At 53.3% G+C, this 57,671-nt stretch carries 61 protein-coding genes and 1 pseudogene (2 of these 62 only partly in view); 22 read left to right on the forward strand and 40 right to left on the reverse strand.

Features of this window, described 5'->3' with window-relative positions; translation table 11 throughout:
- Both YWK_RS0108025 and YWK_RS0108030 read right to left on the reverse strand, forming a co-directional pair.
- Positions 1-614, reverse strand: the beginning of a protein-coding gene (locus YWK_RS0108025; protein ID WP_026964396.1) for a LutB/LldF family L-lactate oxidation iron-sulfur protein. 844 nt of this gene lie to the left of the window's left edge; the window shows 614 of its 1,458 coding nt (coding positions 1-614); it begins with the start codon at positions 612-614; the stop codon falls past the left edge of the window.
- Positions 611-1,357, reverse strand: a complete 747-nt coding sequence (locus YWK_RS0108030) for a (Fe-S)-binding protein (RefSeq protein ID WP_026964397.1) — start codon at positions 1,355-1,357, stop codon at positions 611-613. Before YWK_RS0108030 ends, YWK_RS0108025 begins: the two co-directional genes overlap by 4 nt.
- 368 nt (positions 1,358-1,725) lie before the next feature.
- On the opposite strand from YWK_RS0108030, the gene YWK_RS22125 reads away from it, so the two are divergent.
- Positions 1,726-1,875, forward strand: a complete 150-nt coding sequence (locus YWK_RS22125) for a hypothetical protein (protein WP_169727153.1) — start codon at positions 1,726-1,728, stop codon at positions 1,873-1,875.
- 797 nt (positions 1,876-2,672) lie between these two features.
- Here the strand turns inward: YWK_RS22125 and YWK_RS21435 are convergent.
- On the reverse strand, positions 2,673-2,846 hold the full coding sequence (locus YWK_RS21435; protein ID WP_084453566.1) for an H-type small acid-soluble spore protein: 174 nt from the start codon (positions 2,844-2,846) through the stop codon (positions 2,673-2,675).
- A 243-nt stretch (positions 2,847-3,089) separates the two neighbouring features.
- On the opposite strand from YWK_RS21435, the gene YWK_RS0108055 reads away from it, so the two are divergent.
- From YWK_RS0108055 to YWK_RS0108065, 3 genes are all read left to right on the forward strand, one after another.
- Entirely contained in the window at positions 3,090-3,401 is a 312-nt protein-coding gene (locus YWK_RS0108055; protein ID WP_156909077.1) for a hypothetical protein, read from the forward strand.
- Between the two features lie 256 nt (positions 3,402-3,657).
- Positions 3,658-4,188 carry a GNAT family N-acetyltransferase gene (locus tag YWK_RS0108060; RefSeq protein ID WP_026964399.1) on the forward strand — a complete coding sequence of 177 codons (531 nt, stop codon included), beginning with the start codon at positions 3,658-3,660 and terminating at the stop codon, positions 4,186-4,188.
- Positions 4,189-4,214: 26 nt separating this feature from the next.
- Positions 4,215-5,195, forward strand: coding sequence for an aldo/keto reductase (locus YWK_RS0108065; protein WP_026964400.1), 981 nt, complete (start codon positions 4,215-4,217; stop codon positions 5,193-5,195).
- A 55-nt stretch (positions 5,196-5,250) separates the two neighbouring features.
- Here the strand turns inward: YWK_RS0108065 and YWK_RS20915 are convergent, their stop codons facing one another.
- Positions 5,251-5,784: a C40 family peptidase gene (locus tag YWK_RS20915; protein ID WP_051375357.1), complete on the reverse strand. Its 534-nt coding sequence runs from the start codon at positions 5,782-5,784 to the stop codon at positions 5,251-5,253.
- A gap of 298 nt (positions 5,785-6,082) precedes the next feature.
- Here YWK_RS20915 and YWK_RS0108075 point away from each other — a divergent pair, with 298 nt between their 5' ends.
- Together YWK_RS0108075 and YWK_RS0108080 are read left to right on the forward strand one after the other, a co-directional pair.
- Positions 6,083-6,520: a heavy metal-binding domain-containing protein gene (locus YWK_RS0108075; protein ID WP_026964401.1), complete on the forward strand. Its 438-nt coding sequence runs from the start codon at positions 6,083-6,085 to the stop codon at positions 6,518-6,520.
- Positions 6,521-6,692: 172 nt separating this feature from the next.
- Positions 6,693-7,007, forward strand: coding sequence for a thioredoxin family protein (locus YWK_RS0108080; protein WP_026964402.1), 315 nt, complete (start codon positions 6,693-6,695; stop codon positions 7,005-7,007).
- Between the two features lie 58 nt (positions 7,008-7,065).
- Here YWK_RS0108080 and YWK_RS0108085 read toward each other — a convergent pair whose 3' ends face one another.
- The 9 genes from YWK_RS0108085 to YWK_RS18925 form a co-directional block, all read right to left on the reverse strand.
- On the reverse strand, positions 7,066-7,434 hold the full coding sequence (locus tag YWK_RS0108085; protein ID WP_156909078.1) for a hypothetical protein: 369 nt from the start codon (positions 7,432-7,434) through the stop codon (positions 7,066-7,068).
- A gap of 164 nt (positions 7,435-7,598) precedes the next feature.
- Positions 7,599-8,333, reverse strand: a complete 735-nt coding sequence (locus YWK_RS20920; RefSeq protein WP_026964404.1) for a CDP-alcohol phosphatidyltransferase family protein — start codon at positions 8,331-8,333, stop codon at positions 7,599-7,601.
- A 28-nt stretch (positions 8,334-8,361) separates the two neighbouring features.
- Positions 8,362-9,015 (reverse strand): ferric reductase-like transmembrane domain-containing protein, encoded by a 654-nt coding sequence (locus tag YWK_RS18910; protein ID WP_051375358.1) that lies wholly within the window; start codon positions 9,013-9,015, stop codon positions 8,362-8,364.
- The gene (locus tag YWK_RS18915; protein ID WP_084453570.1) at positions 9,003-9,920 is read right to left on the reverse strand and encodes an FAD:protein FMN transferase; all 918 of its coding nucleotides are present in this window, start codon (positions 9,918-9,920) and stop codon (positions 9,003-9,005) included. Before YWK_RS18915 ends, YWK_RS18910 begins: the two co-directional genes overlap by 13 nt.
- A gap of 5 nt (positions 9,921-9,925) precedes the next feature.
- The gene (locus YWK_RS0108105; RefSeq protein ID WP_026964405.1) at positions 9,926-10,375 is read right to left on the reverse strand and encodes a hypothetical protein; all 450 of its coding nucleotides are present in this window, start codon (positions 10,373-10,375) and stop codon (positions 9,926-9,928) included.
- 291 nt (positions 10,376-10,666) lie between these two features.
- Entirely contained in the window at positions 10,667-11,044 is a 378-nt protein-coding gene (locus YWK_RS18920) for an SPW repeat domain-containing protein (protein WP_051375360.1), read from the reverse strand.
- A gap of 314 nt (positions 11,045-11,358) precedes the next feature.
- Positions 11,359-11,907: a peptide-methionine (S)-S-oxide reductase MsrA gene (gene msrA, locus YWK_RS0108115; RefSeq protein WP_026964406.1), complete on the reverse strand. Its 549-nt coding sequence runs from the start codon at positions 11,905-11,907 to the stop codon at positions 11,359-11,361.
- A gap of 97 nt (positions 11,908-12,004) precedes the next feature.
- Complete coding sequence (locus tag YWK_RS0108120) at positions 12,005-12,889, reverse strand: ADP-ribosylglycohydrolase family protein (protein WP_026964407.1); 885 nt, start codon at positions 12,887-12,889, stop codon at positions 12,005-12,007.
- A gap of 309 nt (positions 12,890-13,198) precedes the next feature.
- Positions 13,199-13,831: a DUF6438 domain-containing protein gene (locus YWK_RS18925; RefSeq protein ID WP_051375361.1), complete on the reverse strand. Its 633-nt coding sequence runs from the start codon at positions 13,829-13,831 to the stop codon at positions 13,199-13,201.
- Positions 13,832-14,078: 247 nt separating this feature from the next.
- On the opposite strand from YWK_RS18925, the gene YWK_RS0108130 reads away from it, so the two are divergent.
- A complete protein-coding gene (locus YWK_RS0108130; protein WP_026964408.1) occupies positions 14,079-14,453 on the forward strand; it encodes an S-adenosylmethionine decarboxylase in 375 nt (124 codons plus the stop codon).
- Between the two features lie 64 nt (positions 14,454-14,517).
- On the forward strand, positions 14,518-14,895 hold the full coding sequence (locus YWK_RS18930; RefSeq protein WP_156909080.1) for an SET domain-containing protein-lysine N-methyltransferase: 378 nt from the start codon (positions 14,518-14,520) through the stop codon (positions 14,893-14,895).
- Positions 14,896-14,963: 68 nt separating this feature from the next.
- Here the strand turns inward: YWK_RS18930 and YWK_RS0108140 are convergent, their stop codons facing one another.
- From YWK_RS0108140 to YWK_RS0108170, 7 genes are all read right to left on the reverse strand, one after another.
- Complete coding sequence (locus YWK_RS0108140; protein WP_026964409.1) at positions 14,964-15,704, reverse strand: fumarate reductase iron-sulfur subunit; 741 nt, start codon at positions 15,702-15,704, stop codon at positions 14,964-14,966.
- A 16-nt stretch (positions 15,705-15,720) separates the two neighbouring features.
- Positions 15,721-17,547, reverse strand: coding sequence for a fumarate reductase flavoprotein subunit (locus tag YWK_RS0108145; protein WP_026964410.1), 1,827 nt, complete (start codon positions 17,545-17,547; stop codon positions 15,721-15,723).
- Positions 17,544-18,179, reverse strand: a complete 636-nt coding sequence (locus YWK_RS0108150) for a succinate dehydrogenase/fumarate reductase transmembrane subunit (RefSeq protein ID WP_026964411.1) — start codon at positions 18,177-18,179, stop codon at positions 17,544-17,546. Before YWK_RS0108150 ends, YWK_RS0108145 begins: the two co-directional genes overlap by 4 nt.
- A gap of 711 nt (positions 18,180-18,890) precedes the next feature.
- The gene (locus YWK_RS22440) at positions 18,891-19,055 is read right to left on the reverse strand and encodes an SH3-like domain-containing protein (protein ID WP_342664237.1); all 165 of its coding nucleotides are present in this window, start codon (positions 19,053-19,055) and stop codon (positions 18,891-18,893) included.
- Positions 18,976-19,425 carry an SH3-like domain-containing protein gene (locus YWK_RS22445; RefSeq protein ID WP_342664238.1) on the reverse strand — a complete coding sequence of 150 codons (450 nt, stop codon included), beginning with the start codon at positions 19,423-19,425 and terminating at the stop codon, positions 18,976-18,978. Before YWK_RS22445 ends, YWK_RS22440 begins: the two co-directional genes overlap by 80 nt.
- Positions 19,403-19,576, reverse strand: a complete 174-nt coding sequence (locus YWK_RS22450) for an SH3-like domain-containing protein (protein WP_245578557.1) — start codon at positions 19,574-19,576, stop codon at positions 19,403-19,405. Before YWK_RS22450 ends, YWK_RS22445 begins: the two co-directional genes overlap by 23 nt.
- An 11-nt stretch (positions 19,577-19,587) precedes the next feature.
- A complete protein-coding gene (locus YWK_RS0108170) occupies positions 19,588-21,129 on the reverse strand; it encodes an amidase (RefSeq protein ID WP_026964413.1) in 1,542 nt (513 codons plus the stop codon).
- A 506-nt stretch (positions 21,130-21,635) separates the two neighbouring features.
- Here YWK_RS0108170 and YWK_RS0108175 point away from each other — a divergent pair.
- Genes YWK_RS0108175 through YWK_RS0108185 form a run of 3 tightly spaced genes read left to right on the forward strand, consistent with a single transcriptional unit; the run spans position 21,636 to position 25,079 of the window.
- The gene (locus YWK_RS0108175; protein ID WP_026964414.1) at positions 21,636-22,943 is read left to right on the forward strand and encodes an MFS transporter; all 1,308 of its coding nucleotides are present in this window, start codon (positions 21,636-21,638) and stop codon (positions 22,941-22,943) included.
- A gap of 58 nt (positions 22,944-23,001) precedes the next feature.
- A complete protein-coding gene (locus tag YWK_RS0108180) occupies positions 23,002-24,018 on the forward strand; it encodes an NAD-dependent epimerase/dehydratase family protein (RefSeq protein ID WP_026964415.1) in 1,017 nt (338 codons plus the stop codon).
- A gap of 2 nt (positions 24,019-24,020) precedes the next feature.
- Positions 24,021-25,079, forward strand: coding sequence for a dihydrodipicolinate synthase family protein (locus tag YWK_RS0108185; RefSeq protein WP_026964416.1), 1,059 nt, complete (start codon positions 24,021-24,023; stop codon positions 25,077-25,079).
- Between the two features lie 183 nt (positions 25,080-25,262).
- Here the strand turns inward: YWK_RS0108185 and fdhD are convergent, their stop codons facing one another.
- The 5 genes from fdhD to YWK_RS22455 all read right to left on the reverse strand — a co-directional run bounded on the left by fdhD (position 25,263) and on the right by YWK_RS22455 (position 31,425).
- Positions 25,263-26,081: a formate dehydrogenase accessory sulfurtransferase FdhD gene (gene fdhD, locus YWK_RS0108190; protein ID WP_051375363.1), complete on the reverse strand. Its 819-nt coding sequence runs from the start codon at positions 26,079-26,081 to the stop codon at positions 25,263-25,265.
- Positions 26,081-26,599 carry a helical membrane plugin domain-containing protein gene (locus YWK_RS0108195; RefSeq protein WP_026964418.1) on the reverse strand — a complete coding sequence of 173 codons (519 nt, stop codon included), beginning with the start codon at positions 26,597-26,599 and terminating at the stop codon, positions 26,081-26,083. The genes fdhD and YWK_RS0108195 overlap by 1 nt, the downstream gene beginning before the upstream one ends.
- Positions 26,600-26,627: 28 nt before the next feature.
- A complete protein-coding gene (gene fdhF, locus YWK_RS0108200; protein ID WP_026964419.1) occupies positions 26,628-29,567 on the reverse strand; it encodes a formate dehydrogenase subunit alpha in 2,940 nt (979 codons plus the stop codon).
- Positions 29,568-29,676: 109 nt separating this feature from the next.
- Positions 29,677-30,507 (reverse strand): formate/nitrite transporter family protein, encoded by an 831-nt coding sequence (locus YWK_RS0108205; RefSeq protein ID WP_026964420.1) that lies wholly within the window; start codon positions 30,505-30,507, stop codon positions 29,677-29,679.
- Between the two features lie 690 nt (positions 30,508-31,197).
- Positions 31,198-31,425: a hypothetical protein gene (locus YWK_RS22455; RefSeq protein WP_245578558.1), complete on the reverse strand. Its 228-nt coding sequence runs from the start codon at positions 31,423-31,425 to the stop codon at positions 31,198-31,200.
- A gap of 96 nt (positions 31,426-31,521) precedes the next feature.
- On the opposite strand from YWK_RS22455, the gene YWK_RS21840 reads away from it, so the two are divergent.
- Positions 31,522-31,740 carry a hypothetical protein gene (locus YWK_RS21840; protein WP_156909081.1) on the forward strand — a complete coding sequence of 73 codons (219 nt, stop codon included), beginning with the start codon at positions 31,522-31,524 and terminating at the stop codon, positions 31,738-31,740.
- Positions 31,741-32,244: 504 nt separating this feature from the next.
- Here the strand turns inward: YWK_RS21840 and acmB are convergent.
- The 7 genes from acmB to YWK_RS18960 form a co-directional block, all read right to left on the reverse strand.
- The gene (gene acmB / locus YWK_RS0108215) at positions 32,245-33,447 is read right to left on the reverse strand and encodes a methyl acetate hydrolase AcmB (protein WP_026964421.1); all 1,203 of its coding nucleotides are present in this window, start codon (positions 33,445-33,447) and stop codon (positions 32,245-32,247) included.
- 128 nt (positions 33,448-33,575) lie between these two features.
- Positions 33,576-34,385: an ABC transporter ATP-binding protein gene (locus tag YWK_RS18945; RefSeq protein ID WP_084453571.1), complete on the reverse strand. Its 810-nt coding sequence runs from the start codon at positions 34,383-34,385 to the stop codon at positions 33,576-33,578.
- A gap of 210 nt (positions 34,386-34,595) precedes the next feature.
- Positions 34,596-35,048: an MBL fold metallo-hydrolase gene (locus YWK_RS18950; protein ID WP_051375365.1), complete on the reverse strand. Its 453-nt coding sequence runs from the start codon at positions 35,046-35,048 to the stop codon at positions 34,596-34,598.
- A gap of 218 nt (positions 35,049-35,266) precedes the next feature.
- A complete protein-coding gene (locus tag YWK_RS0108230) occupies positions 35,267-35,620 on the reverse strand; it encodes a phosphoribosyl-AMP cyclohydrolase (RefSeq protein WP_026964422.1) in 354 nt (117 codons plus the stop codon).
- A 23-nt stretch (positions 35,621-35,643) separates the two neighbouring features.
- A complete protein-coding gene (locus YWK_RS0108235; protein WP_026964423.1) occupies positions 35,644-36,366 on the reverse strand; it encodes an orotidine 5'-phosphate decarboxylase / HUMPS family protein in 723 nt (240 codons plus the stop codon).
- A 96-nt stretch (positions 36,367-36,462) separates the two neighbouring features.
- Positions 36,463-37,908 (reverse strand): nicotinamide phosphoribosyltransferase domain-containing protein, encoded by a 1,446-nt coding sequence (locus YWK_RS18955; RefSeq protein WP_051375366.1) that lies wholly within the window; start codon positions 37,906-37,908, stop codon positions 36,463-36,465.
- A gap of 276 nt (positions 37,909-38,184) precedes the next feature.
- Positions 38,185-38,766 carry a methylated-DNA--[protein]-cysteine S-methyltransferase gene (locus YWK_RS18960; protein WP_415782794.1) on the reverse strand — a complete coding sequence of 194 codons (582 nt, stop codon included), beginning with the start codon at positions 38,764-38,766 and terminating at the stop codon, positions 38,185-38,187.
- Positions 38,767-39,178: 412 nt separating this feature from the next.
- On the opposite strand from YWK_RS18960, the gene YWK_RS20930 reads away from it, so the two are divergent.
- The gene (locus tag YWK_RS20930; RefSeq protein WP_051375368.1) at positions 39,179-40,567 is read left to right on the forward strand and encodes a multicopper oxidase domain-containing protein; all 1,389 of its coding nucleotides are present in this window, start codon (positions 39,179-39,181) and stop codon (positions 40,565-40,567) included.
- A gap of 147 nt (positions 40,568-40,714) precedes the next feature.
- Here YWK_RS20930 and YWK_RS0108255 read toward each other — a convergent pair whose 3' ends face one another.
- Together YWK_RS0108255 and YWK_RS18970 are read right to left on the reverse strand one after the other, a co-directional pair.
- The gene (locus tag YWK_RS0108255) at positions 40,715-41,899 is read right to left on the reverse strand and encodes a carbon-nitrogen hydrolase family protein (protein WP_026964424.1); all 1,185 of its coding nucleotides are present in this window, start codon (positions 41,897-41,899) and stop codon (positions 40,715-40,717) included.
- A 366-nt stretch (positions 41,900-42,265) separates the two neighbouring features.
- The gene (locus YWK_RS18970; protein ID WP_156909083.1) at positions 42,266-42,622 is read right to left on the reverse strand and encodes a hypothetical protein; all 357 of its coding nucleotides are present in this window, start codon (positions 42,620-42,622) and stop codon (positions 42,266-42,268) included.
- A 442-nt stretch (positions 42,623-43,064) separates the two neighbouring features.
- On the opposite strand from YWK_RS18970, the pseudogene YWK_RS22865 reads away from it, so the two are divergent.
- Positions 43,065-43,572, forward strand: a pseudogene (locus tag YWK_RS22865) (transposase); the annotation flags it as partial.
- 4 nt (positions 43,573-43,576) lie between these two features.
- Here YWK_RS22865 and YWK_RS18980 read toward each other — a convergent pair.
- A complete protein-coding gene (locus YWK_RS18980) occupies positions 43,577-43,930 on the reverse strand; it encodes an immunity protein YezG family protein (RefSeq protein ID WP_035466442.1) in 354 nt (117 codons plus the stop codon).
- A gap of 122 nt (positions 43,931-44,052) precedes the next feature.
- Between YWK_RS18980 and YWK_RS0108280 the strand changes: the two genes are divergently transcribed.
- The 7 genes from YWK_RS0108280 to YWK_RS0108310 all read left to right on the forward strand — a co-directional run bounded on the left by YWK_RS0108280 (position 44,053) and on the right by YWK_RS0108310 (position 50,851).
- Entirely contained in the window at positions 44,053-44,340 is a 288-nt protein-coding gene (locus YWK_RS0108280) for a HesB/YadR/YfhF family protein (RefSeq protein WP_026964427.1), read from the forward strand.
- A gap of 276 nt (positions 44,341-44,616) precedes the next feature.
- On the forward strand, positions 44,617-45,387 hold the full coding sequence (locus YWK_RS0108285) for a gamma-glutamyl-gamma-aminobutyrate hydrolase family protein (RefSeq protein WP_026964428.1): 771 nt from the start codon (positions 44,617-44,619) through the stop codon (positions 45,385-45,387).
- Positions 45,388-45,393: 6 nt separating this feature from the next.
- Entirely contained in the window at positions 45,394-46,857 is a 1,464-nt protein-coding gene (locus YWK_RS0108290; RefSeq protein ID WP_026964429.1) for an NAD-dependent succinate-semialdehyde dehydrogenase, read from the forward strand.
- Complete coding sequence (locus YWK_RS0108295; protein ID WP_051375369.1) at positions 46,854-48,245, forward strand: glutamine synthetase family protein; 1,392 nt, start codon at positions 46,854-46,856, stop codon at positions 48,243-48,245. Before YWK_RS0108290 ends, YWK_RS0108295 begins: the two co-directional genes overlap by 4 nt.
- 58 nt (positions 48,246-48,303) lie before the next feature.
- Positions 48,304-49,071, forward strand: coding sequence for an SDR family NAD(P)-dependent oxidoreductase (locus YWK_RS0108300; RefSeq protein WP_026964431.1), 768 nt, complete (start codon positions 48,304-48,306; stop codon positions 49,069-49,071).
- Between the two features lie 84 nt (positions 49,072-49,155).
- The gene (locus tag YWK_RS22130; protein WP_169727154.1) at positions 49,156-49,296 is read left to right on the forward strand and encodes a hypothetical protein; all 141 of its coding nucleotides are present in this window, start codon (positions 49,156-49,158) and stop codon (positions 49,294-49,296) included.
- Positions 49,297-49,327: 31 nt separating this feature from the next.
- Complete coding sequence (locus tag YWK_RS0108310) at positions 49,328-50,851, forward strand: amino acid permease (protein WP_035466444.1); 1,524 nt, start codon at positions 49,328-49,330, stop codon at positions 50,849-50,851.
- A gap of 77 nt (positions 50,852-50,928) precedes the next feature.
- Here YWK_RS0108310 and YWK_RS0108315 read toward each other — a convergent pair whose 3' ends face one another.
- The 5 genes from YWK_RS0108315 to YWK_RS0108335 all read right to left on the reverse strand — a co-directional run bounded on the left by YWK_RS0108315 (position 50,929) and on the right by YWK_RS0108335 (position 56,649).
- Entirely contained in the window at positions 50,929-51,843 is a 915-nt protein-coding gene (locus tag YWK_RS0108315; RefSeq protein ID WP_026964433.1) for an ROK family protein, read from the reverse strand.
- A gap of 90 nt (positions 51,844-51,933) precedes the next feature.
- The gene (locus YWK_RS18985) at positions 51,934-53,316 is read right to left on the reverse strand and encodes a UDP-N-acetylmuramoyl-tripeptide--D-alanyl-D-alanine ligase (RefSeq protein ID WP_051375370.1); all 1,383 of its coding nucleotides are present in this window, start codon (positions 53,314-53,316) and stop codon (positions 51,934-51,936) included.
- 126 nt (positions 53,317-53,442) lie between these two features.
- Positions 53,443-54,273: a vanadium-dependent haloperoxidase gene (locus tag YWK_RS18990; RefSeq protein ID WP_051375371.1), complete on the reverse strand. Its 831-nt coding sequence runs from the start codon at positions 54,271-54,273 to the stop codon at positions 53,443-53,445.
- A 128-nt stretch (positions 54,274-54,401) separates the two neighbouring features.
- On the reverse strand, positions 54,402-55,481 hold the full coding sequence (locus tag YWK_RS18995; RefSeq protein ID WP_051375372.1) for a YheC/YheD family endospore coat-associated protein: 1,080 nt from the start codon (positions 55,479-55,481) through the stop codon (positions 54,402-54,404).
- 16 nt (positions 55,482-55,497) lie between these two features.
- Positions 55,498-56,649 carry an ATP-grasp domain-containing protein gene (locus YWK_RS0108335; protein WP_169727155.1) on the reverse strand — a complete coding sequence of 384 codons (1,152 nt, stop codon included), beginning with the start codon at positions 56,647-56,649 and terminating at the stop codon, positions 55,498-55,500.
- Between the two features lie 369 nt (positions 56,650-57,018).
- Here YWK_RS0108335 and YWK_RS19000 point away from each other — a divergent pair, with 369 nt between their 5' ends.
- A protein-coding gene (locus YWK_RS19000) for a CsxC family protein (protein ID WP_051375373.1) crosses the window boundary here: on the forward strand, positions 57,019-57,671 show its 5' portion. The gene runs 118 nt beyond the window's last position; only the first 653 of its 771 coding nucleotides appear in the window; the start codon lies at positions 57,019-57,021; its stop codon lies beyond the right edge, outside the window.

The raw sequence follows: 57,671 nt of genomic DNA on the forward strand, positions 1-57,671 counted from the left end.
CCGACGTCTGCCCTAAGGAACTTGTCTCGCAACGCGCGGCGGGCAAAAGCCGTTAGGTCTTTCGTGTCCGTTGTCAGATTCGTTGCGCCGGCCGCTGTAAACAGGTCCTTGATTTGCGACCGAGTCTTGTGGATGGCAGGGATGATGATGTGGGAAGGCATTTCGCCGGCGAGTTGGATGATGTATTCCCCTAAATCGGTCTCCACCACCTCAATGCCTCGTTCTTGCAAGTGCTTGTTGATGTGAATCTCTTCGGACACCATCGATTTGGATTTCACCGCAAGCTTGGCTTGTTTCTTTTCCACGATTTTCACAATCGTTTGGGCTGCTTCCTCTGCATTCGCCGCAAAGTAGACGTGACCGCCGTGCGCCTGGACATTGTCGACAAACTGGCGGAGGTAATAGTCCAGGTGGGCGATGGTGTGGCTGCGAATTTGTCTTCCGCGCTCTCGCCATGCTTCCCAGTTGCCCAACTCTTCCGAAGACGCCGCCTTCCGCCCCCGCAATCGTTCGGTTGTAAAACGCACAGCCCCTCGCAAAAAGTCGTCTTGCAGCGCCAAACGGGACCTGTCCACAATGGTCGTCACTTGGATTGCATCCTTCTCTGTACTCACCGGGACACCACCTTTCCTTGCTGCATGCCTTCCCAAAGCAGTTCCGCCAAATGCATCACGCGCACAGGTTGACCCTGTTTGCGAAGGCGCCCACCGATGTTCATGAGACAACCCGCGTCCGTGCCGACCAGCACCTCTGCCCCACTTTCCACGACGCGATCCGCCTTTTCACTCACCATCGCCGTAGAAATGTCGTGCATCTTCACGGCAAACGTTCCCCCGAATCCGCAACAGTCGTTGGCACCTGTGAGTGGAACCAATCGCAAGTCTTGTACGTGGCTCAGGAGTTGCAGCGGCTCATCCTTCACACCGAGCAGCCGCAAACCGTGGCACGATGGATGATACGTCACTGTGTGCGGAAATCGGGCGCCGACATCGGTCACATTGAGGATGTTCACCAGGAATTGAGACAACTCAAAGGTTTTGTCAACCAGCGCCCGGGCGCGGGCGGAATCGATGGGATGGTCCTGAAACAGCTGAGGGAAGTAGTGATGAATCATACCCGTGCAAGATCCCGAAGGACTTACGACATAATCCGCACCGTCGAACGCATCGAGCAGCGTCTTTGCGGCTGCCCTCGCTTCTTTCACGTAGCCGCTGTTGAACGCCGGTTGGCCGCAACAAGTCTGGCTTTCAGGAAGATCCACGTCGACGCCGTAATGGTGCAGAATTCGGACCATGGCCTCCCCAACGTTCGGGAAGAAGTTGTCCACGAGACACGTGATGAATAGTGAGACTTTCAACGTTGGCTCACTCCCATGAAGCTGGCATGTCCATGCAATACAGATGATAAGGGGCTGTTTTCGCTCATCAGCGATTTGCAAAATAACGACGAACAACTGGTTCAGCACAATATGTGGTGTTTCAGGCAGTAATGAAACACATCATCTGAATGTGCTGAACCATTCCACATGGAAATTTGCAGAACGCAAGTAACATCTACCAGTGCTGAACCACTCTAGAGTGATTTTGCAAATCGCTCATACACAAAAATACCCAACACAGAACCAACTTGTCCATATTTTACGAAAATTCCAGTTGGACACCAGCCGTTTCGCATCGGTTCATGACTTCGTAGAATGAGCCATGCTGATTGAAGGGGGGTGGGTCTGTGTACGATGGTGGATGTTTTGGTGGATTTACGCGATGGGCCGTGGTGTTCCTAATTATCTTCGTTCTATTCATCCTGCTCGTTCCGTTTACCGGCGGATACGCAGGTGGCGGCGCGTATGGCGCAGGTGCTGGAGTGGGAGCGTACTGAGTCATGCACAAAGGGGCAGAAGCAACGTACTCGCTACTGTGAGAATCTTTTATGTGTCGCATGAAGGTTCCGGGTAAGCCGTTCGGCCGGTGCTCGAGCGAATGGTAGGCTCATACCAACCCATCACAAGAAACGTGGTTGTTGATCCAGGTTGTCCAAGCAGAGGATGCTGGTGATAAGTCAGTGATTTGAAGGGCATCGGCTACGGCCGGTGCTTTTTTATAACCCTGTGTCTACCAGTCGTTATCCCACGGCAGACCTCGCCCGTAACCGGATGCAGCTTCGAAAAAGTGTCGATTCTCTGGGAATTTTACGTGTTAAACGAACACAAATGGGAATATTTGCGGAGATTATGGAATAGTTTTCAGAGTAGATGGCAGGAAAAAGCGCCCTTGCTCCGAACAAGCAGGGAGGCGCGAGGCGATGGTACAGGTAGTGGTGATGCTACAAATCATTCTGGTCAGCCTGCAGATTATTGACCTTTCAATGCGCCTAATTCACAAACGAGGTATCGCTCATCTGTTGCGTAAAACCGGGCATGGCCTATGGATGAGGGTAACCCACCTTACTCGCATCCGTAGGTAATGAGGAGAGGGTTGCTTTCCTGTCATCCCTCAACAATATATGGCCCGAACCTTCGTAGCATGACTAACAAAATGCGGAAGCGTTGTACACTTTTGCAACAATACTCACTTCGGTGCATTTTCATTCCGAAGGATTGCAGAACCAACACCTCCGCGCTGCACCGCTTGCAGCCATTCCTCAAGATATGAAGCGAATGTACGACGGGGAAGACGTTAATTTTCCTGTAATTCGTCCAGCGCAGCATTCACTGCGGTACCGTCTTCATAGTGAACCCGTGCATACGATGTGGTCTCGAACACTGCGTCAATATGAACGGGCGTACCGCGATATGTCACATTGATGATTTTGGGGGAATCCATAATTTCTTTCGCACGTTGGATGTCCATTCAAATCTCTCCTAGTAGCGCAATTTGTCCGTATTATCCCCCGCTTCCATGACCGCAATGCGAATTCCGCAACGCAACAACCACGACAACGTCAACGCGTCCATTGACGGAGCCTCCGCTTTCCCAGACCCGCACCACGGCAATATTCCCGCTGCGCGGGTGTTTTCCGAACGTTCTTCAATACTATAAATATGAGGATGTGGATAAGATGTAAACAAGGGCATATTCGACGGGTTGACACAGGTGATAAAAATGTATGCACGGGTGATTAAAGCAGTCTTCGGTCCGGATTCCGCGTGGGAAGTGCAGCACATCGTGAACGTATTGGCCGCAAAATCTAAGCAGATGAACGGTTTTATCGACGTTGTATTGCTGGCGGACTACGAAAACGGAGAGTACGAGTCGATTTCGTGGTGGGAAACCAGAGACGATGCATTCTTGTCCTACAAAGCCATCGCAGATCAGCTCAAAGAGATGGTTGGCGACAACATTCAATGGGAACCCACGGTTCAAATCTTCGAAGTATATAGACCTAAATCGATTGACATGGTTTGACACTGTCAAGCCCCCTCCTCGTTGTCCATGGCGTCCCTGTTTGCGTATCCACACCCAAATGGCACGACCTGAATCCTGTCTTTCGCATGTTCCATGGATTGTTTTGTTACATTCTCCAGACCATTTGTCGTTGTTTTGCAACTTGCTCTGTTCCATGAATTTTTCGTAATGTTAGAATGGAGTTATGCAGTAGGAGTTTTTTCGGGTACGGGATGAAAATCGTCCCAGCACCACATGGGCAGGAGAAGCCATGCGCATGAACCTACGACGAGCCACATCGGCCGATGTTCCCGATATTGCAAACGTCAACGTGAACACATTTCAGGCGACCCAACGTGGCATTGTACCAGACTCGGTTCTGGAGAACCTGGACGTCGGGAAAGCGGCGGATCGATTTCAGCGTCTGTTGCGTCGTGACGACTTACGGACGTTCATCTACGTCGCAGAAGTGGCCGGCGCCGTGGTCGGTTACGCCATGGCCGGCATCGCGCGTGAACATGTCCCTGGGTACGTCGGCGAACTGTACGGAATCTACATCTTACCGCCATATCATCGGTCCGGCATCGGGAGACAGCTTGTGCAAGCGGTGGCGAATGAGCTGATGCATGCCGGTGTACCGTCCATGTATGTCCTGGTGTTCAAGGAGAACACGCGTGCACGGCGGTTCTACGAATCACTAGGTGGACAATTCCTTTTCGAGCGCACCATCACGCTTGGAGATGAAGACGTGCCCGAAGTCGGATACGGGTGGCGGACACTTATAGAGTTTGGAACGTATCAAGGTTGAGAACACGCGTTTGGAGGTCAATACACGTGAGGACTTTACCGCTTCATCGCCGTGATATTCCTGTGAGTACTTTGGTTTTAGGCTGTATGGGATTCGGAGGAAAAGACTGGTTTGATCAGGGTCCATTGACTGCAGAGCAAATCAAACAGGGACGAGAAGCCGTGGACGCAGCGTTGTCCATCGGTATCAACATGTTTGATCACGCCAATATCTACAAATCCGGCAAAGCCGAGCAAGTGTTTGGCGAGATTCTCAAAGAACAAAAAAGCCTGCGAGACAAGATTTTCATCCAATCGAAGTGCGGCATTCGTTTTGCGGACGACAAGGCCCCGTTTACCCGCTTTGATTTCTCTGAGGAAAACATTCTTCAGACGGTGGAAGGTTCACTTTCGCGACTCGGCATCGACTACATGGACTTTCTTCTGTTGCACCGTCCAGATCCGCTCGTGGATCCGGAAGAGGTGGCCTCAGCGTTCCGAAAGCTGAAGGATGCAGGAAAAGTCCGCTGGTTCGGCGTGAGCAATATGAGCGCGGCGCAGATGAAGCTTTTGCAGAAGTACCTCGATGTCCCCATTGTCGTGAACCAACTGGAGTTGAGCCTGTACCACCACAACTGGGTGGATGCGAGCATCAACCTGAATCAAGCACCGGCCGCAGACGATATCTTTCCGGAAGGTACCATTGAGTATTGCCGTATGGAGGACATACAGATTCAGTCTTGGGGTTCTTTAGCACAAGGGTTGTACACCGGGCGCGCGCTGGACAATGAGCCCGACACCGTGAAGGCGACGGCCAAAAAAGTTCAAGACTACGCCAACCAGAAGGGCACGACCCGAGAAGCCATCGTACTGGCCTGGTTACTCAAACACCCCGCAGGCATCCAACCTGTGATTGGTACCACGAATCCGGAACGAATTCGTGCGTGCGGAGAGGCCACGCGCATTGAACTCACTCGCGAGGAGTGGTACGACCTTTGGATTACCGCACGCGGCAAAGGGATGCCCTGAGTTTTAGGAGTTTGTAGGGAATCGAGAAAAACCACCCAACACGGGTGGTTTTACTTTACAGCACACGTCGACCATATATAAATTTGCCCGACCAGTACGGATCACTCAAGCTGATGACCTTCAGACCGTGGGTGGTCATGGCCGCGAATTGGTTGCCACCGAGGTAAATTCCGTCGAACGTCGCGGTGCCGCCGGTGTTGTCGAGGTTAAAGAAGACCAAGTCTCCTTGTTGGAGGTCGGTTGCACTGTTGATGATGGTCCCGGTTTGTGCTTGTTCCGCAATCGTCCTCGGAAGTTGCACACCCACCTTGGCATACACGGACTGCACAAATCCGGACGCATCCAACGAGGCTGTCGCAGGCGATTGTAGCATCTGTTGGACCGCGGAATACACCTGGCTTTGCTGCTGGTTTTGCTGCAAGGAGTTCACGGGCTTGGAGGACACGACCTGGATGACCACGTTTGAACCTGATGCCGGTTTTGCGGCAGGCTGCCGCAGATGCTGCCACACATAGAATGCGGCCACCCCAATCAAGACCACGGTCGCCCCCAGAAGTCCACTGACAATCATTTTGAACCGGGTTTTCACTGTTTGCCCTCACTTCCCCATGGTTGATACCGATATTGGAATACATCACAAAGAAGCGCGCATCCCACTCTGATTCACCACACAACAACATACATAGCTATTCGGGTTGTAATCTGATTTCTTGGGTGTGATTCCCCACCCGCATTGTCTCACATTTATATAGCACTCCTCCACCTTGATTTGGTATTTTCATGATGAACACTTCATTTGTATTATCGTGTGCGACTCCGGTAAGCGCACCGGCGTTCTGCTCACAGCGCAAGCGTACACAGTGGTGCAACCAAAGGAGGATGTCCGGATGGCATATGAAGGCAGCCGCACGGGACGGCCGTTCACGTCCGACTTGTCGGGTCAAGAATTCTGGTTATTGCGAGATCAAGGGTACATCCCCGTCGGGTTTGTGCTCGGCAACTCCGTGTATTCCATGGGTGTGACCGGCGGCATCAAGTCCTGGGCCCGCGGTCTCATCAAAGGTGAAATCAAAGAGTTGACCCAGCTCATGTACGACGCACGGAGCCTCGCGTTGCGCCGCATGGAAGAAGAAGCGGCGAGACTCGGAGCAGACGGCGTCGTAGGCGTGGACATTGTTGTCAATCACCACGGAGACCTGATGGAAGTGACGGCGACCGGTACTGCCATCAAGCGCGATCCGAACTGGACACCACAACCTTCACGCCTCCAAGTCGTGATGGATGCGGCCAGCGAGACGAGCGGTAAAACACAGTTAGACGTGTGATATTGCGCTGACCGCGTTGGTCGTCCCATTTGCACAGGGCTGGTGTGAAACTGCCACCAAACCGGCATGCTGACTTGTAGGTGGTGCGACGGTGCATCCGCAGTCTTGCATACTGCAATGATACGCCGGACGTGCTATCGTATATGTAGCGATACACAAGGGAGTGACGTTCGTGGTCAGCATACAGTCGCACGCCGAGTTTCAGGAGGCGACAACCCAAGACAGCCTGGCAGTAGTGAAATTTTACACCACGTGGTGCCCGGACTGCAGGAAGCTCAACACGTTTATTGACGACATCATCGCCAAACACTCCGATTTGCGGTGGTACGAAATCAACGGCGAAGACTTCCCTGACCTATCGGAAAAGTACGAGGTGATGGGGGTCCCAAGCCTGCTCGTCTTCAAGAACGGAGAAAAGGTTGCACATTTGCACAGTAAGTACACCAAAACCCCAGAACAAATTGAAGAGTTCCTGCAACAACTGTAAAACAACGGACCTCCCGAGCGAACGAGCTCGACGAGGTCCGTTGACGCATTTTCGGAGGTCAACGTCTCGAAGACTGTACTGCCGTATGAAGCTGAGCCCCAGTGGTTCTGTTGCGAAAAATCACGTACGTCAGTGCAGCGAGCAGCAAGGGGGCTGCAGCCCACTCCGCCATCTGCACGTCGCTGAATACCCACCCGCTGAACATCCCCTCTGCGGCCGACAGAACAAACAGTACCATAGACACTTTCCATCTCACCAACGTGAAAATGCCAGAGATCAGGCACAGCAGCGCGAAGACAAAACCTGCTCCGCCGTCCCCCTCCAGCTGCGGAATCTGATTCACTGCCCCATAGCTCGCCAGCATCAAAGCTTGCCACCCACAGACGCAGACAACGAGCAAACTCAACATCAACACCACAAATTTCATACCTGTCACCTCAGATCTGTGTTCTACGTCCGAACCGCATCCATCGTGGATGGATGGCAAAACATCATCTATCACTGAGTCTATGAATCCAGATATGAAAAAAGTACCTCTCCTCTGACTTTCCACGTCAGATACAAGAGGTACTAGAGTCGTGGCACGAGGCTTTACGCTTGGATGAAATGCCTTTTCCAGAATCGAATCCCATCCACGTAGAAGAACCAAACCAGTGACAAGACGGCCGCCAGCGCGATGCCGGTCAGGGGAGCGTTGAACATTGGGCCCACGACAAACGCCAGTGCCTGTGCCTCAATCGAAGTAAACAACACAACGATGCCAAAGTGGTGGAACAGCCACTTTTGCCGCGGGCTGAGCAACATTCCCGACTCACCGGTGACTTCCAGGTCTGTCCGCGCAGGGCCGAAGTCCCACTTGACCGTACTGTCTGTCTTCACCAGAACCCGGGAGAAGAGGTATAACAGTGCAGCGGCCCATCCCCACCAGTTTCCGGCGCCCAACGCGTCCTGGCCAAGCAGCAATGCCAGGAGTAAAATCGGCTTTTTCACTTCATCAAACGTGTGGTCCAGCCAGTGCCCAAACTTTGTAGCCATCTTTTTCTTGCGGGCCATGTAGCCATCCACACAATCTAAAATGTACGAAACATGGAAGATCAGTGCGCCGATAACGAGGGAGACCCAATCGCCCAAGTAGAAAAAGACAGCCGAAACGCACGCCACCAGCAACGACATCACAGAAACCATGTTCGGCGTCAGCCGGGTCTTACAGAGGAATTCAGAGATGGGCACAGACAGAGGCAACGTAACATAGGTATCCCATGGCTTGGGGAACCGGATATATGGATTATTGGCACAACGGAACAAATATGTGTCTGTAAACTTCACGCGACACCCACCTTTCAAACACCCCTGTTCATGCCGAATGGCGTATGGAAGCTTTTCGAATTCTTGTGGACATCCCGATGGCAAACAAAAGGATAGGGACCAGGTACAACCACAACGCCTGACGGGACCCCGAGTCCGTACCGGAAAGCAGTCCATGCAGGGTCACCAACGCGAACGTCGGAAAGGAAAGAAAGTGAATAGACTTCCAGAACTTCACGCCAATCTTGTCTCGAATCCACGACGTGAAAACCAGCACAAGAATGCCATACAATGCAAGGACACCACAACCAGTCGGCAGAGGACGATACGTAGCAGCAAACGGCACAAGCAACTTGGTCCACGGAAACGGGATGGTCGCATCTTCGTGCAACCCAAATAGATGCAGGGCGATAAACGCCAGCAACAAAATGGATACAAATTGGTGCAGCTGGGCCATCAGGTACCGCAACTTCCATCTATCCCAGATTCCGCTCCGACTTGTCACACCGAGGATGGCCGTGAGCGACAGCAGTTCATAGGACGTGAATCCGGCAGCCCGCTCGAGGTACCAGAAGACTTTGTTCTGCGCAGCCCCCGTCGGGTACATCAGGTGTACCAAACCATAAGATCCGGCAATCACCAGCAAGACAAACACGCCACCGAACACAAGCGGCGCGACCTGGCGTTCATTCACGAGTTCCAAGCGTGCATCACCTCCCCCGTGTTCTTGACCACGACCCATCCACGTTGCGCACGGCTTGACAACCACGCAATGCCCTCGACGCTGCCAAGGAGCAGGCAGGTCTTCGCCATCACCTCTGCTGCAACGAGACTCGGGTGAACGACGGTGCAGGATACAATGTCGGATGAAGACGGTTGGCCAGTGCGTGGATCGATGAGGTGATGCACCGTTTTGCCGTGATGCGTCCAGCGCCGCTTGTACGTTCCACTGGTCGCGAGCGACAACGAATCCAGGGTCAGGGTCAGCGCGTGCTGCGTACGCGAGAAGGGGTCTTCAATCCCGACCAGCCACGGGCGCTCACCGTTTCTTCCCTCACACACCGCGTCGCCGCCCGCGTTGACCACGAAGTCCTCAAACCCGCTGTCTCGCAGAACCCCGGCGCATTGCTCGACAATCCACCCTTTTCCGATGCCGCCCACATCCAGTTGAAAACCCGGATCCACTCGGCAGTGTCGCCCATCTGGAGAGAGTTCGTACGGGCATCGCGCCGAGATGACGGGGTGAACGTGAACCACCGGGGCTTCATTCGGTTCACGGCGCCTGTCAAACGAGACGTCATATCCCATGTGCTCGAGCACCGCGCCGAGACAAGGATGGAACAAGCCGTCTGTCCATAGGAATGCCTCTCTGGCCAGGCGCAGCACCTCAAACGTCGCAGGATGGATCTCAACCCACTGGCCTCTGCCTCGGTTGATTCGACAGATGTCACTCGTCGGATGAAATCGGGACAACCGTTGCTCCATGTCATGGACCATGCCGACAACCTTGTCCAGCACCTGCTCAACCATCGATTCCGAGTGGCACGCCCGTGCATGAATGGCAATCTGTACGTCCGTCCCCATCGCGCGAAAGGACCTCATCTTCATGCGGATTACGATGCTCCCGATCTAAAGTCTGGCGTCTGACCTGGGGCAATCCCGGCGCTTCCGGTTCCCGGATTGCCACCTCCGTCGAAAGACCAGGCACCTTGCCCTCCATCTGAAGCCCCCGCACCATCACCGGATCCATCTGAGCCCGCGGAACTGGAGGGGCCTGAACTTCCGTATCCACTCGGGCCGCCGAAGCCATCCGCACCGCTGCTTCCATATCGATGATGATGGCGCCCATCCACAAACTGCCCCGTTGCTCCTCCCCCGCTGGACTGTTGTGGTGCAGAGGAGGATGTGCTGGAAGAACTCGAGGACGAGGTGCTCACTCCGTGCCAAATGGCGAAAAACCCCGCGATGGAAGTCACGACCGTTCCCCAGGACAGCACAGACAGCCAGCGGGCGCGGTTCGCCCGTCGCCGATGTTGTTCTCGTTTCTTCTCTTCATCCTGCATCGACCCTTCCCCCTTTCAGCGTGGGCATTCACCAACGCGACATCGCCGTCTCACGAAAGACGTTTCCAATCACGTGAGCAAGCCGAGGCAAACGCGCACCCGGGCACGTACTCCGCTCTTCAATCATTCTATCCACTCTATGTGGAGACACATTGGAAGGAATGTGGAGAGATTGTGGAAGCGATGTCGTCAGAGCGGCCGACATGGCGGCATCCATTCGGTGCAAAAAAATGAGGGCGCACAACAACTGTGCGCCCATCCAAATGTATTCAGAATGAGTTCACGCGTGCATTACGTCGTAGACTTTTTCTTTGTGGATCCGAAGCCGGCCCATCCGTGGTCAGCGGCGTCAGACATACTCCACAAGTTCAGCAACACCGTAATGAGACCCAGAATGACGCTGCTCCACTTTTCGCCGGAGTTCAAGGAAAGAGCAAACGGTTGGATGACGAACCACACACCCATGATGAGAGAAACCCAGTTCTGCCAAGACTTCCATCCGGTATGGTTCTTTTCCGTGGCCGCCCACGCGGACGCAATCAACTGAACGAGACCGAAGATGACACTCGTCCAAACCGCTGCCGTTTTATCGGAGAATCCGAGTGCCCACGGCGCAACGATGAACCACAAACCGATGACTGCATTGACCCAGTTTTTCCACATCATCATGCTGCTCCTCCTTTCCAAAGCATACATTCTTGGAATCCGGATTCCACTTTCAAAGTAGTCCCGAAGGCGTATCCGCGTCAAAGCAGATGTTGACCTTTTTTGACGAATAGCGAGCAAAAAGTGTCCGTGTAAATCAATTAGCCCGCTCTTTCAACCGCTCTCTTTATTTTACATAATCTTTTAGATGTGATGGATTGACTCCCTGCACCATGCTCTACGAACCGGCAGCGAGACGCGTGACCCGATGGATTTGAACACAAATCACCCCCGAGCTGCCCTATACAGTCGGGGGTGATTCAACGGCACTGCATCCATCACTTGTTCGACCAGTGTTTCTCAATAAACGCTTCACGTCCGGACGCTTTGCTGTACGCCTGGTAGCGTTGAGGATTCTTCTTGTAGAAGTCCTGGTGGTACTCCTCGGCCGGGTAAAACGGCCCTGCCGGCAGAATCGGGGTGACAATCGGCTTGTCAAAACGCCCGCTCGCCTCCAACGCACGTTTGGAGGCTTCCGCTAATTCCCGCTGGCGTTCGTTGTGGTAGAAGATGGCTGTCTGGTACGAGGGGCCCCGGTCGTAGAACTGGCCGCCTTCATCCGTCGGATCAATCTGCTGCCAGTACACCTCGAGCAACTTCTCGTACGGGAACACCTCAGGGTCAAACTCAATCTGAACCGCTTCCCGGTGTCCGGTGGTACCGGAACAAACCTCTTCATACGTCGGATTCTCTTTATGCCCGCCCGTGTACCCGGACGTCACTTTGATGACACCGGGCCACTGGTCAAACGGCTTCACCATGCACCAAAAGCAACCACCGGCGAACGTCGCCAGTTCGTGGCGGCTGTGATTCGTCTGTTCTGCCATGACGATTCCTCCTTGCCCTGAATCACGGGAGTCAACAGATACCTGAAAAACCACCGATCCCGTTCGGTCGGTACCAACTCCATTCAGCGAAACAGGCTCACCGTTCGGATTTCGTATACAAGCGGTGCAGTCCCACAGCCAGTTCGTCGAGCTCCTTTCCAACCAGGATGCTCTCTACGTAACGCGCTGGAAGGGCCTCAAATCCGCAGTCCAGTCCGGCCAAACCTCCAGCAATGGCGCCGATGGTGTCGGCGTCACCCCCGAGGTTGGCGGCAAACTGCACGGCTTGTTCAAAATCCGGCGTCGTGCTGAGAATGTGTACAACCCATTGGAACGTATGCACCACAAACCCGTCCGGCACCACATTTGGCTCTACGTACAGCGCCGATTCGTACCGGGTTCCCTGGACTTCTGCGGCGAGTGCACTTGGCAAGGGTTGCCCTCTCAGCATGCGACTTGCAATTCGATTGTACACCCGACAGGCCTCGTCCGCGAGCGAATCCCAATGCGTCATCTTCGACTGCAGTACCGTCACTTCTTCCATCCGCGACACATCGGCGTAGGCGAGCGCCACTGGCAGGCACCTCATCAAGGATCCGTTCCCTGCCGTCAGTCCGTTCAATTCCTCATGCGCACGTTCGGCCGCTGCGAACCAGTCGCCTTGATACAAGCGGAAGACGTGAGCAATGATGTTCCCGATGTCCTTCGGACGCGTGGCCGCCCAGGCGAGAAACTCCTGCCCAATCTGCGGTATAGGATGATCCGGGTCTTTCAGAATCCCCCTCGCGACCGCCATGGTCATGGCGGTGTCGTCCGTGGTCTCACCCGGCTCGAGGTTCCAGTACCCGCCGCCTATGATGTCCGTGACACGACCGTACTTCTGCTGAATCTCCGACGCCGTCATAAATTCGGTCGTGCCCCCAAGCGCATCCCCTATCGCCACTCCGTACAGCGCGCCCCTGAATTTGTCAATCACACCCATCCCCCCTTGTCATGGACGCTCGTCCTTGACGTCGTGCACGCCGGATTCTTTGACGGATTCAGCGGATCCCACCGGTTCGACGGCTGCTTTCCACACAGGAAGCCGTTCCCGTTCACGTGCTGCTGGATCCGTTCGTATTCATCTTCTTTATTGTCATTTGCCCATGGTTTTGGTGTTGGTAAAGATTGTGGCAGGCGGGGAAGTCATCTGGTTGTGGATGGCGGTTGTCATACGACAGCAAGAATGCTCCACCATTCCGGACCTGCACCCCAAAGCTCCGATCGGGGCTTTGGGGGCGTATTTTTGCATTTATCCCATCGCCCATGGCCCGAGCGCCTTAGGGGCCGCCACATACGGCTGATAACAATCCTGCCTGGCGCGCCCCAACTTGTCCACGCGCCATTCCTGGCGAACCAACGACTGCTCGTGAAACGTGTGCATGTGAGCCACTTGCACGGCCTCCTGCACGTTTCGTGCCACCACGACGAGCTCAGGATACAAGGTTGGCTTCTCTCCACAATACGCTACGCGATATCGATAGAACGGCGGTCGGACGTATCTTTGGATACCCAGTATGGATTCTACGCGATGTTCAAATCGGTTCAGTCGACCCGCGACGTCCTCTGACAAGCCATGTCCGTAGTTATGATGAATCTCGTGCGTCGCGCCATCGAGCAACTCTACTGAAATGATACAGGACGAAAAATCCGTAGCCGAGCCGTCTGGCTGTGGATCATAGCGAAAACCACGAAAATCAAACCATTCAATCAGTTCTTCGAGTTGACGAACCTTCTGAGCAGAGATGCGCCACTGGCGTTCCCCAATCTCTGTGACAAAGTCCCGCCCGCAATACTTCACTTCCCCTGAATGTTGCACCTCTACTTCGTACACCGGGCAGTGCCCGCCACAGGGTGTACGAGCCAGCCGAAGTCGCTTGAACATGCGTTGCCTCCCCCGTTGTCCATATTCATTTCAGCATCTGTTTCCCCAGAACTTCCGTCTATGCCCGCTTGTTGTCCATGCGTACCCAAGATTGGTCTCCACCGATGCTCTACCCAATCATTTGTTTGTGACTGAAGAGTTCGTCAAAGTAGGCTTCATTCCCCTCCTTCTTTCCGTTACAGCCTAGACAATGCAGGGTGTGCCGCAATATGATACACAATCTCAAAAGTGGAAGAGAGGCATTCCCATGTACAAGAGAATTTACCACGATGGGAAGTTGTGTTACGGGAGACACGCTTTATTGCACCTGGTCCACTGCAATGAAAACATCCTAAGCATAGAAAAGGTGAAAACCTTTATCTCTGCGTTGGTGCAGGACATTGATATGACAGCGTTTGGAGAATGCCAGTGTTTCCGCTTCGGTGAAGGAGACGAAATTGGGTTATCGGCTGTTCAGCTCATTTACACAAGCAGTATCACCTTGCACACAAACGACTTGCATCGAGAGGGGTATCTGGATGTCTTCAGTTGCAAGGATTTTTCAGTGGATCAAGTCGTGGAAAGCGTTTCATCGTTTTTTTCACCGGAACGCATTGAACACCAAACCACCATTCGAGAGTGATGAAAGGTTTTACCCCGTCACCATCGGAATTCACCCCAACGAACCGACCAAAGACAAATTTTCGATGAAATATCAGCCAACGTTTGGCGAGGGCGTCGTGGCAACAACGTTTTTTGGCAAAGGAGAACTCATTTGCCGGTTTGATGGTGCTTTGCTGACCCATCAAACGTTGTACACGTTGCAAAAAAGACCCGGGGTTTATATCGAAGATCCGTTTTTTATGGGTAAGATACTTCATTCTTGCCATCCGAATACAACGGTCGACATGGACAGTCAGACGTTTTGGGCGACAAAAGACATTCAACCCAGCGATTTCATTACCATGGACTATGAATCTACGGAAGACCAGCTATTCCGAAGTTTTCACTGCCAATGCGGGTCCTATCAGTGCCGGGGACACATTGTGGGGAAACTCGTAAATTCAAAGCTTCACGCAAAATAATTAGCATTCCCTACCAAACGTACAAAAGAGACTGTTACGCATGGTAGCAGTCTCTGTAAAAAGCGCAATCACTTGGTTTTGCCTAAATTCCAAGCGGACTGAGCCATCTTGCGGCGTACGTAAGCGAGTTGATCGCGAAGCGGAATACCAACCGGACAATTGTCGTCACAAGCCATCAACCCGACGCATCCAAAAACCCCGTCGTCCGTCCCAACGAGTTCAAGGTACTCCCGGTCCGTCCGTTGATCCCGTGGATCCAACATGAACCGAGCCACACGGTTTACCCCTGCCGCGCCGATAAAATTGGGCTTGATGTTCGCCGTAGCGCACCCACCAATGCAGCAGCCACACTCGATGCACCGCTCCGCTTCGTAGATCTTCTGTGCGACGTCGTTATCCATCCGTTCTTCTTCGGCATCTGGGTCAAACACTGTATCGGTATGAATCCATGACTCGGTACGGAGTGAAACGTCCCGAAACCACACGCCCGTGTCGACGGACAAATCACCAATCAGTTTAAAGACGGGCAGCGGCAGCAGCGTGGTGGTCTCTGGTAGGTCTTTGGTCAGCGTTTTGCACGCGAGTGTCGGTTTTCCGTTCACCAACATTCCGCACGATCCACAAATGGCAGCACGGCAAACGAAGTCAAACCGCAGGGTGGGATCCTGCTCCTCGCGCAGCTTGTTGAGAACGACGAACAAGGTCATCCCCGGCTCTTCGGTGAGTTGAAAGTCTTGCAGGTACGGTTTCGTTTCTGGTTCAGCCGGGTTATATCGCATAATTCGAATGGTCAATGTCCGCGCATGCATCATATTCTCCCCCCAATCATCGCGGTTTGTCTGTGGCAGAAGCACGGCTCGATTCTCCATACCCCCTGTCTCCGGGTGGAGATTCGGTGATTTTCACAGGTTCGTACTGCAAGACGGGCGAATCTGCCCCGGGTGGCCAATATGCGAGGGTCCGCTTGAGCCAGTTCTCGTCATCGCGCTTTGGAAAGTCCTCCCGGAAGTGGCTCCCGCGGCTTTCCTCACGGGCCAAGGCACCGAGGGCAATGCAGTACGCGAGCCGTATCATCCCAGGTAGGCGGAGGGCTGCGCCCAACTCCGGATCGCCCCCCTGGCCTCCACCGCGAAGTCCAATGTGTAGCGAGCGTTCATACAAGTCATGCAGTGCGCTGACCGCCTCTTGCAGAGGCCCCTCCGACCGGAAAATCCCGACATTGCGGCTCAAGATGCCCTCCATCTCACGCCGCAGCTGGTACACGTTTTCTGTTCCATCTTGGCAGCTTTGGAGCCGCTTCACACGATCCACCTGTTGATGCAAGTGCTCCTCCATCAGCGAGAACTTTACATCGGGCGATACTTCCTTGGTGTACCTGGCAATCTGATGACCGACGATTTTCCCTGCCACCACCGTCTCGGCCAGCGAGTTGCCGCCCAAGCGGTTGAATCCATGCAGGTCCCAACAGGCGGCTTCGCCCAGTGCAAACAAGTTTCGGAGTCCATAGGCTTGACCGTCAATATTGGTCCGGACGCCACCCATACTGTAGTGTTGGGTGGGCCGCACCGGGATCAGGTCGGTGACCGGGTCAATCCCGCGGAAGTTCTTACATATGTTCGCAATTTCGCGCAGATTGGTGTTGATGTGCTTGGCACCCAAGTGGCGGATGTCCAGCCAGACATGCTCACCATATGGGCTCTCCACTCCATATCCATCCCGAATGTGCTGCATGATGCGGCGTGAAACCACATCCCGCGAGGCGAGCTCCTTTTTCACCGGTTCATAGTCGGGCATGAATCGATGTAGGTTTTTATCTAATAAATAACCCCCGTCTCCGCGGGCCCCCTCCGTAATCAGAATCCAGGAGGGGACAATGCCGGTCGGGTGAAACTGGACCGCCTCCATGTTGCCCAGTGGTACCACTCCGGTGTCCAGCGCGAGCGCCATGCCACTGCCTTCGTTAATGATGGCGTTCGTAGAAGCCCCATATAACCGCCCGTACCCTCCGGTCGCAATCACCGTCGTCTTTGCCGTGTAGACCCGCAGGTCGCCGGATCGCAAGCAACGAACGACCGCGCCATAACACTGCTCATCGTCATGGATGAGACTGAGCGCTTCCACCCGGTCGTGAACCGTGATGCCGAGTTTCAGCACCATGCTGTCCATCGTGTACAAGAGCGTGTGTCCAGTTCCGTCCGCCGTATAGCACGTCCGCCACTTCGCCGTTCCACCAAAGTTGCGGGCTGCGATGAGCCCCACCTTTTCGGGATCTTCGTAGATTTCTTTTCCGTCGTAGATCTTCTTGTCCATCGTGACCCGCGTCCACGGGACGCCCCAGTGGGCCATTTCACGCACCGCGGTTGGCGCGGTATTCACAAATAGGCGGGCGACGTCTTGATCGCACCCCCAGTCAGAGCCCTTGACGGTATCCATAAAATGAACGTCCGGGCTATCCCCTTTTCCCATGGCCGTGTTCCCCAAGCTCGCTTGCATTCCCCCTTGTGCCGCGGAACTGTGAGACCTGCGTGGAGGAACGAGACTGAGAATGATGACGTTCAGTCCCTGCGTCGCCGCCTCTACAGCGGCCCGCTCACCCGCGAGACCAGCGCCAATGACCAGTACATCCGTGACATAGGAATCGTAGTGGCTCATGCATTTGCCCCCAATACATAGAAGATCCACAATGTCACTGCGCCGATGACCACGGTCAACAGGCTGACGACAGTGAGAACCCGTTTTAGGCTGTGTCTGTCCACCCATCCCCACTTCACGAAGACGCGATACAGCCCGACGCTCGCGTGGTATTCGGAGAGCAACAACAGTACAGCGTAGAACACCAAAAACCCGCCGTGGACGCGGGAAGAACTGAGATTTGCGTCGATTCCGCCGTAGGTCACCACCGCCATGTGCACAATCGCCAAAGCCAGCAACGCTGTACCCGTGATGGCCTGAAACAGCCAGGACCAAGTATCACTGTGGTGAATCAGCTTGGCGTGCCTCCACAAGATTTTTTGCTCTTGCCATTGCCTCGGTACACGGCGGATGACCGCGCCGATGTGCGCGCCGATGACGAGAATCAGAAATACAACGGTGGCCGGTAGCAGTCCAAACACATCCATGAAGTGGGCGAGGGTATTAAACGCGTTCACCCCAAGCCAAATTGCGGCCACGAACAGCATATGAGTCCATAAAAAAACAACCAGCAAGAGCCCACTCACCATCTGGATTCCTTCGACAATGACGTCCATCCGTGGATTGTGGGCCATGGCCTTTTGAAGTTGCATGCTTCGTCCCTCCCCTCGTACTGGACCACGGCCACATACCCGTCCTCTGACCTATGTGCGCTAGAGTCCAGCCCTCACCTCACTTTGTGTCGGGTTCACTCTGGTTTGAATGTCTTGCTGATGATTCCCTGTCGACAATCGCTCCACACATCGAGCACACCCACACCGGAACTTTCAGGTCGTAGTCGTCATCCGAAAAATTTGTGGTGTCGCTATGAAACTCGACCACAAGGGGGGCTCCACAACAACTTGAGATTCCCATGCAGATCTCCTCCACATCGTGAGGTCTCAGATTGACCCAAAGCGACGACTTTGCACTTGATGTCAGCGGGAGCAGGGATACATGCCAGGTTCTCGGATGCACGAGCTTAGTTGATACGTATGCAGGGGCGGTGCATCGGTATGACAATGTGGCGAGCTTCATGCGGCAATTGTTGTCAGGGGAGAGGATGGACACCGGTTGGCTCTCTGAGGTGGACAAACGCAACACCGCGGTCATCGCATACTCTGGCCGTGCGATGACCGCGGTGCTTGACCCGACAACTCATGCTGTCAGGGTGATCTGGTTTCACTTGTTGTTCTTTCTTACATGCATGTGTAGTTATCCCCTGATACTTGGGCATTCGGTTGGTCACCAAACACAATATCAGGCGTTCTTTGTTGGCTCAGCCTTGAGATGAATGGATTGCAGCAACGCTTCTTCACAAGTGTCTAGTGTGAAGCAGGTTCCAAATAACCTTCCCAAAGATCCAAATACACTGCATCCTTCTGCTTGACTCCCCACAACGCTTCGGCCTCAAAACGTACGCGATAGAGATGTTGGGGGGTTTTCTCCTCTTCCATGCGCGTGGTCATCAGGGAAAACATGGGCCCCATAGTGCGTATCGACGACACCATACTTGTCACGGGCGTAACGAGGTAATCTTGTATGACCGGATGAGTTCAGGTTTCTTGTCCGCACTCGCTCTCCCACCTGGAACCGCGGCGGAGAGGACGTTTCGCGGAGAGTAGACGCGCCAACTTTGGCAACGTACTGCAGTTGATCCGCTAATGCCGGATTCTCCCGACGGGGTATTTCTGTGTTTGTCTCTTCGAGAAATGCTTGTGTTCGAGCTTCGAGTTCTTCGGGGTCCAATATTCCCTTTTCAACTAAGTTTGTTGCGATGGTCGCAATCCAGTGACCGTAATATGATGACGTCAGATAATCCACTGGACGCATTCGTTCAATGCCATTGTCTGAACTCATCCAGGTTGAGCAGTCCTTGTCCCGCTGTTCCAAACAAAAGTCCGAAAGCAATTTTTTCCCAATCATGAGTGAAGTAAGGATGGTCTTTTTCGTTTACATACATTACCTTCCCAAACCCATCCATACCTCCAACATCGTGGATACCGTTCAATGGCGCACCTCCTATCGGTTCTGGTAAGAAGGAATTGGGGCAGCGTAGATTTGATTCTGGAATGCGTCTGCTGCGCGCAAAATCGTGGACTCTGCACCCCTTCTGCCAACGAGCATCATCCCAATCGGAAGTCCTTCAGACATCCCGCAGGGCACAGTCATCGCGGGGTGGCCTGTGACATCAAAGGGAGCTGTGTTTTGCAGCATCCCAAGCGCTCTCGAGAAATATTCCTGAAGTGACGCATCGGACTCTGGGATTGGGGTGGCTTTAAATGGAAGCGTCGGCATGACCAAAAGGTCTACATCCTGTAGTGCTCGGTCATACGCGGCCGTTAACAGTCTGGCGACGTTCTGTGCTTTGGCATAGTAATGACCATGGTATGCTTCGTGCAAGTAGACACCCACCAGCAGCGTCATCTTGACGGTTTCCGACAAGTCATTGGCCCTTGCCCGCCATCCACGTCCATAAAAGTCAAGCAGATTTGTCGCGTAGTGACCTTTCCAATTGGTGCCCATGGCGTTTCCAATCAGCATTTGAGAAGCTGTACCTTCCAGGCCGATACCATTCCAAATATGGACTCCCTCTCTGTGCAGAGGAATCGACACGGATTTTACTTCACAACCCAGACGTTCAAAAGAATGTGCGGCCTGTAATACAGCCTCATCCACATCTTGTTCGGATATGCCGTCCCAGGAAAAACCCTCCCGAACGAGGCCAATTCGAAGCCCACGAAGGTCTCCGGTCAAGGACTCCGTGTACTTTTCAGGTTTTAGGGTGCCGTGTTGGCGCGGATCGAGACCGTCTTCCCCGGCAATCACTTCAAGTAGGAGCGCGACGTCGGAGACCTTTCGCGCCATCGGCCCGACGTGATCCAAAGTGATTTCAATTGGAAACACACCGGTGTATGGAACGAGACCGTGCGTTGGCTTCAGCCCGTAAATCCCACACCAGGAACTCGGCATGCGAATAGAGCCACCTTGGTCTCCACCAATCGCCATATCGGCCTCTCCATTCGCGACGAGCGCAGCACAGCCACTGGATGAACCTCCGGTAGACCGAGTGGTATCGTATGGATTCCGCACGGGACCGGTGTCACTGGTGTGGCTTCCCCCGGAGAAACACAGGCTTTCGCAAACCGCTTTGCCCAATATGGTTCCTCCGGCATCCAGCACTCGAGTGACGACCGTTGCGTCGATATTCGGCACATATCCTTCCAGGACGTTTGTTCCATTCATCATGGGGACGCCAGCGAGCGCAATGTTGTCCTTCAAAACAATCGTCTTCCCCGATAAAGGACCTTCATGAGAACCACGCACTTCTGATTTCCAATACCAAGCCCCGAGCTGGTTTTCATCTGCGGTTGGTCGATATCCTGAAGTACGTGGATACTTGACAGGCAACGTTGGTTCCGGTAGTTGATCTAGTCTCTGAAAAGATTCCATGACCTGGTTCGCGATTAATTCGTGGTAGAATGACAGCTGATCTTCGGAAAGAGATAAACCGAAACGAGACGCGATGTCTGAAATTTGGGCTTTCGTTGGAGATTTTGCCATACTCACCCTCCTAAACTACGTAGCATTTTGTACTTGCTATGGATATGCGTACCGAAATTGGTCCATGCCTGTTTGGTACCAGTTTCTTAGGCTGCTCCGGCTGACGTTGGTGCAATTTTTTGGGGGACTTGCAGAAGCTGAGTGGGAACTACTGTTGGTGTAATGGGCGATGTAGACCGTGACTTCCCAGCACTTGATAGGCGTGACAGCGCGTGATACAATCCGCCATATAATATGCCCGCAATTCAACGTAAATATTAAGAGCAGTCGCAGAGAGTGCCCCCTGAAATGAATGGCATGACGAACCGCAATTAGTACTAATCCATTAGAGGAGTAAGAGACACTCAATTCCGCCTGCAATAGACTGAATATTCATTTTATTTTAATTAAAAACCTATATAATCTACTCGATACCTTCGTTACCCCAAACGCTCTCCTCTTGTATCACAAACGCGAATCGCCTTGTAATTTCAAACGGGAACAAATGTCATTGGAGGGGAATAATGATGTCAATGGCTGATGCCAGTCTAGACCAGCGGGCGCGCCAGGCAATTATGGGCGCATTTCTTGGATTCTTTGTAGACATGTTCGACGTGTGGTTACCGGTTATCGTTCTTGGCCCTGCCATTAGTTATTTTGTTCCTAGTACTGCTGGATCTTCGACACTATCTGTCGTCAACAGTGTTGTGTTCGTTGTAACACTGGTCGCACGACCTATTGGAGCACTATTGTTCGGACATGTTGCCGACAGATTCGGAAGAAAACGTACGGCCATAATATCCGTGACAGGATTCGGCGTAGCTACTCTACTGATGGCCTGCCTCCCTGGGTACCAAACGTGGGGGTTTGCTTCATTAACCATTTTAATTATTTTACGGTTCGTTGACGGATTCTTTCTTGCTGGAGAATATACATCTGCAAATCCGCTTGCAATGGAGTACTGTCCAAAAGAGAAACGTGGGTACTATGGTGCATTGATTATGTCGGGCTTCCCTGTCTCTTACATCGTCATTAATTTTCTTACTTTTCTGATGTTGAAAATAGCTCCTTTGCATGTGTCAGGCTCTCCCTACCTTCATTGGGGATGGAGAATCCCGTTCTTTGTCGGTGCCTTAATTTCATTTTTGTTTGTTCTATATTACCGAAAATACGTACCGGAGTCTGAACTTTGGAAACAAGCAGCAACAAAAGATAGCCCTTTAAAAACTCTGTTCTCCCGAGATCATTTACAAGGCTTTTTACAAGTGTGGCTACTGATGAATGGTTTCTGGCTGACCTCAGACATGATTAGTGCGGTGATGCCCGGGTTGCTGAACAAAAGTCTGCATCTCCCGGAAACGAAAGTAACGATAACCATCCTTGTCAGCGAGGTTGTGCTTTTTGTTGCCTACCTGGCGGCAGGATTAATTAGCCAGCGAATTGGACGACGAGCCTACCTCATATGGGCCAGTATTATCGCTACCGTGGTCGGTGGATCGTTAAACTATTTTCTACTTCATCACGCGTGGCAGGGTGTCTGGGGAATTATGCTCCTGACGGTCCTTATCGAAGCGATTGTCGGAAACATCTGGGGACTGGCGACGACGTACATTAACGAACGTTTCCACACAAGCGTTCGCGCAAGCGGATTTGGTCTTGGGTATAGCTTGGCGGTCATTCTACCTTCATTCTACGCATTCTATCAGATTTGGTTAAGCAACATCGTTCCTTCAATGTACACAGAGCTGGTACTTTTGGTGATTGGTTGTGTCTTGGTTGTAATCGGAGCTGCATTCGGACCGGAAACAAAGGATGTTGACTTTGCAGCGGAGTGACTGCCTACAAGACTAGATTGTCTCACGATTAGACGAGAAAACAGGAGGGAACGGAATCATGCAATCTGTCGAGGAACTTGAGCAAGTACTAACGACGCCTTCAAATGACTTAATTGCAGACATGTCACATCTGTCCGGTGATTTATTGATACTGGGTGCGGGAGGTAAGATGGGGTCTACTCTTGCAATACTCGCTCGGAACGCACTTTGTGCAACGGGTAGGAAGGCCAAAGTGATTGCAGTCTCACGATTTTCCGACTCATCCGTGCGAGAAAAGCTGGAAGCTGTGGGAGTGGACGTACTATCTGTTGATTTGCTCGACGAGCGGCAATTGGAGCAAGTCACACATACCGAGAACATCGTTTACATGGTGGGATACAAATTCGGATCAACTGGTAATGAGCATCTGATGTGGGCAATCAATGCATATTTGCCCGGACGGGTAGCTGAAAGGTTCAAGAACTCTCGCATCGTGTCATTCTCAACGGGGAACGTGTATCACTTGCAGCCCCTGATGTCGAGCGGTGCCACCGAGTCGGCTGTCCCTGAGCCTTATGGAGAATACGCTCAGTCTTGCTTAGGCCGCGAGCGGATCTTTGACTACTTTTCACGAAAATATCAGACGCCGGTTCTGCACTTTCGTCTTAATTACGCAGTGGATTTACGATATGGCGTCCTGGTGGATGTGGCTCAACGCGTATATGAAGAAGAGCCCATTGACCTCAGAATGGGGCACGCGAATGTAATCTGGCAAGGGGATGCCAATGAACGTGCTTTACGCTCCCTTTTGCACTGCAGTTCACCACCCAAAGTATTAAACATCACAGGTCCAGAAACGGTTTCGATACGGTGGGTTGCCAGTGAATTTGGAAAGAGGTTTGGTAAAGATCCTATTTTCGTTCACGAGGAGTCACATACTGCACTCTTAAGTAATGCCAGTTATTCAAACCAGCTGTTCGGGTATCCCAAGGTCTCTTTGGGACAGATGATGGATTGGGTTGCAGAGTGGATCCAGCGTGGTCTACCCCTATTAGGGAAACCCACGCACTTCCAAGAAAGAGGAGGCAGGTTCTAACCTTGGAACCAGAAAAGCTTCAGCTATTGCAAGAAGGGACAGTGATTCCAGCTCATCCATTGGCTTTAACGGAACATCGTGAACTCGATGAAATACACCAACGCGCCCTAACTCGTTATTATATGGCAAGTGGCGCCGGTGGAATAGCGGTCGGGGTCCATACTACACAATTCGAAATTCGCGATGCCGGCTTGTATGAGCCTGTCCTCCGGCTAGCGTCAGAAACAGTAGAGCAAGCAAACTTAACACGTCCATTCTTGAAAGTCGCGGGTATATGTGGCCACATAGACCAAGCGGTACACGAGGCGGAAACTGCAAGAAATCTCGGTTATGATGTGGGTCTGTTAAGCCCAAATGGCCTGAATGATGCGACTGAGAAGGACCTATTGGCACGAGCTGTCGAGGTCGGTAAAGTCATACCTTTGTTCGGGTTTTATCTCCAGCCTTCAGTGGGAGGCCGCCTCCTAACATATGAATTTTGGCGGGAATTTGCGGAGATCCCGTACGTGGTAGGCATCAAGATTGGCGCGTTTAATCGTTACCATACATTTGATGTCATTCGTGCAGTATGTGAGTCAAGTCGTAGAGACCAGATTGCCCTATATACAGGAAACGACGACAACATTGTTGTCGACCTGCTCACCCACTATCGTTTCCAGGTCTCCGGTAAAATGGTTGAAAAAACTATAGTTGGCGGGTTATTGGGTCACTGGGCCGTGTGGACAAAGCGAGCTGTGGAACTACTTGAGGAAATTCGTCAGGCAAGAAAACGAGATGCCATTCCCACTCACCTTCTAACCCGTGGTACAGAAATTACAGATATGAACGCGGCACTGTTTGACGTAAAGAATGGATTCAAAGGGTGCATCGCGGGCATTCATGAGGTTTTGCGTCGGCAAGGATTGCTCAGAGGCACGTGGTGTCTCAACCCGAACGAAAAATTGTCCGCTGGTCAAAGGGAAGAAATTGACCGAGTATGTCTCACATACCCGCATCTGACCGACGATCAGTTTGTCAGTTCTCATTTGCAGGACTTTCTTTCTTCAAATTATGTTATTTAATAATTTTTATACAAATAAAGACATGGTCCCGCCCGAACAAGGGGTGGAAATAATGCGAACGATGTCAAACATCCTTCCAGCCAGCCCTCAACTCAGGCTGGCTTCCTGGGAGAATCGGTCGCACACCTTCGCGGGAGGGCGACCGATTTCGGATCCTCGTCAACGCCCGCCACATACCATCCCCTACCTCACAATCCGCCATGGATGTGTGTACACGTTGAACCCCTGCCCGCGGACAAATCCGACAGCCGTGATGCCGAGTTCCTCGGCGATTTGTAACGCCAAAGCGGTTGGCGCAGATTTGGCCAGTACAAGCCCCACGCCAATCTTCGCGCACTTCAACAGCACCTCGGACGACAATCTACCACTGAACGTAATCAGCTTGCCGGTCATCGGCTCACCGTGGCGGAAGGCGTGGCCATACAATTTGTCCAGTGCGTTGTGGCGGCCAATGTCGGTTCTGGAGAGCAGTACCTGGTCGGGTGTGCAGAGGCTGGCCATGTGCACACCGCCAGTGCTTTGCCACAGCTGCGCCTCGGATTCCATCGACTCCATCAGGCGGAAGATTTGGTCGGGGCGGATCTCCACCGCATCGGTGACCAGGCGGGCAGTGTGCGCGTCGTTATAAAAGTAGAACGACTGTCGGCCTTTACCACAGCAGGACGCGATGTATCGCTTGTTAAAGAACTCCTGGTTGAAGTTGACCGTGGACAGCGTGCGCACGCGAGCGGTGCCTCGAAAGTGGCTGAGCTGAATGTCCAACACCTGGTCCATACTGCGGATGACGCCTTCAGATGCGAGAAACCCGATGACCAAATCCTCCATGTACTCCGGCGTGCACACCACAGTGGCCATTTCCTGGTCGTTTACAAAAATCGTGAGCGCGTACTCGGTGGCCGCCACGTCGGTCACTTCAGACCATGCCCCTCCATCGAAGCGAAGAATCTGCCGCTCCTGCTGGAGCGGCAAACCTGGACCCTGTTCTGGGCGTTCGTGCGCCATCACGATTCGCCTTCTTTTCCTTCGGATTGCCGGACGGTCTGCCCGAATCCTTTCAGGAAGGCGAGGCCGACGCGGACGGCAGCGCTGACGTCCGGATCTTTCAGCTGCTTCACGAGTTCCACAATACCGAGCGGTTTAGACGCAGCCGATTCCGCGGCGTGTGCGAATTTCGACGCGTTGGCGAGCCCCGCGGAAACGCCCTTCCCATACTTCAGGATGGACTCCGCATCCACTTGCCCGAACGCCTCCGCCACAGCGATGACGTTTTTCAGCGCGTTCGTGGCCCCCGGCTGTGCCAGAATGTCCACGAGAATGTTGAGCACCCGGTCCCCCCGATGAAAGATCGCGGTCACCAATTCCAGGGCACCGCGGTCGTGCATGGCTTGCAGCAGCTTGAGCGCTTCGATGAGCCCGTCCGCGTCCGCGGCGGTCTCCTTGCGGACTTCCGCCAGACGCTCTGCCTCGAGCTCCGCCTCCGACTTCACGGGCCGGACAATCTTCTGAATCGGTTGTGCCATGTCTCACGCCTCCTCGTGCAAACTGCCTCTAGTTCTGTCCCACCAGTGGATGGTAGTCGCGCCGCGCCCACTTCTTCTCGACGTTCACGCTGGGCTGTGGGTTCGGGTGGCCGAGTCGGAAGTTGCCTTTGACCAGCGGCGACTGCCCTGTGAACTCGAGGACTTCCAGCTTCACGCGCATTTCCTTGTAGGCCGGTGTGAACGTGACCGTGTCGTGATGGCTGCTCGTGAGCAAGTTGACCGCTTCTTCGTCTTTTTTCGAGAGCATGGGAATGTAGATGCGTTTGCCGCGCACGCGGTCGGTTACCACAGCCTTCATCTTCACGCGCCCGTAGGGCGACACCACCCGGACCAAGGTGCCGTCCTGGATGCCCCGCTCTTTCGCCAACTCGGGAGACACTTCCACGTACGCGTACGGCACCTTCTTGTCAATGCCCGGCACCCGAGCTGTCATGTTGCCTTCGTGGAAGTGTTCGAGAATGCGCCCATTGTTCAATTCAATGTCGTACTCGTCCGGGAGTGATAGCGGTGGCGTCCAGTCCACAGGGTAGAGACGCGCTTTGCCTTCCGGCAGCGGGAAACCGTCTTCGTACAGCAGCGGCGAATCGGTGCCGTCTTCCCACACCGGCCACTGTAGGCTCTTGTAGCCTTCCAGCCGCTCGTAGGTGGCGCCTTTCATCAATTCGGTCAACCCGCACGCCTCTTCGAAAATCTCTTTCGGGGACGTGTAGTTCCAGTTGGCGCCGAGACGATTGGCCACTTCCTGGATAATCTGCCAGTCCGGCTTCGAATCGCCCAGCGGCGGCAGTACCTGGTACAAGCGCTGAATGCGTCGCTCGGTGTTCGTGAACGTGCCTTCCTTCTCGAGGCTCGGACTCGCGGGAAGAATCACGTCTGCAAACTGAGCCGTCTTGCTGAAGAACATGTCCTGCACCACGAGGAAGTCGAGCTTCTCAAACGCCGCCTGAACGTAGTTCGCATTGGAGTCGACAATCGCCATGTCCTCCCCTACGATGTACATGGCTTTCAATTTGCCTTCGTGGATGGCGTCCACCATCTGGTGGTTGTTGAGCCCCGGGTTGGTCGGCAGCGAGAAGCCCCAGGCCTGTTCATACTTGGCGAGTACGGCGGGATCGTTGGAGGGCTGATAACCCGGATAAAACGCTGGCGCGCAGCCGAAGTCCCCCGCTCCCTGCACGTTGTTGTGTCCGCGCAGCGGGTACGCCCCCGTGCCGGTGTGGCCCACGTTGCCAGTCACCAAAAGCAGGTTGCAAATCGCTGTACTCGTGTCCGATCCGCCCAAGTGCTGCGTAACGCCCATCGCCCAGCAGACGGACACCGCCTTCGCGTCCATGATCATCTCTGCCGCTTTGATGAGTTGTTCTTTTGGTAAGCCGGTGACTTCTGAGGTGTACTCGAGTGTGAACTTCTGAATCGACTCGATGTACGCCTCCACGTTGTTGACCTTCTCTTGCAGGAATTCGACGTTGTGGCGGCCTTGGTCGATGATGTACTTGGTAACACCCGAGAGCCACACGAGGTCCGTTCCCTGCCGGCAGTGCAGGAACAAGTCGGCGCGCTCTGCCATGATGTTCTTCCGCACGTCCGCAACAATCAACTTCTGTCCGCGCTTCTTTTGTGCCCGGCGAATGCGCGTGGAAAGCACCGGGTGGGCCTCCGCCGGGTTGGCGCCGACAATGATGACGAGGTCCGCCTGCTCGAGGTGTTCGATGCCCCCGGTATCGCCGCCGTACCCCATGGTCCGGCGCAGCGCCTCCGTCGCCGGCGACTGGCAGTACCGCGAGCAGTTGTCGATGTTGTTGGTGTGCATGACGGCGCGAGCCAGTTTTTGCATCAGGTAGTTCTCTTCGTTGGTCGTCTTCGAGGAGGAAATGAACGCGAGGGCGTCGTCTCCGTACTCGGCGCGAATCTCCTGGAATCGCTTCGCGATGAGGTCCAGCGCTTCGTCCCACGTGGCCGGGTAAAATGCGTCCCCGCGCCGAATCAGCGGCTCCACGAGGCGCTCGTTGCTGTTGACGAAATCCCAGCCGAACTTGCCTTTGACGCAGGTGGAGATCTGGTTCGCCGGTGCGTCCATCTGGGGATCCACCTTGAGGATTTTGCGGCCCTTGGTCCAGATATCGAAGCTGCACCCAACCCCGCAGTACGTGCAGACCGTTTTTGTCTTCTGGATGCGCGCTTCGCGCAGTTCCGCTTCCACTTCCGAGATGGCGAAGATCTGGGAGTAACCGGGCTCGACCTGTTTGGTCACGTCAATCATCTTGCTGAGCGTCCCGGACTCCACGCCGGTCAAGTACCCCGCTTCGCCGAGCATGGACTTCTCCATCAAGGCGTTGCAGGGACAAACCGTAACGCAGTGACCACATGAGACGCAGGACGACTCGTTGATGGGGACGTCGTTGTCCCAGATGACGCGGGGCCGCTGCCGCTCCCAGTCAATCGACAACACTTCGCTCACCTGCAAGTTTTGGCAGGCTTCCACGCAGCGGCCGCAGAGGATGCACTGGTCCGGATCGTACCGGTAAAACGGATTGGACATGTCCACCTCGTACGGTTTTGGCTCAAACGGATACGCCTGGTGTTCAATCTTCATCTGCATTGCGGTGTTGTGGATGGTGCAGTCGCCGTTGTTGTTGTCGCAGACGGTGCAGTACAGCTCGTGGTTGCGGAGAATCCTGTCCATCGCCTCTTTCCGGGCAAACCGCGCTTGCACCGATTTGGTTCGCACCACCATGCCGTTCTCCACGGGCGTGGCACAGGCGCGAACGAGCTGCCCGTTCACTTCGGCAATGCAGGTGTCGCACGTCTCAATGGGGCCGAGCGCAGGGTGGTAACACACGTGCGGATGATCCTGACCGGCACCGAGAATGGCTTGCAACACGGTCGTGCCGGGTTCAACGTGGACGGGGTTCCCGTCCAGTTCGAGGCGCAAGTACTCGTCTGGCATTCATCATGGCCTCCTCACAATCGTCATTTTTCTTCGGTCTCTACACGCGAACACGTAGAAGGCAAGGTAGGCCAGGCACCAGTCCGACGCTGGCCGTGTACACCTTGCGTTACACCTGCGATTGCGCGGCTTCCTGGACTGCCGCGTTCACTGTTTCTCTTCCGGCACTCCGCCGATACGCAAACCAGTACGCCGACGCAACGAACAACCAACCGCCGATGGCATTGCCGATAAAGGCCCCAATCCACTCCACAATGGTGCTGCCCCAGCTCACCGGTGCGCCCACAAAAATCCCGGCCGGAATAAAGAACATGTTGGCCACCACGTGCTGAAACCCGATGGCCACAAAGCCCATAATCGGGAACCAAATGCCAAATATTTTCCCGGTGATATCCCGAGCGCCGTAGGCCAGCCAGACGGCCAAACAGACCAGCCAGTTACAGCCGATGGCCGACGCGATGGTTGGGCCAAACCCGAGACTCGCTTTCGACACGGCGATAGCAATCGTCGCCTTCTCGTACGGTGCCACAGTCAACAGATGTGCCCACACGCCGAAGACCAACGCGACAAACAGAGAACCAATCAGGTTGCCAATGAAAACCCAGAACCAGTTGTAAATGAGGCCAGTCATCTTGATGCGTTTGTCGTGCAGGGCCATCGGCAGCGTCATCATGTTGCCTGTGAGCAGTTCGGCGCCAGCAATGACCACAAACATGAGGCCCACGGGAAAGACCGCGCCGCCAATGAGGCTTTTCAAGGTCCCCCATTCAGCCGGCAAACCTGCGGTGACGCGAATGTCAAACAGAGCCCCCAGCGCAATGAAAGCGCCCGCCAGAAAGCCGAGGACCAACAGCTTACCCACGCCGTACTTCGCCTTGTCCGTCCGGGCATCCGAGGCGACCTTGGCGATTTCCGCAGGTGTCAGAAAATTGGCTGACATGTCAAACATCCCCCTTTGTGGTTTGGTATGATCCGACAACCCGTCGGGGTTTCTCGATGTAAACGGTCTCTGTACCGGATTCGGCCGAATCACGATTGTTCTGACAATATTGATTATACGTTGAATGTGGTAAAATTCGCTAGATCCACAAGGTGATTCTCAGAATGGTGGGGATGAGCGAAGAATGGTAACAGGGGAATCGGGGTGGAAGTGAAGGATCGGCATAAACCACCAATATATGCGGCCCATTATCAGTTTCCTGTTCAATTTTGCAGTCCCGGACGGGGATGAACATGTCTTCCTCAAAAGGCATTACATGTACCTTGGCTTTCATCCGCTCCAGCGTCGCCTTTCAGTCTCCGCGGGTGTGACGGATAACGTCGCCCCTATGCATTCCCAGGCCATACATAACAGACTGTTAGATTCCTCGAAAGAAACCAGTTGTCCCAGAACCCCACCAAAAAAGTGTGCGAGGGAGGAGAATCCAAGACGGCGCCACTGTGCCTGCCTGTAAAACTCCATGCACAAGGAGATTGTCCAATCCTTTCGCAGTTTCCAACATATGATGAAACGACTGGACAAAGTGTACCGATTACGACTGGCTGGAGTGAGGTATGAGCCATGACGAACCGTGTAAGTCGTTCGCGTAAGCGTAAACAAGCGAAACAGACGAAGCAGGCACTGCATGCACTATATGAGCAGCAGGATCAGCAGGATCAGCAGGATCAGCAGGATCACCAGGATCTCCAGGATCTCCAGGATCTCCAGGATCTCCAGGATCTCCAGGATCACCAGGATCACCAGGATCTCCAGGATCACCAGGATCTCCAGGATCTCCAGGATCTCCAGGATCTCCAGGATCTCCAGGATCTCCAGGAACTCCAAGAACACCAAGAACACCAAGAACACCAAGAGCACCAAGAGCGCCTAGAGCGCCTAGAGCGCCTAGAACGCCTAGAACGCCTAGAACGCCTAGAACGCCTAGAACGCCAAGAGTACCAGGAGTACCAGCGGATGATACGAAAGGAGCTACGAAGATTATCGCGGGAATTAAAGCGTTTACGGGAACAGGAAGTTGAGCGTTTTAAACGCGAACTCGAAACAGCACGCCGTGAACCTGAAATAACACAGGAGCAGCAATCTAAGAACCAGAAGGAAAGCGAGATTGTACCTACAATCGGAGAGATTTTACGCGACGGCATGAAACAATGGATCAACGGCATTTTACGGTGAGTCATAACAAGCATCACAATCTACCAGCGGTATGACGCCTAGCTTCGGAATTCGTACCAAAAAATCTACTTAAGTTAACAGGTTGATTATCACGCAGAGGCGGGGTATCCGTTTATTAGAGGGAGTCGTATGCTTCTACGGGGAGGATCCATTTGGAAACAGGATGGAGTTCTAGAGTGGATCGAGAAATATCGCCTTTAAAAAAGAGAGATTGGTTTTTTCAACGGAGAATCTTGGTTAAACGTACAAAGATTCTTTAACCTTTTAGATATACCCCCGACTTTAGTAAAGTGGACCCTTTTGTTAAGACACGGGACACCGATGTTCTGATATCAGTCCTACAACCTTCCTCTCAAGACATGTATGCATACCGGGTTCCTTCGTTGGGGATATGAACATTTCAGGACTGCCCCAATGGGCAGTCCCCTTCAGTTCAACTGTTTTGGTTCAGCATGCGACGGATTTCATGATGGTCAATGGCTGTGCGTACGAGGAATCCGTTGTTTACAGTTTCTGTAACATACTGTAGACCGCTGACTCGAACTCGAGGAAGCCCAAGTACGAAGCTGCGTCTTGGAACGGGAATACTTGGGATGCCCAAAATCCGCCAATTCCGTTCTTGCGATCAATCCAGTAGAACAGATTCGCCAGTCCCGCCCACATCAATTGGCCTGCTGGCCGACCTGTTGGGGTGGGATCCTCGTTTACCTGGAATGTATAGGCCCACGACTTTTGCACCCCAGGGTAAAACTCGCCGTCATTCGACAGCGATGGATCGGAAGAGACCCAACCGCCGCTCTTCAATGCCCCTAGCCCGTTCTGACTCATTTTCGCAACCGTTTCCGCTGTCAGTACACGACCATATGGGCCCGTACCGTCATTCAGAATCATTCGGATAAACTTCATGTACTCACCAATGCTGGCGTACAAACCGTGGCCTCCCATGTCCATTTCGGGAGGTTGTGGCAAGATGAGGTCAGGGCGGGGCGTGAGTTTGCCGTCCTGTCCCCGAGTGTGGATGGTTGCACGGCGTTCCATCATCGACGGTGTGAGCGTGAATCCGATGTCTGTCATGCCGAGGGGAGCAAAAATACGCTCGGCCATGACTTCGCCCAGTCGCTTCCCGCGTACGGCTTCGACAACCTTGCCAACCCAGTCGATGTTGACGCCATAGTTCCAGCGTTCGCCTGGATCGAATAGCAACACACTCTGAATCGATGCGAAGGAACTATTGAGGATGGATGGGATTTCTTTTGCATTACGATATCTTTGATCCTCATGGCTGAAGAACTCGTAGCCGAAGCCAGCGGTGTGGAGCATCAGCATGTTGATGGTAATGTCGGTCCTGGGTGCTCTTAGTATCGGCCGCCCCTCTGAGTCAAACCCCTCGAGAACCTGAATCTCGGCAATTTCAGGCACATACTCCTTGACAGGGTCTTCAAGACTGACCTTGCCTTCCTCGACCAATTGCATTAATGCTGTGCCGGTTAGGGCCTTCGTGGTAGAGAAGAGAGCAAATACTGTATCGGGCGTCATGCGTGTTTCCTTACCGAGCTCGCGTGCTCCGGCTGCACCCTCGAAGATGTTACCATCGCGGTCCGTTACCATTGCGACCACTCCGGGTACGCCGCCGGCCCTGTCTACAGCGTTACTCAAAACCTTGTTGAGGGTATCATGCAGAACACTTTTGACCGCTTGACTCATCATATTTCCTCACCACCCAATCAAAAAGTCAGATAGTTCCGAAATATAAAGTATCATTCTCGGATCAGAACGGTCAAGTTACGTCGGATACCTCTCTTCCGTGTTTCCTCTGGCACCGTTGCACTACGCCATCACCGAGCAGCCAGGCAACACCTGACGGCACGAGAGCGCACGTGGACGGTTCCATCCTGCCGTTCCACCCGTTCCACACCAGGTAGCATCTGAATCAATGCCTTATCCGCCGTTTCCGATTGGAACGAGAGGTGATGACCCGCAGCGAATCTCGTAACCAGGCGCTTTGGAGAATCGAGCGCTATCACTTTACCGTGATTGAACATGGCCACCCTATCACAGAGCCGTTCCGCCTCTTCCATATAATGCGTTGTTAAGACAATCGTTTTTCCATCTTCACGCAATTGTAAAATGAGGTCCCATAGTTCACGTCGCGCACGTGGATCCAGACCGGTACTCGGTTCGTCTAGGAATACGACTTCCGGATCGTGAATGACCGCCATCGCCAAGGTTAGGCGCTGCTTCCAACCACCTGACAGGTCCTTAAACTGCTTATTGAGAACCTCGTTGAGACCCAACTCCTTTACAATCTTGTCTATATTGCAACGCTTACGATAGAAAGACGAAAACAGTGAGATGGCCTCTTTTACCTTCATCCGCTCCTGAATGGAAGTCGACTGGAACTGGACACCAATCCGTTGACGCAGCTCCAAAGGTTCCTTGTCTGGATCCAGCCCGAGTACTTGAACAAGGCCGGAGTCGCGCTTTCGAAGCCCCTCCATAATTTCGATGGTCGTCGTCTTGCCGGCTCCATTCGGACCGACAATCCCGAAAATTTCCCCCTGTTCAACGTGAAAACTGACGCCGCGAACCGCATGATGATTTTTGTATCGCTTATGCAATCCCTCAACCAGTATTGAATTTGGCACAACAATCCCCCTGAATGGCGTTCGGATAACTGTACATAAAGGTTACCCAATCCCGATCCGCCACGACCTGCAGGATATCTCCAGTCAGTAGAGCACCTTTCCCATTCGCGCCGCGACTCCAGTGAAGAACAGTGCCGCCAGCAAAGTGTCCGCCCACGTGAATGAGCTTGGTTTCACTCGTAAGTTGTCGTTCGTTGCCTTCCCAAAATACTATCCGGTCACTAGGACGCATGACCCATTCACGGTCGTTCTTATGTAAATAGATGGGGCAGTCAAACCTGTCGGCCCATTCAACCATGGCAGAGTAGTAATGCGGATGGGATATCGCAATCGCTTGATGCCGCCAATGCCTCGAATGAGGTCGGTGGTCACGTCGTCTATGTAGGTGATACAGTCCCACAGGATGTTGCCATCCGGAGTCCGAACCAACAGTGCTCGCTGTCCAATCCCGAATTCGGGAAAGGTCACAATCCCAATCAGGTTGGGTTCCTGCGCTTGAAAAGCATTTTTGTATGCCTTGGCCTTCATGTCTTCCAGCGTCGTCCAATGTTGTCCCTGATATCCGACGTATTGGCGCTCATCTTGGCATATGGGACAAACCTCGGGTGGATTATCACTTAGAGAAAACTGGGTACCACATGTTACGCAAATCCATGGAATCATGGTTTCGTCACCTCTGAACCCACTATAATCACGAATCCCAGTGACCTCTATACGCCTTTGGTTGTATATGAAAAGCCATTGAAATCTACGAAGTACGACTTCATAGACTCAATGGCTCTTTGCTTCAATTCACGACCGTTTGCTGTTAAGGTCGGTTACAGGTGAGGGCATGCGGATTTCTCCCCACCGGGCTCCCTGCTCGCTCACTCGGCTTTTTTCTATCGGTGTTGCGGTACAATCTCCTTATAGAAGCAACTCGAATACCCGTAGTGGCAAACGGGGGATTCGGGTACAACCTCCAACAGCACAGTGTCGTCGTCACAATCTACGACAATGCGCTGGACGTACACATACTTGCCGTCCTCCTCGCCTTTGACCTGAACGCGGCCAAGGGTACGCCGGAACAAGGTGACTCGTCCGGTCTCCAAGGTCTTCTTCCACGCTTCCTCGTTCACAAAGCCGACCATCAGGACCTCCCTGGTTTCTGCATGCTGCAATACCACAGGCACCAGACCGTTCAGTTTCGTAAAATCGAGCTTGGCCGTACCGACCGTCGTACCATCCGCTGTCATCCTCGGCATCCTCCCTCGTTCATCTATGCGAAACACAGCGCCGCATCGCCCAGCACTTTCGCTGCCTCTTTGGGACTGTCACTGGCATACACGGCCCGCCCAACAATCGCGTAGCACGAGCACCCTGGTGCAGCGGCAAACGCGTCCCTGATACTCCCTCCCATGGTCCCGATGCCTGTCATCAACAGGGTGGGCTTGCGGCTGGGCGTCGAGAGAAGTTCACTTACGCGTCGGACTCCTTCCAAGTTTGTGCTCGGTACGATGAAGTGCTCAACGCCCATCTTGAATCCATGTTCCAAAATTCGAGTGGGTCCATCATCGACCACGTATCCACCCCCGCTCACCTTGTACTCCACCATGGGGAAATCGCCCCCAAGGATGGGGCTAAGCTCTTGGCGCTGCGAATGCGTAACAAACTCTGCAACCGCTGAAGGGCCGGCCAAAGGAAAGAGGATCAGTCCGTCGACCCCTGCCTCCCGGCAGATGGCACAGAACTTTTTCGCCATGTCGGGAATGTCCAGCCCTGCCTTCTGGTGATCGTATAAGATGGGCAGGTCCGTGATCTCACGGATGCTCCGAACCGCATTGGCGAGCCCCAAGCGAAGGGCGCCAGCCATCCCCAGCTTAAATCCCACCACGCCCTCGACGTCGCACGTGTCCTCCACCACGCGCCGAATGTCCTCCACAGACTCCAAATCGAGCGCAGGGACGATTCCATATTCAGACCGAAACTTCAGATTACCCAATGGATGCCCTCCTGTCTTCCCCCAGGACCAACCCCGGCTTCATCTTTCCGACACTGCCGCCAACGCGGTATCCCGTTGCCAAGGGGGATGGTTGTCCTATGCCTCTCTCGTCAAAGCGGGAGCCAAATCATACGGATACCTGCTTTCAAGGTACTGGTGGGCAAACTGGTCAATTTTGTGCTGAATGGCAGTCGACAAGATGATGTGCGCTTGATTCGCGGTTTGCTGTTGTATCCGATCTCGAACTTCCTTCCAATGCGCCTCGTCTGCGATTTGTATACTCGGTGTTCCCACACCGTTGTGATGATAGATGACCTCGTACAAACCTTCGCGTTCACTTTCATCCACTGTCTCCACAACCAGGTGCCCCGCCAGGTTCACCACTTTCACTTCACCAGGAATGCTTCGCTTGAGTGGCACCATCCCGAATTTCATTCGGTCTTTGCCGTTGCTGTAGGCGGTTTTCATCGCCCAGCCGAGGGTGTCCCGGTTCATGTGCTGGTAGAATCCTGAGCCAATCCCATAAGCAACGAAATTCAAGGGAATGCCGCGGGCCTCAAGGATGGCGTCATAGCGCTTCATCACCTCGAAGCTCATGCCTTCCCCGATAAAGGCGCTGACCGTGTCCAGTAGGTCATTCGCCTTGGCGACCTGGTAGATTTCAATCGCCTGTTCAATGACATCTCCGCTGTCCGGCCGCATGGCAATCCGGATACCCCTGTCTTTCGCGTAACGCCCCAAGGATGGTAAACACTCACGGATGACACGGTTGGCATCGTATGTGTCAATCAGCAAGGCCACAACCTTCTGGCCATCTTGGTAGGTCACATCGATGGCGTGAATAAAGCTGTCGTACTCGTTGTCGAACTGCTGGGTGACTTTGTGAGACTGCGCCGAGACGCCCCCAAGCACCGCATGCGGTGTGTGTCGGCTGGTGTGGAAGTCGTCCGTTTGGTGCAGGGAAAGGTTCCACGCAGATCCAGCCCAGTACGCATCCTCCAAACTCCGGTGTGCCCGGAATCCATAGCTGTGGACCCGCCGGAAAAACGAGTCATCAAAACCGTAGAGCGCTTTTTTCTGCTCCAGGTATGTGCGGATGTGAAAGGCTTCCGTTGCGCAGTTGCTTGGAAAGTACGCCTTTAGGAAGTTGGCTTCCCACCACGTGACGAGTTCACCGAACCCCGCTTTGGTGTTGCGAATTTGGGCGAATGGCGTACCAACCGGGCACCACATCCCCTCCGGCAGTGTTTCAATCGAAATCGGCGCGTACCCATTGCACTCTTCGACCACTCGCAAAAAGAGTTTGGTCGGGAAAATCAATCCCATTCTCTTGGCGCACCGTTCCGCTTCTTCCACATGCGCCTTCGTGATTTGGATGGATAAAATCGACTGGACGATTTCCCGAAGTCCGTACAGGATCATGCCGGCCTTGCGGTTGTAAATGTGGCTGATTTCCCAATCTGAATTCACTTTCAGCCGATGGTGGGACAAGTTGTACGTGTCCGTCAGCGTGACTGGGTTATCCAGAATGTTTTTCAACATCACAGATTCCTCCCTCATTTGAAATCCAACGTCTGGGCGGCCGCCTTGTACACGAGCTACAAGAATCCATCCAGCATCTCACCTCCTGTTCTAAACGACAAAAAGGCGACATGTGCATCTGCACAGTCGCCTTCGGTGGTCCGATCAGCATCCATTAATTCATACATGTTATATTTGAATACTCGGTTTAATGAATTGAATATTAGCACGAACGCGAATTTTTATCAACCAGATTTACCACGGCCATGAGACAATTCTTCGGCCTTTGTTCCGCCACTAGAAATTCCCCACCTGCGGAATCCGTCTCTCGCAACGCGCTTCGCAATACGACTCGGCATGCGGGGCTCTTCCTTCCATGAACAAGCTTTCCTGTTCCAACTCCAGCAGTTGTTTCTTCATCTCTAAACCGCCCCGGTAACCTGTCAATGTTCCATTTTTACCGATGACCCGATGACACGGTACCGCAATCAAAACTGGATTTGCACCAATCGCGGCTCCAACGGCACGGACGGAACCCGGTTTTTGAATCAAATCCGCAATGTCCGAGTATGTTTGCGTCTGTCCGTATGGAATTTCGCGCAACGCGTTCCACACGGAGATTTGAAACGGAGTCCCGTGTAAATCCACAGGTATCGTAAATGTCTTGCGCTGTCCTCGGAAATACGCTGCGAATTCGGCCGCATAAGGTTGTAATCTCTCATCATTCCGCACCAATTGGCTGTTCGGAAAACGGTTTTTCACCCAAGTGGACAACGCTTCAAATGGCTGATTCTGAGAGCCGACGTAACAAAGTCCATTGGATGTCGCAGCGAGATATATTTTCCATTGTCCATTAACAAACAACGTCCAATACACCATTGGATGATGAATTGGTTGCACTGTCCAGCACCTCCATGGTGATTTCATGGTTGTGGGCAGCCAGGATGGATAGGAAGGTTGGAAGCTTTGTTTTATTCTTCATCTGGATGGCCACCGCACACAGTATACCCCGGATGACGGCCGCATGGACGTTTCCGCGAATATCACAGCAAGATTTCAAAAGCGCACGGAATGCACCTTCGATCCCCCCACCCCATCATCAATCCGTCTGCCGTGCATTTGTACGATGTTTGTCTCAACTCTCTCTATGAAACATGTCAGAAAATCACAGGCATGAGTTGACATCATCTTGTCACGGACGCTCAACATTTCGCGATGCAAGAAGTGATAAAATCGACGTGCAAAAAATTTCATAGGCCACTCTGACAACAGACGGAGAGATGACGACAGAATGAAAAAGCTAGCATATCGAGCATTGAGCTGTCTTACTATATTCAGTTTGATAGGGCTTACCGTCGGCTGCCAAACACCAGGTGCCACCAATAACGGCACTCAAAACACCGCAGCCTCATCGAGTCCGTCGCAAAAAAACGCATTCACCGTCGATATCACCAACTTCGCCTATAACCCAGGCACCCTCCACATTGCGAAAGGCACGACTGTCACGTGGCGCAATGATGATTCTGTCGCGCATACGGTTACCAGCGGATCGAACCAACAGCCAGACGGGATGTTTGATTCGAAGAACTTGGCCACGGGTCAAACTTTCTCTTATACGTTTCAAAAACCAGGAACGTATCATTATTTTTGCGCCTACCATCCGAACATGACCGGAACGGTTGTCGTCTCGAACACCAGTGCAGCGTCAAGTAACGACAATATGTCTGGTATGAACATGTCAGGTAACGATGGTATGGCAGGCATGAACATGATGAGTTCACAACGATCAACATCTAGCGGTAAAGACAACATCGCGCCACTTGGTACCGGGTGGTCTGGCGAACCGAAACAGGCAGATGATCTCCGATTGTTACCGTACAAGATGGAGAATGGGTACAAAGTGTTTCACTTGACCGCGCAGCCGGTCTGGTGGCAGGTCAAGCCAGGCCAGAAGGTCGAGGCATGGGCGTACAACGGATCGGTTCCCGGTCCGGAAATCAAGGTAGACCAAGGCGATAAAGTCAAAATCGTAGTGGAGAACAAACTACCGGAGGGAACGACCATACACTGGCACGGCTTGGATGTCCCGTTCGCACAGGATGGGACTGGCGGCATCAGTCAGCCCGATATTAAACCTGGCCAGACGTGGACATATACGTTTACTGTAACAGCGCCGCCGGGAACCTACATTTATCACAGTCATCCGATGAACGACATGCAAAAGCAAGAAGACATGGGTTTGTTCGGACCGTTCATTGTGGAGCCAAAAGGTACCGACTGGCAACAAGTGCATCCGGGATACCAGGATGAGTACACTCTGGTAGTGAATGATTCATCGCAATTTGGATATACCATCAATGGACTGTCGTTCCCGGCAACCCCTGTGTTACCGGCGAAGGTTGGCGACAAGGTGCTCGTGCACCTGATCAACATCGGATCGATGAACCATCCCATGCACTTGCACGGAATGCACTTCCAGTTGATCAACCAAGACGGTTACCCACTGCCTGCACCAGTGACCATGGATACGGTCGATACGGCACCGGGCACGACGTACGATTTGTCGTTCGTTGCGGATCAACCCGGAAAGTGGCTGTTCCACTGTCACATTGCGGCACACGTGACCGACAGCAAAGGGAACATGACGGGGATGGTCACGATGTTTGACGTCAAGAATTAAGTTCGCGTGAGCGAACTGGATTGTATGGAATCAAAAAATGCCCTGATGTAAAGCGTTCTGAGGCAACATAAAGGGAGCAGGCCATGCTCTATCGACCTGCTCCCTTTTCGTTTACGTGCAGAACCGTCACACGTTCAAGTCCAGGCTTTAGAAACTGCTTTTTGTCAATGCCGCCTCCGACTCGAGTCTGTCGACCAATTTTTCCAACTTTTCAATCGGCACTTCTGTGCTTTCTGAAACATGTTTCAAATCTTGATAGGAAATTTGGCCTCGTGAGCTACGGATGAGATTACTTCTTTCTTCGTCACGCAACAAAACTTGGACGACATCTGGCCTTGAATAATGGCCCAATCCGTCAAACACAACTTTCGCTGCTTTAATCTCGTTTGCATCGCAATCGGCGTAGACAATCGTGTCGTCGTTATACACAGGTCCAGCGATGTATTCACCAAATGGGTTGACCACAGCGGCGCCACCTACAGCCCAACTGAAGTCCATCTCCGGGCTGTCGATAAAGTGCTTATATTCAGGTTCAAAATCTTGTTGTCTTAACAAACCGGCTACGCTGATCACAAAGCTTCCAGACTCAAACGCATATTCTCGGATGGCGAACTGTAAGTCGCAAGGATCTCCAGGTTCTGTGGTCGCTGTAAACAGTCGACCCGTTCTCTTACCATTGCTGTTCTTTCGCCCAAACGTCCAAGTTCCAGGCCAGTTCGCGATGTGGAACTCCTCACCCATCAACATCTGGGCTGCTCTCACCAATATCGTGTGGTGCTCCCAGCAAATCAGCATGCCGATTCGTCCGATATCGGTTTGATACACTTTGAGATCACTGCCATCCCCCAGCCCATGGTAAAGGCGCTCATTGAAGGTTGGCATTAATTTACGATGCCGTCCGAGTATTGAACCGTCCGGACCAAACAGGATTTGCGTGTTGTATAGCGTGCGTGCGCCGTCCGTGTCATCTATCTCGTTAACTCCCATCACACAATAGACCCCGGCATCCTTGCATGCTCTTCCAATGATGTCCGTGTCTTCACTGGGTATGGCCACGGAGTTACTTTGAAGCGCCACGTTCCACTCGTACCATTCATCGATTTGGGTCGCGTAGCCCGCTTTATAGTATGCAGGAAAGACGGGGATGTAAGTTTCGGAGAACGCAACCAACTTCGCACCGTTTGCCCCTGCTTCTTTAATTCGTTGGCAGGCAATTTCAATCGATTTTTCCTTGTTGAAAACAATTTGAGGTGCCTGTACTGCTGCTACACGTACCGTCCTGTGCCCACCAAATACTGATTTGTTCAACTTTTCATTCCGAAGTTTCGCCACGACAATCTCCTCCTTCAAAATGAAAAGATTACTTTGAATATTAAGTTACCGAGGGCACATTTGGAGATCAAGACCCTCCTTTTGTGTGTAAAAAGCCGTCTTCCCATGCATTCATAGAAAATTCAATTTTAAAGTTTAGTCGGTCAATTGTTGCTGCCCGCTGCTCTATGCCTTCACTACGAACCGCACCTAAAGACACACCGGCGACACGTGGACAAGCGCCATCTACCAGTCTCGGACTCCTTCCCAAATGCTTATCCGCGGTTGTGTCCGGCCAATTCCCTTGTTCCACACCAAGTGTGGCGAGCAGACATTTCATGTCCAGCGTCACTTTCCAACTTTATCGCTCATCGCTGACGCAACGGGTTACGCACGGTCCTGACCTTGACGGTGATGCAAATACCATTGTTTGTACTCGTAGTACTTCCGCCTTGGAATTCCGAGCTGTCGACACGCTTTACTTACATTCCGCAAAATCTCTGCCAGTTCCAAGACGGTGTAACGTTCGTATGCACGGCGCTCCTCAGGTGTGACGGTGCGCGGCGGCGTGCACCGAACGGTAAATGGGCGCGAGTCCAGGTTTACGCAGTCCATAAACGGACAGTAGAAGCAAATCTCCATGTCAATACGCCCGCGCAGAGGGCACGTCACTTGGCCTCTGTGAACGAGATGCACTGTTCCCTTTCGCGTTCTCAACCTCGATAGGGGTGCGACTCTGTTCATATTTCCACCTTCGTTTCCTGGTCTGTTGCAGCTGAGACTTTCCTTCTGTACTCATTCTGTAACAATGAGCAACCAACCGACAGACGCAGAACAACTAGATTTCGAGACCCAAACGGACTAGTGCGTTTGGTCTATGGCCACACGTAAATCTCCTTGTGATACATAGATGCTGCCTTTTATATCCTATGCCCGCACGAGGTTCATCCGATGTTGGCGCAGGATCTCATGGTGCCTGTGATACCGATGTATTCGATGCACTGCCAGTTACGAAAAACCGATATACCTCGGAAAATGAAAGAGGGAACCATACCTCGATGTGGCGAGGCGGATCCCTGGGTTAAGTCTGATGTGGTGGTGTAATTTCAGCGAGCTTCGTCTGACGAGAAAGCCATCGAATGCAATCTACTAAAATGATGAACAATTAGTGGAACGAGGCACATCGATGGCTTCTATGGATAAGATCGCAATTTTGAAGTTTATCCGCAAGATCGGATTGGATGGGGATGTCGATTTTCTTCGTGAGGGACTGAAACTCCTAACCCAAGCCATCATGGGAGCTGAAGTCAGCGAATTGGTTGGTGCCGAGCGATTTGAACCGCTCAAAGGAGAGGCAAAACTACAGAAACGGATACCATTCTCAGGGAATAGAATACGAAAGTAGGCACCATTGAACTACAGATCCCCAAGTTTCGTAAAGTCAGTCTCAAGTTTGCTCGAGCCACACCGCCGAGCCGAAACGACACTGTTGTATGTGGCTCAAGAGGCATATGTCCATACGGTGAGCACCCGCAATTGTTGATGATTACGTCGAATCCCTGGGCATTGGGAGTATCAGTATGAGTGAAGTTTCCCGCATCTGTAAGGAACTTGACGACGTGGTCCAGACATTCAAAGACTGTCCGTTGGAGGGAGAGTATCCTTACGTTTGGCTGGATGCCACCTTTCCAAAACGTGTCACCTTAGGTACTCCGCTTCCCACTTTTCTTGTTTCTCAACAGGACTTATGTGAGAAACATCTTCATATCCGTATTTAATCTTCATTGCACCTGTACTTTCCAATATATACGTTAAGTGTGTCCATGTTTCTTGTTCTTGAGTTTTGAATTCGATTAATAACTCACTAAAGCACGTATATAACTTGTTTTCCAGTTCATCGAATAAGTCTTCGTCGAAATGAAACTTCTCAGTAATATCGAGATGATAAACAGGCCTCTCGTACCCAACTGGGTAATAATAAAAGAATACCTTGCGATACCCTTCCCTAATTTCAGCATATAGATATACTTTGTTCCAATCTTCCGGAATCATTTCAAAGGTTCGCTTCCGTTGAGTGAAACCCTGGCGCACCTATAATCAGCCCTTTCCCTGAACTGAGCGAACCGTTAGAGTAGAGGTAAACCAGCGTTTGTGCTGCGGGAGGGGCCGATGACATGAAGATTACCGTGACAGACAGCGCGCTCGAGTGGTTTCGGCAAGAACTCGGTCTCACGTCTGGAGATACACTCCGCTTGTATGCGAAGTACGGTGGAACGTCGCGATTTCACCCTGGATTTTCAGTCGGGATTACTGTCGAGAAACCCTCGCAGGTCGCTGCATCCGTGGAGCGAGACGGGATTACCTTTTTCATCCGCGAATCTGACGTGTGGTTTTTCAATGAGTGCAATCTAAACGTCGACTACGACAAAGAACAGGACGAAGTGGTATACGACATCGCGTGACGTATGTTCGGGCAGATGACAGACAGTTACAAGCAACGCGGCAGGGGCTTCCTCTTGCCGCGTTTCGCATGTAGGATGCTTTCCGTTCGCTGAAGGGTAACTTGTGACGTCGTCTGAGTTCCTCCAGAACACCATCTTCTCAGACATTCCCCATGGCGAAACAAGGCCCGTTCTACTCGTCCCCCCCTGCGAATAGGCTCTAGTGGGCTGGTGGACGCATCCTCACAGTTTCACTGCGCGCCCATGTCCACATTTCCCACCTCGAGGTGCATCCCTATGAAGTTACCCATCATCGGCATCACGGGTTATCACGTGGCCCCGGAAGAGGGGTACGGTGGAACGTTCCGAGGCGTTGCCGGCCAGGGATTTCACGTGCTCGGACACGATTACATCCACGCGGTCGGCAGAGCTGGTGGCGTGGCGGTGGGGATTCCGGTTCAGGCCATGACGACTTGCGAGGCCATTCTGGATGCGGTCGACGGACTCATTTTCAGCGGTGGAGAAGACATTGATCCCGCGCTCTACGGCCAGCACCCAGACGAACGATTGTGGACGGTGCAACCGGAACGAGACCGGTTTGAGCTGGTTCTGCTCACAGCAGCGCTGCGAAGACAGATGCCCGTATTGGCCATCTGCCGCGGGTTGCAACTGTTGAACGTGTTGTTTGGGGGATCGCTGTACAAGGACAACGCGGATAGACCAACGGACGAACCCAAGATCACCCACCAGTTCAACCGCGTCCCCCGCTGGTACCCCATGCACCGGGTACGGCTGAGATCTCGCGCGTTGCAACAGTTGTACGGCGCGGAGGAAATCCAGACCAACAGTTACCACCACCAATCCGTGAACAACGTCGGCCAAGGCCTGGTCGTCTCTGCGGTGGCGGAGGACGGCATGGTGGAGGGACTGGAGCATCCGGATTACCCGAACCTACTCGCAGTCCAGTGGCATCCCGAGATGATGGCCGTGCACGACACAAGTGGCCTGATTCCATTTCAATGGCTTGTGAACACCATTACCGCTGAGAGCGCGAAAAAGGCGAGGTGAACTAGGGTGACACTGGATATCGACCGATTCAACTACAACTGGATAGGCGGGCAAAAAGTACAGTTGCCCGAGACCCTCGACGTACGCAATCCTGCGGATTCGTCGGTGGTCGGGCGCGTCCCGAACGCAGGCGCTGATGAAACGGCACAAGCCGTGGATGCGGCTCACAGTGCATTTGGCACGTGGTCCCGCATGATCCCCGTCGAGCGTGCCCAGTTTCTGCACGCATGGGCCGACAATGTGTTGCAAAGAAAGGACGAACTCGCCCAGCTCCTGTCACTGGAGCAAGGCAAGCCTGTGTCGGAAGCGGCAGGCGAGCTTGCTGCTTCTGTCGAGTTTTTGCGCTGGTACGCCGAGGAGGGGCGCCGCGTCTACGGGGAGGTCATTCCACCGTCGCGGGTCGGGCAGCGCATGCTCGTATTGCGTCAACCTGTGGGCGTGGTTGGGCTTATCACACCGTGGAATTTTCCTGCAGCCATGGTGCTGCGCAAAATGTCTCCGGCGCTTGCGGCGGGGTGTACGGTGGTGCTGAAGCCGGCGAAACAAACGCCGCTCATCGCCATCGCCCTGGTGGAATGTCTCGTGGAAACAGGCATCTCAGCTGGAGTGGTCAACCTTGTCACGGGCGATGCGGCCCCCATCAGCGACACACTGCTCGCCCATCCGAGCGTCCGCAAGATTTCCTTCACGGGCTCCACCGAGGTTGGCAAAAGTGTCATGCGCCGTGCCGCAGACACGGTGAAAAAGCTCTCGCTCGAGCTTGGCGGCAACGCCCCTGCCATTGTCTTTCCAGACGCAGACCTCGACCAGGCTGCTGCAGCCATCCTCGACAACAAGTTTGAGAACTGCGGCCAGGTCTGCAACGGCATCAATGTGGTCTACGCGCACCAGGCCGTTGCGGATTCGCTGGTCCAGCGGCTGGCAGAGGGAGCGAAGCGAATGGTGGTTGGTCCTGGCACAACGCCGGGCGTGCAGATGGGCCCACTCATTGACGAGAACGCACTGAACAAGGTGGCATCGCTGGTATCCGACGCGGTGGCCAAGGGAGCGGTGGTTCACACAGGTGGACACCGACTGACAGCGTACCGCGGCGGTTCCTTCTACGCCCCCACCGTCCTGTCTGGCGTGACCCGGGCTATGGCCATCGCGCACGAGGAAGTGTTTGGTCCGGTCTGCCCCGTGTTGACGTTCACCTCCGAAGCGGAGGTGTTGCACAGCAGCAACGACACCCCGTACGGTCTCGCCGCGTACGTCTTCACGCGCGACATCGGCAGAGTGTACCGCGTAGCAGAAGGCTTGGAGGTCGGCATGGTGGCGGTCAACGGCACGTCCCTCAGTTTCCCACAGGCGCCGTTTGGCGGCATCAAGGAAAGTGGGCAGGGACGAGAAGGCGGGCATCACGGTATCGAGGACTACCTCGAAACCAAGTTTGTCTCCTTGACGCTTACGGAAGGAGAGGAAGAGTCATGAAAGAGGCGCTGGTGGGCCCCATCTCACGGGAACAGTTGCAGACGGCCATGGAAGTCGGCGACATCGACACCGTCGTCGTCGCCATTTGCGACATGCAAGGCCGTTTGATGGGCAAGCGGCTGACCGCAGACTTTTGCCTGCGCGGTGGGTTGGATCATGGAACGCACTTCTGTCAGTACCTGCTCGGCACCGACATGGAGATGAACACGCCGGACGGCTACGCCTTGATGCACTGGGAAACCGGCTACGGAGACTGGCTGGCCAAGCCGGATTGGTCCACGCTGCGCGTTCTTCCGTGGTATGAGAAGACAGCCGTGGTGCTGGCCAATCCATACGACGACGAGACGGACAGCCCGGTTCCCGTGGCGCCGCGCAACATCCTGCAGCGCCAATTGGGTCGCGTGGATGGCCTCGGTTATCGCCCCATGATGGCGAGCGAACTGGAATTCTACCTGTTTCGGCAAAGCTTCGAGGACGTCGCGGCGCACGGTTTCGAGCCCTCCGCCATCCGTCCCGCTGGCCACTACAACGAAGACTACAACCTCTTGCAAGGATGGCGAAATGAGTCGGTGTACCGCCTCATCCGGAACCACATGGTGAAAGCCGGCATTCCAGTGGAGTCGTCGAAGGGGGAAGCTGCTGTTGGACAGCACGAGATCAATTTCACCTACACCGACGCGTTGCCCGCAGCCGACCAGCACGTGCTGTTTAAGCACGGCACCAAAGAGATCTGCATGCAAGAGGGCGTCGCTGTGACGTTTATGGCAAAGCCGCACCACGCGTGGACCGGGTCCAGTGGGCATCTGCACATCAGCCTGTGGGATTTAGATGGGCATTGCAACCTGTTTTACGATCCGGACGGCTCCCCCTACGGCATGTCCGCCCTGATGCAATCCTTCCTGGCTGGGTTGCTCGCGAACATCCGCGCGTTTTCTCTCTTTGTCGCCTCCAATGTGAATTCGTACAAACGGTACGCACTGGGCAGTTGGGCGCCTGTGAACGCCGTATGGAGTCGGGATAACCGCACCGCCGGATTTCGCATTGTCGGACGCGGGCAGAGCCTGCGCATTGAATGCCGCATCCCGGGGGCCGATGTCAACCCCTACCTGGCGTATTCCGCACTGCTCGCCGCAGGTCTCCATGGCGTGGAAAGTGGCTTGCGCCTTCCAGACGAGTTTAAAGGAAACGCCTATGCGAGCGGACACGCCGCGCGGGTCCCACACTCGCTGTACGAAGCGATGCAGACGTGGCGTGAGAGCGACGTGGTCCGACAGTCGTTTGGCGATACGGTGACAGACCATTACTACCACATGGCGCTCGTGGAGCAACAGGCATACGACGCTGTGGTCACGGATTGGGAGCGATCGCGGTACTTTGAACAGGGTTGATGGAGGGTCTACCGGTACAGTCAGCGAGTGCCAACCACAAGACAGGAGGGACATTGGGATGAGACTGCAGGACAAAGTCTGTGTCATTACGGGCGCGGGCAGCGGCATGGGACGCACTGCCGCCCACCTGTTTGCAAAAGAAGGCGCCAGAGTCGCGGTGTTTGAGGTCAACGAATCCGCTGCGAAAGAAACCGTAGCATCCGTGCTGGAGTCCGGCGGCGTCGCGAGTTGCCACGTGTGCAACGTCGCCGACGAGGGCAGCGTGAAGCGCGCGGTTGCAGAGACCATCCAGCAGTACGGGCGAATAGACGTGTTGTACAACAACGCCGGGATCATGCCAGAGGCGGACCATTCGGTCATCGACACGCCGGTGGAAGTCTGGGACCAGGTGATGAACATCAATGCGCGAGGCATCTTCCTCATGTGCAAGCACGTCATCCCGCACATGGTGAGCCAAGGAAAAGGGGCCATCATCAACATCGCGTCGTTCGTTGCGTTCATGGGCTGCACAGTTCCGCAGGACGCGTACACCGCCTCCAAAGGCGCCGTGGTCTCGCTAACCCGGAGTCTGGCGGTGCAGTTCCGGCCTAAAGGCATCCGCACCAACGCCATCTGCCCCGGTCCCATTGAAACGCCGCTGATGACCGAATGGTTGCTGAACGACGAGGCAGCGCGCACCATCCGGCTCAGCCGCCAACCGAGCGGGCGCTTTGGAAAGCCCGAAGACATCGTGCATGCGGCCATCTACCTCGCTTCCGACGAGTCCGACTGGACCAACGGTGCGATGCTCCACATCGACGGCGGCATTACGGTGAACTACTTCTAATGGTTGCATAGTGGGTGAAGTTGCTTGTGCCCCGCCCTACGCTGGCTATCCATTTGATTGTCAGACGAAAGGAGGCATCTACATTTGACTGCGTTCGGCATCTTGCTGCTCGTCGTGACACTGCTTCTGGCCGTTGGCATTGGCACGTTGGCCAACCGCAACGTCCGGTCTTTCGACGAGTCGGCCCACGAAAACTTTGTGGGCAGTGCGTCACAACGCTTGTGAACGGACACATTCTGGATGGAAGGAAGTGAGGATGTTGGACAAAAACGCGCAGCTGACGAGTGACAAACAGCTTCTGAACAAATTTGGCTACGCACAGGAGCTCCTGCGGGACATGGGCGGGTTCTCGAATTTCGCCATCTCGTTTTCCATCATTTCCATCCTCACCGGCGCCGTGTCGCTGTACGGGTACGGCCTGCAGTTCGGCGGGCCAGGCATCATGGGCTTCGGCTGGCCCCTCGTCGCGTTCTTCGTGTTGCTCATTGCCGCGTCCCTGGCAGAACTCGCATCTGCCATTCCGACCGCAGGCGCGCTCTACCACTGGGCCGCCATTCTCGGTGGCAGGCGTTGGGGGTGGTACACCGCGTGGATCAACCTGATTGGCCAAATCGGCATTGTGGCCGGCATCGACTACTCCTGTGCGCTCTTTGCCGATCCGCTCCTCGCCCCCCTCTTTGGCTACACCTCCAACCTGACGACGACGCTCATTGTGTTTGGCGTCATTCTCGTGCTTCACGGCATTTTCAATCATATCGGCATTCGCGTCGTCGCTCGGCTCAACGACTTCTCTGCCTGGTACCACATCGCCGTGGTCCTGGTGTTGGTGGTGAGCCTGGCGTTCTTCACCAAGAACCACCTGCAGCCCTTCAGCTATCTGTACCACGTGGGTCAGACGTTTTCCGGAAAGCCCTATTGGTTGGCATTTATGATTGGACTGCTCCAGGCCCAGTGGACGTTCACCGGATACGACGCGTCTGCGCACACCATTGAAGAGACCGTCAACCCGCGCGTCCGCGCGCCTTGGGGTATTTTCAACTCCGTTGCCTATTCATTTGTCTTCGGCTTCATCATGTTGGCCTTTGTGACGCTGTCCATGCACGACGTGTCCGGCGCCGCGAGTGCATCCAACGGGTTTATTTTCGTCATCAGCCAGGCGCTCGGGGGAACGTTTGGCACGGTCGTATTGTGGTTGGTGACGTTTGCCATGTGGTTCTGTGGCCTGTCATCCATCACGTCGTTCTCGCGCATGATGTACGCCTTCTCGCGCGACAAAGGCATGCCGGGAAGCAGGCACTGGGCGCAAATCAGTAAGAAGTACCGCACGCCCGCCAAGGCCATCTGGCTCGTGGTGGCACTATCCTTTCTGTTTGCGCTGGTCGACTACGTCATCAAGCAGGTCAATCCGAATGCCACATATACGACCATCGCGTTCCTGACGGCCATCAGCGTGATTGGCCTGTACATCGCGTACGGCATCCCGGTCTACCTCAAGCTCCGCGCACAAGCGCAAGGGCGTTTCCTGCCAAAACACCTCGGACCGTGGCACCTCGGACGGTGGAGCAAGTGGATAAACGCCATCAGCTTGCTCTGGATTGTGTTCATCTGCATCATCATGATGATTCCGCCGAACCAAATGGCGCTCTATGCGGTGGTGGTGCTGCTCATCCTGCTCTTGGTGATGGACTTCGGCTATTACCACCGACATTTTGAGGGGCCGCAGGCCGCGTTGAAAGTCTCCATGGAAGAGATCCGGCGGCGCGAGGCGGAGTTGCAGTGAGGGTCTCGACGTCAAAAAGGGGCCGTCCCACCGCCATCAATTGACGGGCGCAGGGGGACGTCCCCTTCATGCATTGTTCAACGCTGTGACTGATGCACAAACGGAAGTGAAGCGGCTCCAATAACTCCAGCCTTGGTACCGAGTTGTGCTGCACAAAGACGGATCTTCGTCGGCGTCGGGTGGAACCGATTCGCGGCCAACGCCTCTCGCAACGAGCGGAACATGGGCTCCCCGATTTGCGACAGACCGCCACCGATGACAATCACCTCGGGATCGAACAGATTCACGAGGTTGACCAGCCCAATGCCAAGATAGCGGAAGGCGGCATCCAGAATGGACTGCGCCCTTGCTTCGCCGGTTGCGGCGAGTGCTGCCACTTCTTTCGCAGTCATATCGCGCCCAAAAGCTTCCCTCGCGTTGCGTTGAATGGCCGTTCCCGATGCTAACGCTTCCAAGCACCCTCGGTTGCCGCACGTACACAGGGGTCCATCGGGCTGGATGATGGTGTGTCCAATCTCCCCAAAGCTCCCCGTGGCTCCTTGTCGTACACGACCATCCACCACCAACCCGGCACCAATCCCCGTGCTCACGGTGACGTACACCATGTTCTTCGCACCCGCTCCTGCCCCGTAGCGATGCTCCGCGACGGCCGCAGCGTTCGCGTCGTTGTCCAGGTACACCGGCAGTGAAACGTCGTTCTGAATGATTTCGGGCAAACGGATGCCATCCCATCCCGGTAAATTCGGGGGACCCAGAATCGTTCCTGTGTGCGGGTTCAAGGGGCCGGGTGCGCCAATCCCGATGCCCAATACATCGTCCCTCGACACGTGCTGAAACATAGCGAGGATGGTGTCTTTGATGCGACGAATCACAGACTCCGGCCCCTCCACTCCCAACGTCGGAACCTCAATCGACTGCATGAGCGTGCCGGTTTCGTCCATGATCCCCGTGCAAATTTTCGTACCACCTACGTCAACGCCGATGCTGTACACCGTGTTCCTCCTTTCGGAACGTGGCGGTTTCGTGGCGGCTCTCTTGAATCTGAAAACCTTCCATATCGTTGTGCCACTTGTCTATCCTCATCATAGTCGGTGTGTGATGTTTTTGACCAGATTTTTGATCTCCAAATCCATCATCGAACTTTTGACCAGTACAATCGTATTTTCATCCATCAGCCCGTGTAACAGGTGCTCAATGTCCACAATCTCATAACAGCGATACACGTTCTGCTCCTTCATCCCGAGGCGCAGCGCATGTTTAGCAAAGTCTTTCGCAATCGAACCCCGCGTAATGAGCACATCGACGTTTTGCTCGACCAATTGCTGGCTAATCTGCGCATACTGTTCATCGGCAAACTCACCAAGGGACGCCATTCTGCCCAAGACGGCAATTTTTTTCCGACCTTCTGCCAGATCGTCTAGCACTTTCAATGCAGCACGCATCGACGTTGGATTGGAACTCCAGGAATCGTCAATTACGACGCTGCCGTTGATGCCCGACAGCACATTCACATGGCCCGGCAGATACTGAAAAGAGCGCAGCCGCTCTCCGGCTTCCTCTATACCGAGACCAAGCATATAGGCGGTGGCGATGGCCGCCAGTGCATTATAGACACTGTGCTGGCCGTACCCAGGCACAAACAGGTGATGGTTCATATGCTGGTACCGCAAAGTAAAGGCCATACCGCGATTTTCGGTCCGCACGTGTGTTGCCTGGAAATCCGCCCCGTCACCCAAGCCAAAAGTAAGCAGCTTGCCATGAAAAGGTGTAAAATCAATCTTCTTGATGTTTGGGTCGTCCGTATTGAGCAGAAGTGTCCCTGCATATCCCAGCCCCGGCAGCATCTCTCCCTTGGCCTGAATGTACTCGTCATGGGAGGCAAATGCATTCAAATGATCGATGCCGATATTTGTGATCACGCCAATCGTTGGCCGAAAGAACAGACAGCTGTCCAATAAATCGCCTTTCTTTGCGACCCCTGTTTCGAAGACAGCCACGTTGGTGTCATCGTCAATCCCAAGCAAATAGTCCAAATTAAAGTCAGACGCATTTTTGCTGCGCAAGGTGGCCTGCACCTGATACTTCTGCGACAAAATATGAGCCACCATTTCCTTGGTGGTGGTCTTGCCGCAAGTACCCGTGATGGCAATCACCGGAATGGAGAACAGCGCGCGGTAATAGCGCACAAAGTTCCGGTACGCCTCTTCCACGTCTTTCACCCGTACCACCATGTGATGGCTACGGACCTTCGACCACGCGTTCGGATCTTCCGTGACAATGACACAACCGTCGTAAGGATTCAATCGCCAAGCCCTGACTCGCCGGAAGCGGTCAAACAATAACGTTTGATCCGCTTTTACGTCGATGGGATGGTCCACCACGTGCCGAATGTATGTGGGGGCTGTCCCTTGGACGCTCTTGCCGTCAATGTTCGTGAGGACTTCTTGAAAACGGAGCCGCTTCATTCGATGGATCCCCCCCAACCCCTTCATAAACTTACGTCGTGCTATCTTATTGTTCAGGGAGGATTTACGGCAACAGCCACTTGCACCAGGCAAGTGGCCTATTGAGTGCCGCCCACGGCATGGGGGCTAATGTCTCACTTTGGATTGACAAGACTGGTTAAAATCAAAAGGAATGACTTGAACATATGGCGGCGGAGACAGCTGAGCATGAAGATCCTTCGTAAAGGGAACGTCAATCTTCTCGCTGGCATTGTTTTCTTCCTTCTTCAGCGTGTGCACCACAATGTGACCAATCTGCCGTCCAAGTTTCAAACCGTCTTCAAGATCGATTGGAAAATGTACGCCTGCATATAACCGGGAAAGCGCAGCCTCTTCTGCCAGTGCTTTTAATCGAGAAGATTCGGAAGGGAAAAAGTAACTTAAGATCACTTCCGCACATCCGGCAACGGAAGCATGTCCGGCTACGTAAGTTGGGAAACGTGGTGTACACAGGATGGTGGTTAAATCGTGATCCAGTTGATTCGGTCGAGCGACATTATACCGGAATTTTACATACCAGGTGACGACAGTTGCGTCGTTAATCCCGGAATGCACCGCCTTTAAGATCCGCCCGGCCATTGGAGGTGTTACGCCATACGTGTCAATCAGGCGGTCAATGATAGGCGTCCACTGCTTGGTCGGCGCACCTGCCCCCCAATACTTGGCTATTTGGATTTGTTCATCTGTAATGTTCTCCAAGGTTTCTTGAACCACTTTCAGTTCCTGATTCCATTTGATATGATTTGGATTCTGGATGTCTAAATCGAATGTTTTCCCATTGCGGTCCTTCAATTGTCCATCTGCATTGAGTTGGATGTACTCTGTCGACCAAGATCCGGCTAACGGGTCCACGGGATTCGATGGTGGTTTGTCTTCCCCTGCATAGGGAAGATCGGTCCAACGCTTATATTTCCCCAATGTAAAGTTCCTCCTCAAGCTATAGTTGGTTTTCTTATACACAATTCGAAATGGAGACGAACTGTTACTGACAAACCACATTGATAGTTTGAGAATGGGGAAACATATCGCATGTCGAACCAAATTCGTCACCGCTGCGCTATGGTTTGAGCGATTTGCAAATCGCTGGTTTGCCGATGTTTTGTATGCTGTTCGGCCAAAAATGCGGCATACTGAATTGAATTTCGGACGACATCAAGCTCTAAATAAAGGCTTGGAGGCGGACCGGGCTTCCAATTCACTTCATAGATCCAGGCCTTTCGCATAGAATCAATCCCAACGTCAATCCCCAGCTCGTCGAAACACTCATCGTACACTTCATCCAGGTGGGCGGCCAGTTGAAGGCCGAACTGCTCTAGGTAACACTGCATATTGTAAGCTTCTTCCTCAAATTCGTTTCTCAGAAAAGTGCCCAAATGGCCAGTATATCCCCCACTGCTTAGATTGGACGTTATGTTTCCGAAACAGGCTATACGATAGTAAACTGAGGTAATCACCCATCTCCCAGTACCGTCTTTCTGTACATGGATACGAAAATCGTAAGGTTGTCCCGACCTCGTCATGCACGTGATGTACTTTTGTACGAGTACAGGTTCTTGCAGATACTTTTCTTGTACGAGTTCAAGCATATCGTCGAATGTACAGTTTGTCGTTTCATCGTTGTTCTCGACAATTTGAAACCGATTGACGCCCAAGCGCTCAATCACAATAATTCCGTGACCTTGCGCACCCCACAGCGGTTTTAAAACCACTTTGTCATGCTTGTCAATAAAGGAAGACAAGTCATCTTTGACGTTTTCGAGTTCTCTGGTTGGAATCAGATATTGTCTGAATGCTCCCGCTTTGTAGAGTCGTTCGTACACGGACATTTTGTCTCCGATAGGATGACTCGTGAAAGGAATACATCTGCGGAGTTCTGCAATAACAGACCACATTTTTTCACTGCGGGTTGCTTCGTTGTGTATGACGTCCGGAAACCGAACAGTGGTTTCCGACCAATTTCCATTTTGGTACACCCAACCCGAAATATTTTTCTCATGTAGATGAACGCGCCCAGGCGTGAAATAAACAAAATCAATGCCTTCCGCTTTCGCCACCGAAGCGTACGCATAGGCACGTTTTACTTTACGTGGATCCGACCGATAATGAAGGTATCCAATCAATGTCATCGCACAATTCACCTCGTTAAGGGGTTACATGAAATTGAATCAACCCGGCTGCTGTTTGGGCGGATTTTTCCGCTTCTAGCTCGGAGTCAGCGGACGCCAACACATACGCGTATCGATGTCCCATGGATGTTGGAGGATTGAGAATTGCACCAATTCGTGGCTTCACGCGAACCTCTTCCACGCCCACACAGCGGGATGCCTGCTGTTTGCCGGTGACCCTCTGCAAAACCCCCCCTTGGGATACAGTGACGAACTGGGTAAAAACGTAGCGTTCACATGTGCGTTCCAGATTCGGTTTTTGACCCATTTGTGACTTCAACGTTTGCTCTACGAGATTGATTCCGAACGCAATTTGAATCATGCGGTTCATTGCCGCACCAGAGATTCGAGGATTGACTTCGATAATTTTGCAGTGCCCGTCGACCAGCCTGAACTCGATGTGGAGAGCTCCAGTTCGCATGCCCGTCCTTTGCACCACGACGTCAACCATGTCTTCAATTTGGTTGTGGAGGTCGATGGGAACTATTGGGAGAACACGATATCCAGTCACAATGAAACGATGCTTTCCGCGCACAATCTGCTCAACAACGGCGACGATATGCGGCATCCCTTTGTGGACCAAAACCTCAACCAAATATTGTGGTCCCTCAAGGTACTCTTCTAAGAGGACTTTTTGTTCTGGATACCGTCTCTTAAGCCTTGTAATTTGTTCTTTTAGTTCCATGTGATTTGTTGCTAAAATCACGTCTTTCGATCCGGTAGACACGGGAGACTTTACAACAATTGGCATGCGTCCGATGAGAGTCGAGTCCACGGCGGACGAGTCATCGCACGTCCTAAAGAAGGAAGAGTACGGTGTGCCCTGTAGCAACTCCCTCATGCAAATTTTGTCAAGCATTTTCGCAATGGCCTCTGGAGTTTGGCTGGGCAGCCCACACTCTCGCCCTAGAAGTGCCGCCGTGTATACGTACGGGTCTATAAAACTTGAAATGGCAACAATCTCTTTTCCTTGACGTCTCAGAAATTTTAGTTTATTTAGAATTTCGTTCATGTCTTCAAGGTTTACCTGAATCATTTCGTGTACATCAGGGAATTCGGTGCGCTTCTCTAAAAAGGTTTCGCGATTCGTCAATAATACGGTATAGAATCCTAGACCTCCTGCAGCCACGATAGCGTCCCTACTTGATCCGGACTTATGTGAGCCAATGAAAACAATGCTCCTCATAACCATTCTCACCCCACTGGATAGGGTATGAGCATAAAATCCCACTTCTCATGGCACATGACTACGCCATTCGCCCGTTTCCGTGGTTGTTTCCCAAGCAACGCGGATATGCTTCGTGCTTCATGAAAAAATCGGGTTTATGGCCATGTCTGTTCGTCGTATTTGGCGACGCAGGATTGCTATACGAACTCGGTTTTTTGCTTTGAATCTTTTCAAAACTCAACATATGTCGCCGTATATTGGTCTACGCGTTATCGGCTTGACTTGTATATTTTGTGGAAGCACCACAATTCAAATAAGGAGGAATCATCGTTGGCTGATGCGAATATTGGATCATGCCCAAGCACTCCAGTAACACCCCCAATCACGGCAGGTACCATCGTGACAAAGGTGCCAGTCGTACTTGCTGAAGTCACCACACAAGTGAACACAGACTTCACGTTCACCGTCCCTGTACCAGTACTTGAAATCAAGACCATTGGCAAAAGGCTCAAGTTAACAGAATCGTTACTGGCACTTCCTACGAACAAATTGTTTTTGAAAGGGTTTGTGCGGAAAAACATTCAATTTGCTACGCCAACCACTTTTACGGGAACAACGGTTAGTTCCACCATCGATTCTCTGACGATTGACGTACCATTTAGCTGCGTGACCGATTTAACAGGTCAGTTCATCACTCCACCTGTTCAACCCAGACTGAACCAGCGGTCAGAGTTTGAATTCCTTGCTCCTTCTCAATCGTTGGCTTCTATGGGGGCGCCATTCGCCGCCAAGGATGTTTTGAGCATGGGTGACCTGTCGGAGTTTGATCAAGTCAGCCAGGAGTTCTTTAACGAATTGCCGTTCGTTGAACTCATTTCCGCGACGTTCACAGAATTTGATTTATCGATTGGCCGCACACCAGGTATGGTGACGGTTCCTACCCCTACTCCGACCGTCGCGCCGCCATTCGAAGAAGGTACTTT

Origin of the sequence: Alicyclobacillus pomorum DSM 14955, assembly GCF_000472905.1 — a bacterium.
In the GTDB taxonomy this organism is placed as follows: domain Bacteria; phylum Bacillota; class Bacilli; order Alicyclobacillales; family Alicyclobacillaceae; genus Alicyclobacillus_A; species Alicyclobacillus_A pomorum.

Coding starts and splice junctions, on each gene's coding strand:
- YWK_RS18915 (WP_084453570.1), bottom strand. CDS start 9,920: ATGAAGATGAGGTCCTTTCGCGCGATGGGGACGGACGTACAGATTGCC.
- YWK_RS18985 (WP_051375370.1), bottom strand. CDS start 53,316: ATGAAGCGGCTCCGTTTTCAAGAAGTCCTCACGAACATTGACGGCAAG.
- YWK_RS0108150 (WP_026964411.1), bottom strand. CDS start 18,179: ATGCAACTTCAAAAGGCCATGGCCCACAATCCACGGATGGACGTCATT.
- YWK_RS0108075 (WP_026964401.1), top strand. CDS start 6,083: ATGGCATATGAAGGCAGCCGCACGGGACGGCCGTTCACGTCCGACTTG.
- YWK_RS0108060 (WP_026964399.1), top strand. CDS start 3,658: ATGAACCTACGACGAGCCACATCGGCCGATGTTCCCGATATTGCAAAC.
- YWK_RS0108180 (WP_026964415.1), top strand. CDS start 23,002: ATGCAATCTGTCGAGGAACTTGAGCAAGTACTAACGACGCCTTCAAAT.
- YWK_RS18930 (WP_156909080.1), top strand. CDS start 14,518: ATGAAATATCAGCCAACGTTTGGCGAGGGCGTCGTGGCAACAACGTTT.
- YWK_RS22440 (WP_342664237.1), bottom strand. CDS start 19,055: ATGGGGCCCATGTTTTCCCTGATGACCACGCGCATGGAAGAGGAGAAA.
- YWK_RS18925 (WP_051375361.1), bottom strand. CDS start 13,831: ATGTTCAAGCGACTTCGGCTGGCTCGTACACCCTGTGGCGGGCACTGC.
- acmB (WP_026964421.1), bottom strand. CDS start 33,447: ATGATGAGTCAAGCGGTCAAAAGTGTTCTGCATGATACCCTCAACAAG.
- YWK_RS0108170 (WP_026964413.1), bottom strand. CDS start 21,129: ATGGCAAAATCTCCAACGAAAGCCCAAATTTCAGACATCGCGTCTCGT.
- YWK_RS18955 (WP_051375366.1), bottom strand. CDS start 37,908: ATGTTGAAAAACATTCTGGATAACCCAGTCACGCTGACGGACACGTAC.
- YWK_RS21840 (WP_156909081.1), top strand. CDS start 31,522: ATGATACGAAAGGAGCTACGAAGATTATCGCGGGAATTAAAGCGTTTA.
- YWK_RS0108285 (WP_026964428.1), top strand. CDS start 44,617: ATGAAGTTACCCATCATCGGCATCACGGGTTATCACGTGGCCCCGGAA.
- YWK_RS0108280 (WP_026964427.1), top strand. CDS start 44,053: ATGAAGATTACCGTGACAGACAGCGCGCTCGAGTGGTTTCGGCAAGAA.
- YWK_RS0108205 (WP_026964420.1), bottom strand. CDS start 30,507: ATGTCAGCCAATTTTCTGACACCTGCGGAAATCGCCAAGGTCGCCTCG.
- YWK_RS0108175 (WP_026964414.1), top strand. CDS start 21,636: ATGTCAATGGCTGATGCCAGTCTAGACCAGCGGGCGCGCCAGGCAATT.
- YWK_RS0108295 (WP_051375369.1), top strand. CDS start 46,854: ATGAAAGAGGCGCTGGTGGGCCCCATCTCACGGGAACAGTTGCAGACG.
- YWK_RS18960 (WP_415782794.1), bottom strand. CDS start 38,766: ATGGTGTATTGGACGTTGTTTGTTAATGGACAATGGAAAATATATCTC.
- YWK_RS20930 (WP_051375368.1), top strand. CDS start 39,179: ATGAAAAAGCTAGCATATCGAGCATTGAGCTGTCTTACTATATTCAGT.
- YWK_RS0108195 (WP_026964418.1), bottom strand. CDS start 26,599: ATGGCACAACCGATTCAGAAGATTGTCCGGCCCGTGAAGTCGGAGGCG.
- msrA (WP_026964406.1), bottom strand. CDS start 11,907: ATGGCAGAACAGACGAATCACAGCCGCCACGAACTGGCGACGTTCGCC.
- YWK_RS0108300 (WP_026964431.1), top strand. CDS start 48,304: ATGAGACTGCAGGACAAAGTCTGTGTCATTACGGGCGCGGGCAGCGGC.
- YWK_RS0108085 (WP_156909078.1), bottom strand. CDS start 7,434: ATGAAATTTGTGGTGTTGATGTTGAGTTTGCTCGTTGTCTGCGTCTGT.
- YWK_RS0108120 (WP_026964407.1), bottom strand. CDS start 12,889: ATGGGTGTGATTGACAAATTCAGGGGCGCGCTGTACGGAGTGGCGATA.
- fdhF (WP_026964419.1), bottom strand. CDS start 29,567: ATGCCAGACGAGTACTTGCGCCTCGAACTGGACGGGAACCCCGTCCAC.
- YWK_RS21435 (WP_084453566.1), bottom strand. CDS start 2,846: ATGGACATCCAACGTGCGAAAGAAATTATGGATTCCCCCAAAATCATC.
- YWK_RS0108145 (WP_026964410.1), bottom strand. CDS start 17,547: ATGAGCCACTACGATTCCTATGTCACGGATGTACTGGTCATTGGCGCT.
- YWK_RS18980 (WP_035466442.1), bottom strand. CDS start 43,930: ATGATTCCGGAAGATTGGAACAAAGTATATCTATATGCTGAAATTAGG.
- YWK_RS0108105 (WP_026964405.1), bottom strand. CDS start 10,375: ATGCAGGATGAAGAGAAGAAACGAGAACAACATCGGCGACGGGCGAAC.
- YWK_RS18995 (WP_051375372.1), bottom strand. CDS start 55,481: ATGACATTGATTGGATACCTTCATTATCGGTCGGATCCACGTAAAGTA.
- YWK_RS0108140 (WP_026964409.1), bottom strand. CDS start 15,704: ATGCATGCGCGGACATTGACCATTCGAATTATGCGATATAACCCGGCT.
- fdhD (WP_051375363.1), bottom strand. CDS start 26,081: ATGGCGCACGAACGCCCAGAACAGGGTCCAGGTTTGCCGCTCCAGCAG.
- YWK_RS0108230 (WP_026964422.1), bottom strand. CDS start 35,620: ATGACAGCGGATGGTACGACGGTCGGTACGGCCAAGCTCGATTTTACG.
- YWK_RS22445 (WP_342664238.1), bottom strand. CDS start 19,425: ATGAGTTCAGACAATGGCATTGAACGAATGCGTCCAGTGGATTATCTG.
- YWK_RS18950 (WP_051375365.1), bottom strand. CDS start 35,048: ATGATTCCATGGATTTGCGTAACATGTGGTACCCAGTTTTCTCTAAGT.
- YWK_RS0108130 (WP_026964408.1), top strand. CDS start 14,079: ATGTACAAGAGAATTTACCACGATGGGAAGTTGTGTTACGGGAGACAC.
- YWK_RS18970 (WP_156909083.1), bottom strand. CDS start 42,622: ATGAACAGAGTCGCACCCCTATCGAGGTTGAGAACGCGAAAGGGAACA.
- YWK_RS0108310 (WP_035466444.1), top strand. CDS start 49,328: ATGTTGGACAAAAACGCGCAGCTGACGAGTGACAAACAGCTTCTGAAC.
- YWK_RS18920 (WP_051375360.1), bottom strand. CDS start 11,044: ATGATGATGTGGAAAAACTGGGTCAATGCAGTCATCGGTTTGTGGTTC.